The 52386-nt window shown below is 64.5% G+C and carries 47 protein-coding genes (1 of these 47 only partly in view); 18 read left to right on the forward strand and 29 right to left on the reverse strand.

Annotated elements, in window-relative coordinates:
• The 3 genes from EV674_RS04290 to EV674_RS04300 form a co-directional block, all read right to left on the reverse strand.
• Positions 1-600: the 5' portion of a DNA cytosine methyltransferase gene (locus tag EV674_RS04290; protein ID WP_119012156.1), read on the reverse strand. The gene continues 360 nt to the left of window position 1, outside the view; only the first 600 of its 960 coding nucleotides appear in the window; its start codon is at positions 598-600; its stop codon lies off the left edge, out of view.
• Positions 601-648: 48 nt separating this feature from the next.
• Complete coding sequence (locus EV674_RS04295) at positions 649-906, reverse strand: DUF3297 family protein (protein ID WP_119012157.1); 258 nt, start codon at positions 904-906, stop codon at positions 649-651.
• Positions 907-1014: 108 nt separating this feature from the next.
• Positions 1015-2034, reverse strand: a complete 1020-nt coding sequence (locus EV674_RS04300; RefSeq protein WP_119012158.1) for a recombination-associated protein RdgC — start codon at positions 2032-2034, stop codon at positions 1015-1017.
• Positions 2035-2341: 307 nt separating this feature from the next.
• Between EV674_RS04300 and EV674_RS04305 the strand changes: the two genes are divergently transcribed.
• Both EV674_RS04305 and EV674_RS04310 read left to right on the forward strand, forming a co-directional pair.
• Complete coding sequence (locus EV674_RS04305) at positions 2342-2959, forward strand: Spy/CpxP family protein refolding chaperone (protein WP_119012159.1); 618 nt, start codon at positions 2342-2344, stop codon at positions 2957-2959.
• Between the two features lie 72 nt (positions 2960-3031).
• The gene (locus EV674_RS04310; protein WP_119012160.1) at positions 3032-3616 is read left to right on the forward strand and encodes an acyloxyacyl hydrolase; all 585 of its coding nucleotides are present in this window, start codon (positions 3032-3034) and stop codon (positions 3614-3616) included.
• Positions 3617-3634: 18 nt separating this feature from the next.
• Here EV674_RS04310 and EV674_RS04315 read toward each other — a convergent pair whose 3' ends face one another.
• The 5 genes from EV674_RS04315 to EV674_RS04335 all read right to left on the reverse strand — a co-directional run bounded on the left by EV674_RS04315 (position 3635) and on the right by EV674_RS04335 (position 11663).
• The gene (locus EV674_RS04315) at positions 3635-4177 is read right to left on the reverse strand and encodes an Rrf2 family transcriptional regulator (RefSeq protein ID WP_119012161.1); all 543 of its coding nucleotides are present in this window, start codon (positions 4175-4177) and stop codon (positions 3635-3637) included.
• A gap of 9 nt (positions 4178-4186) precedes the next feature.
• Complete coding sequence (locus tag EV674_RS04320) at positions 4187-4762, reverse strand: hypothetical protein (protein WP_132750363.1); 576 nt, start codon at positions 4760-4762, stop codon at positions 4187-4189.
• A 173-nt stretch (positions 4763-4935) separates the two neighbouring features.
• On the reverse strand, positions 4936-5208 hold the full coding sequence (locus tag EV674_RS04325) for a hypothetical protein (RefSeq protein ID WP_132750364.1): 273 nt from the start codon (positions 5206-5208) through the stop codon (positions 4936-4938).
• A gap of 1197 nt (positions 5209-6405) precedes the next feature.
• A complete protein-coding gene (locus EV674_RS04330) occupies positions 6406-10902 on the reverse strand; it encodes an EAL domain-containing protein (protein WP_119012164.1) in 4497 nt (1498 codons plus the stop codon).
• 272 nt (positions 10903-11174) lie between these two features.
• Positions 11175-11663 (reverse strand): C40 family peptidase, encoded by a 489-nt coding sequence (locus EV674_RS04335; protein ID WP_119012165.1) that lies wholly within the window; start codon positions 11661-11663, stop codon positions 11175-11177.
• Between the two features lie 60 nt (positions 11664-11723).
• On the opposite strand from EV674_RS04335, the gene chrA reads away from it, so the two are divergent.
• A complete protein-coding gene (chrA, locus tag EV674_RS04340; protein ID WP_119012166.1) occupies positions 11724-12929 on the forward strand; it encodes a chromate efflux transporter in 1206 nt (401 codons plus the stop codon).
• A gap of 13 nt (positions 12930-12942) precedes the next feature.
• Here chrA and EV674_RS04345 read toward each other — a convergent pair whose 3' ends face one another.
• From EV674_RS04345 to rpmH, 15 genes are all read right to left on the reverse strand, one after another.
• Positions 12943-13563: a 3'-5' exonuclease gene (locus EV674_RS04345; RefSeq protein ID WP_193552665.1), complete on the reverse strand. Its 621-nt coding sequence runs from the start codon at positions 13561-13563 to the stop codon at positions 12943-12945.
• A gap of 29 nt (positions 13564-13592) precedes the next feature.
• Positions 13593-14258 (reverse strand): Lcl C-terminal domain-containing protein, encoded by a 666-nt coding sequence (locus tag EV674_RS04350; protein ID WP_306418959.1) that lies wholly within the window; start codon positions 14256-14258, stop codon positions 13593-13595.
• A gap of 59 nt (positions 14259-14317) precedes the next feature.
• Entirely contained in the window at positions 14318-15298 is a 981-nt protein-coding gene (locus tag EV674_RS04355) for an extracellular catalytic domain type 1 short-chain-length polyhydroxyalkanoate depolymerase (protein WP_119012168.1), read from the reverse strand.
• A 135-nt stretch (positions 15299-15433) separates the two neighbouring features.
• Complete coding sequence (locus EV674_RS04360) at positions 15434-15631, reverse strand: hypothetical protein (RefSeq protein WP_119012169.1); 198 nt, start codon at positions 15629-15631, stop codon at positions 15434-15436.
• Positions 15632-15875: 244 nt separating this feature from the next.
• Positions 15876-16238, reverse strand: coding sequence for a zinc ribbon domain-containing protein YjdM (locus EV674_RS04365; RefSeq protein WP_119012170.1), 363 nt, complete (start codon positions 16236-16238; stop codon positions 15876-15878).
• 34 nt (positions 16239-16272) lie between these two features.
• Complete coding sequence (dinG, locus tag EV674_RS04370) at positions 16273-18489, reverse strand: ATP-dependent DNA helicase DinG (protein ID WP_119012171.1); 2217 nt, start codon at positions 18487-18489, stop codon at positions 16273-16275.
• 230 nt (positions 18490-18719) lie between these two features.
• A complete protein-coding gene (locus EV674_RS04375) occupies positions 18720-18950 on the reverse strand; it encodes a hypothetical protein (protein ID WP_119012172.1) in 231 nt (76 codons plus the stop codon).
• An 18-nt stretch (positions 18951-18968) separates the two neighbouring features.
• A complete protein-coding gene (locus EV674_RS04380) occupies positions 18969-19523 on the reverse strand; it encodes an anti-sigma factor domain-containing protein (protein WP_119012173.1) in 555 nt (184 codons plus the stop codon).
• Between the two features lie 73 nt (positions 19524-19596).
• Positions 19597-20490 carry a hypothetical protein gene (locus EV674_RS04385; RefSeq protein WP_119012174.1) on the reverse strand — a complete coding sequence of 298 codons (894 nt, stop codon included), beginning with the start codon at positions 20488-20490 and terminating at the stop codon, positions 19597-19599.
• A gap of 114 nt (positions 20491-20604) precedes the next feature.
• Positions 20605-21096 carry a Crp/Fnr family transcriptional regulator gene (locus EV674_RS04390; protein WP_119012175.1) on the reverse strand — a complete coding sequence of 164 codons (492 nt, stop codon included), beginning with the start codon at positions 21094-21096 and terminating at the stop codon, positions 20605-20607.
• Between the two features lie 90 nt (positions 21097-21186).
• Complete coding sequence (mnmE, locus tag EV674_RS04395; protein WP_119012176.1) at positions 21187-22614, reverse strand: tRNA uridine-5-carboxymethylaminomethyl(34) synthesis GTPase MnmE; 1428 nt, start codon at positions 22612-22614, stop codon at positions 21187-21189.
• Positions 22615-22685: 71 nt separating this feature from the next.
• Positions 22686-24383 (reverse strand): membrane protein insertase YidC, encoded by a 1698-nt coding sequence (gene yidC, locus EV674_RS04400; protein ID WP_119012177.1) that lies wholly within the window; start codon positions 24381-24383, stop codon positions 22686-22688.
• Positions 24380-24673 carry a membrane protein insertion efficiency factor YidD gene (yidD, locus tag EV674_RS04405; protein WP_119012178.1) on the reverse strand — a complete coding sequence of 98 codons (294 nt, stop codon included), beginning with the start codon at positions 24671-24673 and terminating at the stop codon, positions 24380-24382. The genes yidC and yidD overlap by 4 nt, the downstream gene beginning before the upstream one ends.
• Positions 24670-25116 carry a ribonuclease P protein component gene (locus EV674_RS04410; RefSeq protein WP_119012179.1) on the reverse strand — a complete coding sequence of 149 codons (447 nt, stop codon included), beginning with the start codon at positions 25114-25116 and terminating at the stop codon, positions 24670-24672. Before EV674_RS04410 ends, yidD begins: the two co-directional genes overlap by 4 nt.
• Positions 25117-25180: 64 nt before the next feature.
• The gene (gene rpmH / locus EV674_RS04415) at positions 25181-25315 is read right to left on the reverse strand and encodes a 50S ribosomal protein L34 (protein ID WP_005798102.1); all 135 of its coding nucleotides are present in this window, start codon (positions 25313-25315) and stop codon (positions 25181-25183) included.
• A gap of 262 nt (positions 25316-25577) precedes the next feature.
• On the opposite strand from rpmH, the gene dnaA reads away from it, so the two are divergent.
• The 3 genes from dnaA to gyrB all read left to right on the forward strand — a co-directional run bounded on the left by dnaA (position 25578) and on the right by gyrB (position 30952).
• Positions 25578-26990: a chromosomal replication initiator protein DnaA gene (gene dnaA / locus EV674_RS04420; protein ID WP_119012180.1), complete on the forward strand. Its 1413-nt coding sequence runs from the start codon at positions 25578-25580 to the stop codon at positions 26988-26990.
• Positions 26991-27120: 130 nt separating this feature from the next.
• Positions 27121-28230, forward strand: coding sequence for a DNA polymerase III subunit beta (gene dnaN, locus EV674_RS04425; RefSeq protein ID WP_119012181.1), 1110 nt, complete (start codon positions 27121-27123; stop codon positions 28228-28230).
• 115 nt (positions 28231-28345) lie between these two features.
• On the forward strand, positions 28346-30952 hold the full coding sequence (gene gyrB, locus EV674_RS04430) for a DNA topoisomerase (ATP-hydrolyzing) subunit B (protein WP_119012182.1): 2607 nt from the start codon (positions 28346-28348) through the stop codon (positions 30950-30952).
• A 4-nt stretch (positions 30953-30956) separates the two neighbouring features.
• On the opposite strand, the gene EV674_RS04435 is transcribed toward gyrB, so the two are convergent.
• Positions 30957-32942 (reverse strand): monovalent cation:proton antiporter family protein, encoded by a 1986-nt coding sequence (locus EV674_RS04435; protein ID WP_119012183.1) that lies wholly within the window; start codon positions 32940-32942, stop codon positions 30957-30959.
• Positions 32943-32990: 48 nt separating this feature from the next.
• Between EV674_RS04435 and EV674_RS04440 the strand changes: the two genes are divergently transcribed.
• The 3 genes from EV674_RS04440 to lptC are packed head-to-tail and all read left to right on the forward strand — an operon-like array spanning position 32991 to position 35142.
• Entirely contained in the window at positions 32991-33989 is a 999-nt protein-coding gene (locus tag EV674_RS04440; protein WP_119012184.1) for a KpsF/GutQ family sugar-phosphate isomerase, read from the forward strand.
• Positions 33990-34000: 11 nt separating this feature from the next.
• Positions 34001-34546 (forward strand): KdsC family phosphatase, encoded by a 546-nt coding sequence (locus EV674_RS04445; protein WP_119012185.1) that lies wholly within the window; start codon positions 34001-34003, stop codon positions 34544-34546.
• Positions 34543-35142 carry an LPS export ABC transporter periplasmic protein LptC gene (gene lptC, locus EV674_RS04450; RefSeq protein WP_119012186.1) on the forward strand — a complete coding sequence of 200 codons (600 nt, stop codon included), beginning with the start codon at positions 34543-34545 and terminating at the stop codon, positions 35140-35142. Before EV674_RS04445 ends, lptC begins: the two co-directional genes overlap by 4 nt.
• A 29-nt stretch (positions 35143-35171) precedes the next feature.
• On the opposite strand, the gene EV674_RS04455 is transcribed toward lptC, so the two are convergent.
• On the reverse strand, positions 35172-35690 hold the full coding sequence (locus EV674_RS04455; protein ID WP_119012187.1) for an RNA recognition motif domain-containing protein: 519 nt from the start codon (positions 35688-35690) through the stop codon (positions 35172-35174).
• Between the two features lie 271 nt (positions 35691-35961).
• Positions 35962-36369, reverse strand: coding sequence for an RNA recognition motif domain-containing protein (locus EV674_RS04460; protein WP_119012210.1), 408 nt, complete (start codon positions 36367-36369; stop codon positions 35962-35964).
• A gap of 451 nt (positions 36370-36820) precedes the next feature.
• Here EV674_RS04460 and EV674_RS04465 point away from each other — a divergent pair, with 451 nt between their 5' ends.
• From EV674_RS04465 to EV674_RS04490, 6 genes are all read left to right on the forward strand, one after another.
• The gene (locus tag EV674_RS04465; protein WP_119012188.1) at positions 36821-37384 is read left to right on the forward strand and encodes a TMEM165/GDT1 family protein; all 564 of its coding nucleotides are present in this window, start codon (positions 36821-36823) and stop codon (positions 37382-37384) included.
• 123 nt (positions 37385-37507) lie between these two features.
• On the forward strand, positions 37508-38701 hold the full coding sequence (gene metX, locus EV674_RS04470; RefSeq protein ID WP_119012189.1) for a homoserine O-acetyltransferase MetX: 1194 nt from the start codon (positions 37508-37510) through the stop codon (positions 38699-38701).
• Positions 38698-39288, forward strand: coding sequence for a methionine biosynthesis protein MetW (gene metW / locus EV674_RS04475; protein WP_119012190.1), 591 nt, complete (start codon positions 38698-38700; stop codon positions 39286-39288). The genes metX and metW overlap by 4 nt, the downstream gene beginning before the upstream one ends.
• A 33-nt stretch (positions 39289-39321) precedes the next feature.
• Positions 39322-40152 (forward strand): orotidine-5'-phosphate decarboxylase, encoded by an 831-nt coding sequence (gene pyrF / locus EV674_RS04480; protein WP_119012191.1) that lies wholly within the window; start codon positions 39322-39324, stop codon positions 40150-40152.
• 299 nt (positions 40153-40451) lie between these two features.
• The gene (locus tag EV674_RS17900; protein ID WP_119012192.1) at positions 40452-42134 is read left to right on the forward strand and encodes a PAS domain S-box protein; all 1683 of its coding nucleotides are present in this window, start codon (positions 40452-40454) and stop codon (positions 42132-42134) included.
• Positions 42135-42270: 136 nt separating this feature from the next.
• Positions 42271-44244: a methyl-accepting chemotaxis protein gene (locus tag EV674_RS04490; RefSeq protein ID WP_119012193.1), complete on the forward strand. Its 1974-nt coding sequence runs from the start codon at positions 42271-42273 to the stop codon at positions 44242-44244.
• A 408-nt stretch (positions 44245-44652) separates the two neighbouring features.
• Here EV674_RS04490 and EV674_RS04495 read toward each other — a convergent pair whose 3' ends face one another.
• Together EV674_RS04495 and exaC are read right to left on the reverse strand one after the other, a co-directional pair.
• A complete protein-coding gene (locus tag EV674_RS04495; protein ID WP_119012194.1) occupies positions 44653-45039 on the reverse strand; it encodes a DUF779 domain-containing protein in 387 nt (128 codons plus the stop codon).
• A gap of 212 nt (positions 45040-45251) precedes the next feature.
• Positions 45252-46775, reverse strand: a complete 1524-nt coding sequence (gene exaC, locus EV674_RS04500) for an acetaldehyde dehydrogenase ExaC (RefSeq protein ID WP_119012195.1) — start codon at positions 46773-46775, stop codon at positions 45252-45254.
• A 314-nt stretch (positions 46776-47089) separates the two neighbouring features.
• On the opposite strand from exaC, the gene EV674_RS04505 reads away from it, so the two are divergent.
• From EV674_RS04505 to EV674_RS04515, 3 genes are all read left to right on the forward strand, one after another.
• Positions 47090-49114, forward strand: a complete 2025-nt coding sequence (locus EV674_RS04505; RefSeq protein WP_374761660.1) for a sigma-54-dependent Fis family transcriptional regulator — start codon at positions 47090-47092, stop codon at positions 49112-49114.
• A gap of 308 nt (positions 49115-49422) precedes the next feature.
• Complete coding sequence (locus tag EV674_RS04510) at positions 49423-50430, forward strand: helix-turn-helix transcriptional regulator (RefSeq protein WP_119012197.1); 1008 nt, start codon at positions 49423-49425, stop codon at positions 50428-50430.
• Positions 50431-50602: 172 nt separating this feature from the next.
• Positions 50603-51961, forward strand: coding sequence for a hypothetical protein (locus tag EV674_RS04515; protein WP_119012198.1), 1359 nt, complete (start codon positions 50603-50605; stop codon positions 51959-51961).
• Positions 51962-52130: 169 nt separating this feature from the next.
• On the opposite strand, the gene EV674_RS17520 is transcribed toward EV674_RS04515, so the two are convergent.
• The coding region (locus EV674_RS17520) for a hypothetical protein (protein WP_207902176.1) at positions 52131-52386 on the reverse strand (256 nt) is incomplete at its 5' end.

Raw genomic sequence — 52386 nt, forward strand, 5'->3', positions numbered from 1 at the left:
GGCACCATGCCAGCCGTCTGCGTGCATGAGGTCAAACAGGCAATCACCGACTGTCAAAGGTGTTTTTTCATGGGGTGTCGGCCAATTGAAAAAATCAGTGGCCCCTTTTTTAAGCGCAACAAATACCACTCTTGGCCTGAGTTGTGAAACGCCGAAATCACTGGCATTTAAAAGACGCCATTCGGCAAAATACCCCATCTTCTTAAGATCAGCCACCAGTTTGGTTCTGTATTCATCAAAAATACTGTCCAATATTCCTCTCACATTCTCAAACATGACTGCCTGAGGCCTGCATTCAGCCACTAAACGAAGTGCCTCAGGAAATAAATCCCTTTCGTCCTCATTACCAAGCTGCTTGCCAGCACGAGAAAATGGAGGACATGGAACTCCTCCAGCAAGCAAATCAATTCCTCGCCATTTTTCAGCAGAGTAGTGGCGCAAGTCTCCTTCGACAACATTCCAATGAGGGCGATTCACCCGCAGGGTTTGACAAGCTGGGGCTTCAATTTCGACAAGGCTGAGATGGTCAAATCCAGCCAACTCAAGCCCTAAGGCCTGACCTCCGGCGCCAGCGCAAATTTCTATAGAACTGAGTGACATGGGATTGGTTTTTTGAGGGTTCAATGAATGAGGGCGCGCAGCCCGCGCTTATTTGTAAAACGCCTCGACCTGGCCCTTCAGCGTGATCAGCAGGGGGCGGCCTTTGCGGTCCAGGGTTTTGCCGGCGGGCACCTTCACCCAGCCTTCGCTGACGCAGTATTCCTCCACATCAAAGCGCTCTTTGCCGTTGAACACGATGCCGATGTCGTGCTGGAACACGGCGGCGATGTGGTGCGGGCTGCGCGGGTCAATGCTCAGGCGGTCGGGCAGGGCGGGGGCTTGGGTGGCGGCGGTGGTATCGGTCACGGGTTAACGCTTTCTGGGTGAATGCACAAAGCCCCGGATTTTCCCGGATTTGGCTGCACCCACGCTTGGCCCGGTGCGGGTGCAGCCAGCGCTTTGTAGCGCTGCGCTTTAAAACGGCGCCGAGTCGGGGTCGGTATCGGGCGGTGCGGTGGCCGGGCCGGTCACGGTGCCAGCGCTGCTGGCACGGGTGGGCTGGGCGGTGGCGGGCGAAGAATCAGATGCAGGCGCAGCGCCCATGCCGCGCTCACTCTCGCCGCCCAGGGCCTCGATCAGGTCGGGAATCAGGCTGCGCAGCTCGCCCGTGGCAATGGCCACATCGGCATCAAAGCCGCTGTCGTCCTGGCTTTTGCCTTCCATCACGGCGTCCAGAAACGCCAGCTTTCTGATTTGCAATCCCTCACTGAGGATGAACGACACGCGGCCATCCCAGGTCATCGCCAGTTTGGTGGGCAGCTTGCCAGCGGCAATGTGCGCCTGCACTTCTTCGATGTCCAGCGGGTGGCGGGCGTAGCGCACCACGGCTTTTTCTTCATCGGCGCTTTTGAGCTCGCACTCGCGGTCGATGCTGAAGCCGGCGGGCGGCTCTTGCGTGGCCAGCCAGTGGGCCATGGCGGCGGCGGGCGAGGTCTGCGTGTCCAGCAGCGACACCGACAGCCCCGGCAGCGCCTCGACCAGCGCGCTCACCACCTCGTCGGCGCGGCCCTGGGATGAGGTGCCCAGCACCAAAAAGCGCGCCTCGCGGTCAATCCACACCCACATCGCACCCTGCTTGGTGAAGGCCATGGGCAGCAGGTCGAGCTTGGCTTCTTCCTTCAGCTCTTTGCTTTCTTTTTTGCCGGGCTTGCGGCCCGTTTCCTGCTCGATGCGGGCGGCTTTCTCGGCCACACGGCGCGCCAGCACGGAGCCGGGCAGCACCTTGGACTCGACCATGAAGCGCAGCACCCACTGGCCGCCGACGGATTCGGCCAGCGGGCCGTGGGCCTCGCCGCGCGGCGGCACCCAGCCCCAGGCGCGCTCTTGCGTGGCGCCGCACTCCATGAACGGCGCCTTGGCCAGCACGGCTTCGACTTGCTCCAGACCGATCTGCCACTGCGGCGCGATGCGGTACACGATCATGTTCTTGAACATAGACACCTTTTCTTCTGACGGAGGGGCAAAAACACCCCAAGGCGGCCATTGTCGGGGCTGGCCCCATGGCGCGTGGCCCGTCTGGCCGCCGGAAAATGAATGAATTTGATAGCTGCTCGCGCTTATCCAGCAAGGGTTTGAGGCACTTTTTGTTCTCAATATGGCCCAGCCCTGGCCAGCGCGAGAGGGGGCAACTTTACACAGCCTCATCACGGCGGTCATGGCGGCGATACACGCGCGCGGCACACTGTCTGTCACCGCTGGTGCAATGGCGCTGGCGTCCACACTTTCCTGAAAGGATTTCTCCATGGCCTTTTTTGCCCACCGCCTTGCTGCTGCTGCGGCTGCCGCCGCACTGAGCGTTTTGACCCTGCCCGCACTGGCCCAGCCAGCGGCCAGCGCACCCACCGCCGCCAGCCCGGGCGCAGCCACTGCCCCAGCGCCCGGCTACGCCATGCACCACGGCCAGCACATGCGCCACGCCCCCGATATGGCCCGGATGCAAGAGCGCCGCGCCCAGCACCTGGCCGCCTTCAAAGACAAGCTGCAAATCACCGCTGCACAAGAAGGCGCCTGGAACACCTTCACCGAGGCCATGCAGCCAGGCCGGCGCCACGCCCGCCTGGACGCCCAGGACATGGCCCAGCTGACCACGCCCGAGCGCATCGACCGCATGCGTGCCCTGCGCGCCCAGCGCAACGCCGAGGCCGACCGCCGTGGCGACGCCACCAAGGCGCTGTACGCCGCGCTCACGCCCGCCCAGCAAAAAACCTTTGACGAACACGCCCACCGCATGCAGCGCCAGCACGGCGCACGCGCTGGCCATGGCGAGCACCATGGGCACCACCACGGCCAGCACCACGGTGGTGGCACAGGCGATGGGCCGCGCAGCGAGCGCCCCGAGCCAGGCCGCGCCGCCCCCTGAACGCCAGCCTGCGGGCACGGCGGCGGGGCACGCCACTACACTGAATCCTTTCAGACCAAGAGGGATTTCGCCATGGCCGCCACCTTGTTCAGCCCCCTGCCCGCCCCCCGCGCCCTGGCGTGCAGCATCGTCCTGGCGCTGGCCGCGCTGCCTGCCCTGGCGCAAAGCACCGCGCCAGCACAGGCCACGCGCAGCCTGTACCTGCAAGTGGCACGCGCCAGCGAGCACACCCAAACCTACACCGTGGGGCTGACCCAGCCCTGGGCCACCTGGCAGAGCACGCTGTGGGGTGCGCCGCTGCGCGGGCACTGGGATCTGCACCTGAGCCAGTGGGCCAGCGACCACCCCGGGGGCAGGCAGCACACCACGGTGCTGGGCATCACGCCCACGCTGCGCCTGTGGCCGGGCGGCCTGGGCGCAGCCTGGTTTGTCGAAGGCGGCATAGGTGCCGTGCTGGCCAACCGGCGCTACAGCACGCCCAGCAAAACCTTCAGCACCCGTTTCAACTTTGCCTCGCACCTGGGCGTGGGCGTGCGCCTGGGGGCGCAGCAGCAGCACGAATGGCTGCTGCGCGTGCAGCATGTCTCCAACGCGGGCCTGAAAAAACCCAACCCGGGCGAGAACTTCCTGCAACTGCGCTACGCACTGCATTTCTGAAGCGCCCAGGGCAGGCCGCTACCGCCAGCGCATGGCCGCCGCGAGGGCAAACACCGAATTGGGCACCCCTTCGGGTGGCAGCTGGCGCTTGGGCTGGACGGGGTAGTGCTTGGGCGCGGGCACCGGTACGGGTTTTTTCTGGGGCACATACCCGGTCGCCAGATGCTGCTCGACCAGCTCGGCCAGCGGCACCGAGCTCAGGTGCTCCAGCAGCGTCTGGTTGAATGCCAGCCACAGCTCGTGGGTCATGGCGCCCTGGTGAACGCTCATGGCATCGCTGGTGGCGGCGGGTTCTCTGGTTTTGCGCTCTTCAGCCGCCAGGGCAATGTCTGCGGTGGTGATGTCCGCCGCGCTTTTGGCCAGTGCGTAGCCGCCGCCAGGCCCCCGGGTGCTCACCACCAGGCCCGCCCGGCGCAGGGCGCTGAACAATATCTCCAGATACGACAATGAAATGCCGTGGCGCTCGCTGATGGCAGACAGAGCCACCGGCCCGTCGCCACAGTGCAGTGCCACGTCCACCATTGCCGTCAGGGCAAATCTGCTTCGTGTCGTCAAGCGCATGGGGTACTCCTAAAAATCCGACAACGCCAAGTGCGTTGCCAATGGTTGCCACTGAACGATGCCCTCATCGGTGCATCCTTTTTCCATCACCCGCAATACCCTGGACATGCCCACGGCCAGTGCCCAGTCTTGCGCCTCCAGTACCGTGACCTGGTGCGGTGCGCCCGGGTTGACGGGCTTGACCTCCACATCAAAGGTCTGGTCGGCCTTGTCCGTAGCCACCTTGACCACAGCGCCGCGCAACGGAATGTCAAACGGCGGGCGCGGCCCGGCCTTGCCGTCAAAGTCAATGCGCAGCACACAGCCGGGCCGCATGGCGTAGCTCCATTTGCGCTCGGGATGGGCATCGTTGCCCAGGGCATTGAGCTGCGCCAGGCGCTGGTCTTGCGTCAGGTAAAGCGGGTCTACGGCCGCAACGTCCTGGGTGGGGTAGCCCTCCATGCAGGCCGTCGTGGCGCCCAACGCCAGCAGGGCAAACACGAGGCGCCAGCGCGGCAGGGGTGGGGCCTGGCCAGCGCCGGGCCGGGGGGCAAAGCGCGCCAGCCGGTTGCGGCGAACAAGGGCAGACAGTAAGGTGGTGTCCATGGTTTGGAATTGGCAGGTGTTTTGGTACAGACAGCACCCTGCGGATTCGGGCGTGCATGCGTACACGACCACCCCCATCCGAGGGAAGAAAAACGCACCGCCCGGCGCATCCGAAGCGGTGTCTGGGCCCAGTCACCCAGCGCCTTGGGCACCAACGTGCCAGCGCCAGTCGATCAGGCCGCGAAGCCTGCCGTTTCAGGGGGTTTGTGCGGGGGATCGGTGATGGCGGACAGCGCCGTGTTCACGCGCCGGGGCACGGCGGCGACGGGGTTGGCGGTGTCGGTGCTGGCGCCTGCGCATGGCTCCAGCTGGTCGGGGAGATCGTCCTTGTTGTCCATCAAGGCGTGATCGTCTGCATCCGAGAAAGCGCCCGGCACTTCAGGGCTGTGCTGCGTGCCCTGCACAGCCACCTCCTGCCCCTGTGTGACAGGGAGCGGGGGATTCACGCCTGCGGCGGACAACCCCACGCACAGGAGAAAGTGAAGAATCAAAACCGCAATGAAGCGCCGTAGCATGGTGGCGCAATTATAGGGATGGCCTTCCAGGCCCCGTGCCCGGGCGCGTTTTGGCACGGCCCTGCTGCACTTTTCCCTCTTTCCCATTTGTTCTTGGCACGGCCCGCGCCGCAGTGCAGCCCGGCCTGGACGGCTCCCCTCCCCCCACATACATACCTTGCTCCCGCGCAACCAGCGGGCTCCCGGCGGCACAACGTGCCCGCCGAAGTTTGTCCAGGACAAAACCAGCCTGTGGATAACCCTGTGGTCAAAAACAGGACAACCAGGCAGTTATCCACAGAAAAATGCCACGGCACGCAGTTATCCCCGTTGCGCAGCGCCAGCAACAGGGCTTGGCACACAGGGTTTGGCGCGCGCTAACTGTTTGGCAGCATTCAGGAAAGAATAGTTATCCACAGGATAGGCCAATCCTTACTATTACTACTATTGAATTAGATTGGTTTAGCAGAACAAGTCTGATTTTTTCCGGCGTGCGATGTTCCCCGTTCAACTTCGCGCGGCGCGGGGGGGACCTGACAAGAGTTATCCACAGGCCTTTCAGAAAAATGGGCTTTGCGGCGCAAAAAATCGGTTTTTTGCTCTTTTTTTGAGAGCTATTAGCGCTTTACTGGCGGGGTTTTCAGGCTGTTGACCTGTTTTTTTTCGGCGCCCGGCGCGCACAAGGACAACCCTGGGGAAAAAACCCGCACAACCCAAGACTTATCCACAGAAAAATGACCCGGCCCCAAGTTGTCCCCGTTGCGGTGACAGCAGGCGCGGGGGGCAGCGCACAGACATGTCCGAAACACAAGTCCTTGTTTGACAAAGGAAAAGTGAAGTTATCCACAGAAAAGGCAAAACCTTACTACTACCACTATGTATTCATAGAAGTTATAGATAACAACATCCCATCGCGCCCATGCCAGACACCAGCGCAGCGCCCGCGCGCGTTGCGAGCTTGCTTTTTGCTATTACTTTGATAGCTACTTGCGCTGATTACGCAAGGCTTAGAGCCTGATTTGGCTTGTATTCACGCACGGCATGCGCACACGGCCTGGGTGTGCAGTGGCTGTGGACAACAGGCGTGCGCAGGCCGCACAGGCGGGCGCTGCACGGCAAACGGGTCGGGGTGGAGGGGGTGGGGCCTGCTCAGCGCACAGGACGGCGCAGCAGGGGCTCCAGCAGGTGCTGTGGCAGGGGTTTGCTGAACAGGTAGCCCTGGAAGGCGGGGCAGCCGGCGTGCAGCAGCGCATCGCGCTGTTCGGTGGTTTCCACGCCTTCGGCGATCACGGTCAGGCCCAGGCTGCGACTCAGGCCGATGATGGTGTTGACGATGGCGGCGTCATTGGGGTCGGTGAGCAGGTCGCGCACAAAGCTCTGGTCGATCTTGAGCTGGTGCAGCGGCATGAGCTTGAGGTAGCTCAGCGAGGAGTAGCCGGTGCCAAAGTCGTCCAGCGAAAAGCCCACGCCCAGCGCGCCCAGCGCGGTCATGGTGGCAATGGTGGTTTCCATGTCTTCCACCAGCAGGCTTTCGGTCAGCTCCAGCTTGAGCAGGTGCGCCGGGGCGCCGGTGATTTGCAGCACATGGGCCACGTCATCGACGAAGCCAGCGTGGCGGAACTGGCGCGAGCTGACGTTGACGGCCATGCTCAGGCCCTGCAGCGCGGGGTCGCTGCGCCACTGTGCCAGCACCTGGCAGGCGGTGTGCAGCACCCAGCGGCCCAGGGTCAGCACCAGCCCGGTTTCTTCGGCCAGGGGGATGAAATGGACGGGCGTGACCAGGCCGCGCTCGGGGTGCAGCCAGCGCACCAGGGCTTCCACCCCGATGTACTGGCCCAGGCGATCGACCTGGGGCTGGTAGTACAGCAGGAACTGGTCTTGCGCCAGCGCCTGGCGCAGGTCGGACTCCAGGGCCGCGCGCGCCGTGACCACGGCCTGCATGTGCGGGTCAAAAAACCGCAGGGTGTTGCGCCCTGCCGTCTTGGCCTGGTACATGGCCAGATCGGCCTGGCGCAGCAAGTCGCCCACGCTGGTGGTGCCTTCGCAGCAGAACGGGGCAATGCCGATGCTGGGGGTGCTTCGGTACTGGTAGCCCGCCAGCGCATAGGGCGCGGCCAGGGTGGTGAGGATTTTCTCGCCCACGCTGCGTGCGGTCAGGGCCAGCGCCTCGGGCTCGGGGCTGAGCCCTTCGAGCATCACCACGAACTCGTCGCCGCCCAGGCGTGCCACGGTGTCGGCGCCGCGCACACAGGTGTTCAGGCGCTGGGCCACCTGTTGCAGCAGCAAGTCACCCTTGTCGTGGCCCAGCGTGTCGTTGAGGGTTTTGAAGTTGTCCAGATCAATGAACAGCAGCGCCCCGCCTTCGTGGTTGCGCTGCGCGGTGGCCAGCGCCTGGTGCATGCGCTCCATCAGCAGCGTGCGGTTGGGCAGCCCGGTGAGGGAGTCAAAAAAGGCCAGGCGCTGGATTTCGCGCTCGGTGGCCTTGCGCTGGCGGATGTCGGTGTGGATGGCCAGGATGGACTCGGGCTGGCCGTCTTCGCTGCGCACCAGTGTCCAGCGCCCTTCCAGGTCGATGGCCTGGCCATCGCGGTGGTGCTGCACCAGTTCGCCCGTCCATTCGCCCTGGGTCAGCACGGTGTCGGTGGCGCGCTGAAAATGCGTCACCTGCTGGCGCAGGAGTTCGGGCATGGACTGGCCCAGCGCCTGGACGCGCGCCCAGCCGTACAGGCGCTCGGCACCCTGGTTCCAGAAGGTGATGCGGTGATCGAGGTCGCGCACCACGATGGCGTCCTGCGCCTTGTCCAGCAGTGAGGCCTGGTGGCGGATGCGGGCGTCCGAGAGCTGGCGGTCGATTTCGGTGGAGGCGCGGGCGGCAAAAATTTGCAGCGTGGACATGACGAACTCGGGGCTCTGCAAGGGCTGGCGAAACAGCACAAACACCATGCCCAGTGGCTGGCCCTGGGTGTCGCTGAGCTGCAAGCCGGCATAGGCCTGTGCGTTCAGCATTTTGACCAGGGCGGCCTGCGGGTAGCGCTGCACTGCGCTGTGTCGCACCACATGCTGGCGCTGGGTGAGCAGCACCAGGCTGGGCGTGCCCCCCAGGCTGTATTCGTCGTTGGGCAGCAGGTGCCCGTCTTGCACCACGGCCAGGGTGGTGATGCGCGGCACCTGGCCGCTTTTGCGCGGCAGCAGGCGGGCCACACAGCCGAGCTGGGCGCCCAGCACCTCGGCCATGTTGCGCGCCAGCTGGATAAAAAACTCGGTGCCCGTGGTGGCCGAGACGGCAGCGGCCACTTTGAGCACCGACGCTTGCAGGCGCTGCTGTTCTTTGCGCGCGCGCAGGCTGGTGATGCCAAAAGCCAGGTCGTTGGCCAGTCGTTGCAGCAGCCGCGCCTCTTCGGGGCTGATGTGCAGCACCTCGGGGGCATACAGGTACAGCAGCCCGAAGGTGCGCTCGTCCTGGCGCAGCGGCAGGCTGATGACGCCATGAAAACCGTGCGCCAGCATGCGATCGCGCAGGTCAGCATAGGCGGGCTCGCTGCGCACATCCTGCACGATCACGGGCTGGCCGGTGCGCACCGTGGCACCCGAGGGGCCTTGGCCGCGCGGGTCGGTGGCCGACCACGACAGGTTCAGGGTTTCCAGGTAGCCATCGTTGGCGCCGGCGTGGGCCACGGGCTCGATGGTTTTTTGCGCATCGTCGTGGGCAAAGCCCACCCAGCCCAGGCGGTAGCCGCCAATGTCCACGGCAATGCGGCACACGTCTTGCAGCAGGGTTTGTTCGGAGGTGGCGCGCACCATGGCCTCGTTGCAGGCGCCCAGCAGTTGCTGGGCGCGGCCCATGCGGGCCAGTTCGCGCTGGGCGCGCAGGCGCTCGGTGATATCGGTGGCCATGATCTGGCGCGCTGGCTGGCCATTGAAGGTGGTGCCGCGCGACCAGATCTCGACCTCCAGCACGGCGCCGCTTTGGTGCAGGTGGCGGTGCTGCAAGGCGTCGCAGCCGCCATCGAGGGGGATGGCCATGACCTCGGCGCGCAGCTGCGCGCGCTCTTGCGGCAGCCACAAATCGGTCATGGACATGGCCAGCAGCTGCGCTTCGGTGTAGCCGTACAGCGCCACCGTGGCCTGGTTGACGGCCAGGATGCGCAGGCTGTCGTCAAAGGCGTACACCCACATGGGTTGGGGGTGGGCATCAAACAGCAGCCGGTATTGCTGCTCGGAAGCGCCCAGGCGCGCGGCCACCTGGCGCAGGTGCAGCAAAGCGCCCAGGGATTCCGAGAGGATTTGCAAATGCGCGGCATGCCGTGCGCTGAACGCACCGGGCTGGGCGCTGGTGGCTTGCAGGGCACCGGCCACGCGGGCGTTGATGCGCAGCGGCGTGGCCAGCACAGCGCGCACCTGCGGCGGGTAGGCGGGCAGGCTGCCATCCAGTTCCTGCGGGGGGGCCTGGGTGTCGTTGCACTGCACCGTCTGGCCCGCTTGCAGTGCGCTCCACAGCGGGCTGTGCGCCAGGAGCGGCACAGACGGCGTGCTGCCTTCTTCGCACAGCCCCGGCCCGGCGCAGGCACGGGCCACGCCATTGAGTTCGACCACAGCGTCCGTGGCGCCGGTGATGCGCAGCACCGCCTGCGCCACCAGCTCCAGCAGCGCGCTTTGGCGCAGCTCCAGCGAGGACATTTTTTGCTGCACCTGCACCAGCTCGGCCTGCACCTGCGCCTCGTCCAGCGCGGCCAGGTGGGCGTGTTTGTCGGCGCTGATGTCTTTCATGCCGCCCACCATGCGCAGTGCCCGGCCCTGGGCATCGCGCAGGACAAAGCCCCGGTCGAGCACCCAGATGCTGCGGCCATCGTCGCGCAGCATGCGGTACTCGGCCTGCCAGGCGTTGTGGTCGTGGTCGGCGGAGGGGGCGCCGGGCTGGTCTTGGGTGGCTGCGCGCAGTGCCTGCACCACGCGCTGGCGGTCAGCCGGGTGTACGCGCTGGGCCCAGGCTTCGTTGTTGGGCATGGGCTGGTCGGGGGCCATGCCCCACAGCGCCCTGAACGAGCCGCTCCACCAGATGTTGCCGCTGCGCACGTCCCAGTCCCACACCGTATCGGCGGTGGCGTCAGCCACCAGGTGAAAGCGCTCTTCGCTCAGGCGCAGCGCCTCGTGCTGGCGGCGCAGTTGCAGTTGCGCCATGGCCTGGCTGGCCAGGCTTTGCAGGGCGCTGCGCTGGGCGACGTCCAGGGTGCGTGGCTGGGTGTCCATCACCACCAGCGTGCCCAGGGCAAAACCGTCGGGGGTGACCAGCGGCGCGCAGGCATAAAAACGGATGTGCGGTGGCCCCAGCACCAGCGGGTTGTCTTTGAAGAGCGGGTGCTGGCGCGCATCGGGCACCTCGACCACCTCGCGCCGGCCATCGAGCCAGTGCGTGCAAAAGGCCACGGCGCGGTCGGTCTGGGGCATGGCCACGCCCACTGCCGCCTTGAACCACTGGCGCCGGGCATCGACGAAGTTGACCAGCGCCATCGGCACGGCGCACACCTGCGCAGCCAGACGGGCCAGCTGGTCAAAGGCCTCTTCGGGCGCGGTGTCCATGATGGCGTGCGACTGCAGCACAGCCAGGCGCTGGGCTTCGGCGTTACCGGGCTGCACGGGTGCGGTCATGGGCCTGCTCTGTGCCACAGCGGACAGGCGCTGATTCGGTAGGAAAGAAACCAGAACGCTTGCATGGATCCATCGCTGGGGTCGGTTGAAAAAAGAACCACCGACGCAGCACCAAGGCAATGGTGCCTACGCCGTGGGCGTTTTCAGGGGGTATTTATCCTACACCGCAGGTTGTGGCGGCAAGCCGTGATTACATCAATTCCGTGACACTATGAAAAAGTGAGCTGTTAGCGCTTTTTACGCAAGGGTTGGAGGCACTTTTGACCGGTTTTTCAGGGCCTGCGAAACGCCACGGTCTGCGCTGACCAGTAGTGTGCGTTGAGCCGGTCCAGCCGCACGGTGCCACCCGTGGACGGGGCGTGGACAAAGCGCCCCTCGCCCACATAAATGCCTGCATGGTGGGGCGCACGGCCCTTGCCGAACACTACCAGATCGCCCGTGCGCAGCTGCTCGCCCGCCACCGGCTGGCCCCAGCCGCTGAGCTGCGCCACGGTGCGCGGCGGCGCCACCGACACCCGGGCGCGGTACACGTAGCCGATCAGTCCGCTGCAATCGAAGCCGCTGTCGGGGGTGTTGCCGCCGTAGCGGTAGGGCGTGCCCACCAGCCCCAGGGCGTGGATGGCGATGTCATGGGCCATCTCGTCCGTCAGGCGCGAGGCCTGCGGCGGTGCAGTCGGTGCGCGCGGCGCTGGCGGGGTGCTACAGCCCGCCAGCCACCACACCAATGCGGATGACAGGGCCAGGGTATGGAGTGATCGCATGGCAAAAGGGTAGCGCAATTCGATGATGATGGCCCCCTTGCCACCACGCCGCCTGCCTGCATGACCGATACCCCCCAGACTGACCGCAGCCCCTGGGCTGTTTTCTGGATTTTTCTGCGCCTGGGCCTGACCTCGTTTGGGGGGCCGATAGCCCACCTGGGCTACTTCCGCCAGGAGTTGGTGGTGCGGCGCCAGTGGCTCACCGAGCGCAGCTATGCCGACCTGGTAGCCCTGTGCCAGTTTCTGCCTGGGCCTGCCAGCAGCCAGGTGGGCATCGCCCTGGGGCTGTCGCGCTCTGGCTACGCGGGGGCCTTGGCGGCGTGGGCGGGTTTTACGCTGCCGTCGGCGGTGGTGCTGATGTTGTTTGCGCAGGGCATCACCCATTACGGCGATGCCTTGCCCACGGGTGTGCTGCACGGCCTGAAGGTGGTGGCGGTGGCGGTGGTGGCGCAGGCCGTATGGGGCATGGCACGCAACCTGTGCCCCGATGTGCCGCGCATCACCACCATGGTGGCCGCCACCTGCGCGGTGCTGCTGGTGCCATCGGTGTGGGTGCAGGTGGGTGTGATGGCCCTGGCGGCGGCGGTGGGCCTGCGCTGGTGCAAGCCACCGCCCGGACAGGCGCATGACCCGTTGCCCATGGCCATCGGGCCACGGGCGGGCGCGTTCTGGCTGACGCTGTTTTTTGCGCTGCTGATCGGGTTGCCGCTGTGGGCTGGCGCATCGGCCCACCAGACGCTGGCCTTGGTCGATGCCTTCTACCGCGCAGGCGCCCTGGTGTTTGGTGGCGGCCATGTGGTGCTGCCGCTGCTGCAAGCCGAGGTGGTGCCGACGGGCTGGGTGGGCAACGATGCCTTTCTGGCTGGTTACGGCGCCGCGCAGGCCGTGCCCGGCCCGTTGTTCACTTTTGCGGCGTTTCTGGGCGCGGCGATGCAGCAGCCGCCCACGGGCTGGCTGGGGGGGCTGGTGGCCCTGCTGGCCATTTTTGCGCCCTCTTTTTTGCTGGTGCTGGGTGCCTTGCCGTTCTGGGAACGCCTGCGCGGCCACCCCCGTACGCAAGCGGCGCTGGCGGGCACCAACGCGGCGGTGGTGGGGCTGCTGCTGGCAGCGCTGTACCAGCCGGTGTGGACCAGCGCCATCCACACGCCGCCAGACTTTGGCCTGGCCCTGGTGGCCTGGGTGGCGCTGATGTTCTGGAAATGGCCACCCTGGCTGGTGGTGCTGGGCAGCGCTGTGGGGGGTGCGGTGTTAGCCCACGCCCTTTGACGGTGCTGGGGCGCTACGGCTGCGCAGCGGCGGCCAGCTGGGCCAGCAACGTGGGCACCGCCGCTTTGGTGCAGCGCTGCAACTGCACCAGCAGATCGTGGTCGGGGGCGGCCACGCCCCAGCGGGTGCGCAGGTCGTGCTGCATGCGCGCCAGCAGCGCAGCGGCCATTTCGGCATCGGCCAGCGCGCGGTGGGCCTGGCCGGTGCGCGGCAGGCCGTGGTAATCGACCAGCACGCCCAGCTGGTGGTTGGGCGCCTGCGGGTACAGGCGGCGCGATAGCAGCACGGTGCAGGCAAAGGGCTGCGCTGCGGGCAGACCGGCCAGTGCCAGCTCGGCCTGCCAGAACTTGCGGTCAAACGCCGCGTTGTGCGCCACCATGGGCGCGCTGCCCACAAAGCGCGCGGCCTCCGCCATCACACTGGCCGCCGCAGGCGCGGCTTGCACCATGGCGTTGGTGATGCCCGTGAGCTGCGTGATGAAGGGCGGCACCCAGGTGCCCGCGTTCATCAGGCTCTGGAAGCGGTCTACCACCCGGCCCCCTTCGAGCAGCACGATGGCCACCTCGGTGGCGCGCGCCCCCTGATCGGGCGAGATGCCGGTGGTTTCAAAGTCGATGACGGCGATGGGAGACATAGGCAGCAAGGGGCAATCGAAAAAACGCTTCAGGGGCGTGGCCGCACCAGGCGCACGGGCAGCAACTCGCTCTTGGCGATATCGCCGCGCGCCTCGCCGCTGGACAAGTCCACCGCCCAGCCCTGCGTAAAGGCCATCTGGTTGGCGCTGCGGTCGCTGTTGCCCTGCTGGACGTTGTCGTATTTATAGGCATTGACCGAGAAGGTCTTGATGTTGGCCGTGCCCGTCCAATGCCAGTCTTGCGGCGCGTTGGGGAACAGCTCGGGGTCCAGGCCGGGCGGATCGGCACGCTTGTTCACCAGGCGGCGCAGCTCATTGACGCGTGGCAAGCGCCAGCGCACTCCCTCGGCCTTCCAGCGCGCGGTGGCCAGCGCAGCCGCTTCGGTGTAGGTCAGCAGCAGCGGCTGGCCGGTGCAGGTGCGGCCATTCCAGCGCATGCCGTGGACGCAGCGCGGCCAGGCCAGGTGGGCGCGCTGGTCGATGGCGTAAGCGCCATCGGCAGACAACACCCACTGCGCCTTGGCAGGCACAGCGGCTGCGGTGGAGTCCGCCGACATCGCAGCGGCATCTGTTGCTTCAGCCTCTGGCGCAGCCAGGGCGGCGGGCGCAGCAGGCTGTGCGGGCGCCAGCGCAGGCGCCACAGCACTGGCCAGGCACACCAGCGCCTGACAAAAGACGGGTACGAGCGGTTTCATGGGGGTTCTCCTGCGGGCATCCAACATGGTTGCATGGTAGCTGCCCGCCAGCGGTGTTTTCAGTGCCCGGCTGTTTTGGGATGGGCCAGAAAGAAGCGCAGCATCTCTTGCGTCGCACTGATGCCGCGCGGGTCCGTGTGGCTGCCTGTGGCATGGCCGCCCGACCACGCATGGCCTGCGCCGTGCAGCACCCAGTGCTCGGCCACCACATCGGCATCGACGTCGGTATCGGCACCGGGGCTGACCCTGCCAGCCCTGCGGTGGTGGTACACCGTGCGGGTGTAGCGCTGGCCTGCCACCGACTGGCCCGGAATGCTTTGGCGCTGCACCCTGGCGGGGCTACCGGCCAGGGCCTGCAAGGCGGCATCCACCAGGTGCTCGCTGTTTTTGGCATGAACGATGGTGTCGGCATCGCCATGGAACACGATCAGCGGGGGGTACGAGGCCGGGTTCGGGGCGGCGTGCGCGGGCACCACAGTGGGCAGGGTGCCCGTGCGCATGGCCGACAGGGCTGCCGTCAGGTTGTGGGCCGCACCGGCCTGCAAGCCCGAGTGCACGCCCACGGCAGCGAACACATCGGGGTATTCACGCCCCAGCACCGCTGCCATGGCACCGCCTGCTGACAGCCCGGCCGCGTACACCCGCTGCGCATCCACGCTGTGGCGTTGCGCCACGTCGCGCACCATGGCCACCAGCAGGGCGGGTTCGCCCATGCCCCGGCGCTGGTGGTGCGGTTCAAACCAGTTCCAGCAGGCGTTGACGTTGGCGCTGCGCGGCTGGGCCGGGTACAGCACCAGGGCGTTGGCCTGCGCTGCTGCCAGGTTCATGCCGGTGCCGATGGCAAAGTCGTCGGGGTTTTGGGTGCAGCCGTGCAGCATCAGCACCAGCGCCATGGGCTGCTGTGGCGTAGCGCCTGGGGGCACATACAGCCGGTAATGGTGCAGCGTTCCAGCGTGGCGGAAGTCCACGTACTCAAAGCTGCCCGGGGGTTCGGTGTGCACCAGTGCGTTGGTGGCAGAGGGGGTTGCGTTGCCGTCCATGGTGGGTCCTTGTCGATAAAGCCGACCATGCAGGCCAGACCGGATACGCTGGTTTCCAGCGCCCGGCCCGCAGTCCGCACGGCCTGCCGCTATCCTAAAAAAGAACCCGGATGTTTGCAGGATCGCGCCAGCGCACTACGGCTCGGTCGGGCCGCGCTTGCGCGACTGCGACTGGTTGTCGCTGCCGATGTGGTCGGTGCGGTCACTGCGACTCTCGGGGGTGCGGCGAGCCTCGTTTTTTTGCGTGGGTGCTTGCTCGCCCTGGCGGTTGTGGTCGTTTTCCACCTTGTGCTTGCCGGGTTCCTGGCGATCTTGGGGGGCAGTGTTTTTCATGGTAGCTCCGGGGTGATGGAGCTATCCACTCTAGGCCTGCCCCCACCCATAGCGCGTGGGCGCACAGCGTGGCGTGTTGTGCGGTATCTCCCACAGTCCACGGCACTGCGGCGTCGGCAAAATGGAGACTGTTTTTGGCCTCCAGCGCTGATGCAGCGGGCGCCAGCAGCTCACTTTTTTGATATGACTTTGCACCCGATCAGCATTGCGGGAACCGGGCACCGGGCCTTGGATTGGCCAGGGATTACGCTTTTTTCAAGAACTCGGATTTGAGCAGCATGCTGCCCAGGTCGGTTTTGCAGTCCACGTTGTGGCCGTCGGCGCCATCGACCAGGCGGATGCTTTTGATCTTGGTGCCCTTTTTCAGCACCGACGACGAGCCTTTGACCTTCAGGTCTTTGACCAGGATGACCGCATCGCCGTCTTGCAGCAGGTTGCCGTTGGCGTCTTTGACGGCGCCCTGGCCAGCGCCATCGCTGGCGGCATCGTCGGCAGCGGCACCAGCCTGCGGCCACTCATGGGCGCAGTCGGGGCAGACGTAGTTCTCGCCATCGGGGTAGGTGTTCTCCAGGCCGCATTGCGGGCAGGCGGGGATGGTGTGGGGCATGGGATGCTTTCAGTAGGGCGTAGCGCCAAGGCCGCTATTGTCCCTGCGCCCCGCGCCGCACCAGCGTGAACGGCGGCAGGCCCTTGAGCAGGCGCTGGCCGTAGTGGGTGCGTGTGAGGCGCCGGTCATAGCAATAGACATGGGCCTGGTCTTCTTCGGTGCGGATGGCGCGGCCAGCCCACTGCGCCAGGCGCATGGCGGTGGCGGGCACCACCAGCTCGCTGAACGGATCGCGCCCCACGGCGCGCAGCCACTCGGCGCGGGTTTCGCCCACCGGATCGTCGGGCGGCGCAAAGGGCAGTTTGGTGATGAACACCGATTCGCACAGGCGCCCGGGCAAGTCCAGCCCTTCGCCAAACGACTGCATGCCAAAAATGATGGACGGCTGGCCCTGGGCCACGCGCTCGCGGTGGCGCGCCAGCAGCTGGGTGCGCGGCAGCGCGGTTTGCACCAGCACCAGGGCGCGCATGTCGGTGGGCAGGGCGTCCACCGCCTGGCGCAGTTGCTCGCGCGAGGTGAACAGCACCAGCGCGCCGTAGTCCACCAGCGCCAAGTCCAGCATCAGCGCATCGACCATCTCGGCGGTGAAGTGGGCCGCGTCTTTGGGGTCGGCGCGGGTTTCGGCAGCCACCAGCGTGCCCTGGGCGGCGTAGTCGAAGGGGCTGTGGACTTCGAGGGTGCTGGCCGCCTCGTCGCCGTGCAAGCCCGATTCGCGCAGAAAAAAATCAAAGCTGCCGCAGCTGGTCAGCGTGGCCGAGGTCAGCACCGCGCCACGCACCGCGCCCCACAGGTGGCGGCGCAGCGTGGCGCCGGGCAGGATGGGGCTGGCGTGGGCCTTGAGGGCAATCAGCTCGCCGTCCATCTCCAGCGTGAACCATTTGGCGTTGGGGATGGTGCGCGGGGCATCGGTGGCCTCTGCGCCCTCCTCGGGCAGGGGGGGGTCTTGCAGCAGCAGTTGCGTGGTGTCGTACACCGCCTCCAGGCGCGGCGCCAGCATGCCGATTTGCGCGTACAGCGTGGACAGTCGCCGCGCCTCGTCGGGTTTGTCGCGCATTTCGGCCTTGAGCGCTTTGCTGATGGCGCGCAGGCATTCCAGAAAGCCTGCGGCGTGGTGCGCCAGGTTGGCCAGCGGTGCGGTCAGTGCCTCGGGCAGGGCGCCGCCGGGCACGCGCACGCGCGCTGGGTTGCGCGCATCAGGCGCTCGCGTGCGGGCCTGGCCCCAGGCGGGGGGCGGGTTGCGCAGGGCCTCGCCGTACACGTCCATCACCAGCCGGGCCAGGTCTTGCAGGCCCTGGCGCAGCTGGGCGGCGTGGCGCGGGATGTCGGCCACCTCGCTGACTTCCACCAGCTGGCCAATGCGCAGGCCGTGGCTGGCCAGGCGGTCGATCCAGGTCAGGCGCGACAAATCCATGCTGCACGCGAATTGGTCGAGCGCGGTGGCGGGCAGGTGGTGGGCTTCATCGAGCACCAGCAGGCTGTTGTCCAGCTCGGGCAGCACGCGCGCGCCCAAAGACGACAGCAGCAGATCGTGGTTGGCCACGATGACCTGCGCGCCCACCAGCTCTTTGCGCTTGTCGAAGTAGGTGCAGCTGCCAAACAGCGGGCAGTGCTTGCCGGTGCAGGAGTGGGTCTCGGCGGCCACGGGGCTCCAGACTTCGGGCTCGGGCGGCACGTCCAGCGTGTCGCGGTCGCCGCCCCAGCCGCCCTGGGCCAGTGCCTGCGCCATGCTGGCGTAGAACTGCATGCGCGCCTCGGTTTCGTGGCGCGGGCGGGCAGCAAAGGCTTCTTCGGGGAACAGGTCGTCGTCTTCGCCGTAGGCCTCGCCGGTGCCCGCCAGCCGCTCCAGTTTGAGCTTGCAGACATAGCGCCCGCGCCCTTTGGCCAGCGCAAACTTGAACGGCTGGGGCATCTGCACCGCCAGCGCAGGCAGGTCTTTGTTGACCAGTTGCTCTTGCAGCGCCACGGTGGCGGTGGAGATCAGCACCCGCGTGCCGCGCGCCAGTGCCACCGCAATGGCCGGAGCGCAATAGGCCAGCGATTTGCCAACGCCCGTGCCCGCCTGGATGACGGCAATGGCGCGCGTGGGCACGGCGCCCTCGTCGTCGGATTTGCCCAGATCGGCGCTGCCGAAGGTTTGCGCCACCCGCTCGGCCATCAGCCGCTGGCCGGGGCGGTCGCGCAGGCCACCGCCAGCCTGCACCACCGCATCAAACGCCTGCAAGGCCGCTGGGGCCCACTCTGTAGAACTCATAGGGGCGAGAGTGTGGCACAGGGGCAGCGCGGCGGCGGGGTGGCTTTTAGGCCAAAACAGGCCCTGGCGCTTACGTGGTGGGCGCTATAAGCTATCAAAAAAATAGTAAAACGCCACGCCAGTCTGGACTGGCAAGGGCCGTGGCGAGGGCGTGTAACCGCTGGTATTCGCCAGCGATCGAGCATGTTTGTTGCAAGCTATCGATGCCCGGTGCAGGGCGTGCAGAGGTGCTACCGCAGGGCCTCGCAAACAACAGCCCACACCATCACCACCAGCCCAACGGCCATCAGCACAAAAACAATGCCGCTGGCCCACTGAACCGCCAATGTCCAAGGGTCTGGCAGGCCCAGTGCCCAAAACAGCACGCCCAGCACCACCAAGCCCAGCAGATAGATACCCATGGCGCGCACGCTGCGCGGCAGTGGTGAAGGTGCAGGCAACGGGTCAGAGGGGCGGGACATAGCCAATGCGGGGTGCCATCAAGACTTCTTGACCCACCAGCCCTGGTACAGGTAGGGCAGCCGTGGGCCTTGGCTGTCGGGTACGCCGCCTTTTTCTTCGACGCTGATGGCCAGTTGCGTGATGCCCTCCAGATCTTGCGCCTGGGCGGGGATTTGCAGGGTTTGGTATTCGCTCAGGGTCAGGCCCAAAGAGCGCGGCGGTTTGCCCTCTTGCAGCGCCCACAGTTGCAGGCTTTGTTGCGACTTCTCGCGCTCGCTGTGCAGGTGTTGCAGTTGCAGCACGCCTGCGCCGGGGTCAAACGTGACGAGCAGGGCGGGTTTTTGCGCCCCGTCCAGCAGCACGGCCAGGTAGCGCACCTGCGGCAGCAGCTCCACTTTGCGCTGCAAGTGCTGGATTTGCGCCTTGAGCTGGACGATCATGCTGGCGCTGGTGGCCCAGCCCAGCAGCAGCGCCAAAGCCAGCGCCACGGACAACACCCGCCACCACGGGCTGGCACAGCGTGGGGGCGCGGCTGTGGCGCTGGGTGCGCTGGAAACTTCGGGGGTGGACGGCGTGGAGGGGGTATCAGACATAGGGCGTGTGCGGTGGATCAGGCCCCAGTATGGCCGCTGGGCGGTGCGTGCGCCCGGCGGGCCTGCGCTGGCTTCAGCGCAGTTCGCCGTATTGGGTGCTGCTCAAGTCGGGGGCACGGGGGTCGTGGGTGGGCATTTCGGTGTCGGCAAACCCGGTGTCGCTGGGCGAGGGGTGCAGCAACGGCCCCGTTTGCACCGATACCCCCAACGGCGCGGGCGATGTGGGGCGGGCCGCTGCGGCACTGGCCAGCGCCCGCTTGAAGGCAGCCACTTCGTCGGCTTCGATGGGGTCAAACAGGTTCGGAGCGGGGGGGGGGGGCGTCAACAACGGCCCCGGCGGCTGTGCTGGGCGCACGGGTGCTGCTACCACCGGTTCAGGGCGGGGTTGTAACAAAGGCCGCTCGGGCGCGGCAGGGCGTGGCGTGGGGCGTGGTACAGGCGCTACCGGAGGCATGGGGGCCGAAGGCGCGGCCGGGGCCGCCGACACGCTGGCCCCATGGGGCGCAATGCCTTTTTGCGGCAGGCCCACGGCCACGTGGTCGTTGATGCGCCAGTACACGGCCGTGACGGCAATGTCGTAGCGGGTCTTGGCGGTCTGGGCGATCAGGGCTTCGATTTCGCTCAGGCGCACGGTTTCGCCGCCGTATTCACGGGCCAAGTCCATCATGATCAAAAACTGGCGCCCGCGCTGGTCCAGCGACAGCACCTTGAATTTGTAACTGGCCGACAACACGCCCGCGCGCACCATGGCATCGCGCACCACGATATAGAGCAGCTCGCGCCGCTCCATGCGCTCGTTGACGCGGTTGGCTGCATGTTCGGGTGGCGCGGAGGGTGTGAGCAAGGGACGACCATCGCGCCCGGGCATCAGGGGGACTGTCGCATCGGCATTGAGCAAACCTGAGGCATCGGCCGCCCGCGGTTTGGCGGGTGCAGATTTGCGCATGAACCAGCTAAGCAATGACATGGCTTTCTTTCTTCGGACAGCACCTGTAAAAATCCGAAAAGAGTGTACCGTGACTGTGTTGCGCTGACGGCCCTGGCGCAGGCCGTTGGCGGCACAAATACTGCTGAAAAAGCCTCAGGTGGCGGCCACGCGGCGGCGCCGGTTGCCCAGCCGTTTGGCCAGCACGGCCCCGGCAGCCATGCACAGGCCCAACGCAATGGCGGGCTGGCGGTTGGACAGCTCGGTAAAGCGCAGCGCCGTCAGCGCCCACAGGCGGCATGGCGCCGCCGCCTGCACGGTGGCACTGCGCGGGCGGTGCGAGAAAAAAGCGCCCTCGCCCACCACCGACCCGGCGCCCACCATGGCCATGCGCAGGCGCGCTTTTTCATCTTCGTAATGCACGCTGAGGTTGCCGCTCTCAATCAGGTACAGGGTGCGGTCAGAGACGCCCTGGGCAAAGAGCACCTGGCCTGCGTCCAGGGCGTAGGGCTGCAGGTAAGCAGAGAGTGCCTCCCATTGCGCGGGCGTCAGGGGGTTGGCCAGACAGTCTTCGGCCTGGGCTTCATCAATGGCACGGATGAGGCCCTGGAGCCCCGTTTTGCTGGCGGAGAGGTGGAGGGCTTGCATAGATCGTTGAAGCTAACGTGAACGGTGGTAAGCCACAAGGCTTTCTTACGCCTGATTACTGCTTCTTACACCAAGAGAGAATAAAAGTAATTATTTACCGATGCAGAAGCTGGAAAAGATCACCCCCAGCAAGTCATCGGAAGAAAACTCGCCGGTGATGTCGCCCAGGGCGTTTTGTGCCAGACGCAGTTCTTCGGCCAGCAAGTCCAGGGCCGGGCCGGTGGCGTCGAGTTGCGCGGCGGCCTGCGCCAGGTGCTCGGCCACGGCATGCAGGGCCTGCACGTGGCGGGCGCGGGCAATGAACACGCCTTCGGGCGCGGCCTGCCAGCCCACCACGTCGAGCAGGGTGCGGCGCAGGTCGGCCAGACCATCGCCCGTGCGCGCCGACAACCGCACGCTGGCACGTGCGCCCACCGTGGCCACCAGGCGGGCTGCGGGTGCAGCGCAGTCGCTTTTGTTCCAGACATCAATGACCGGAACATTTTTGGAGACTTTTTCGGCCATGGCGCCCGCTACATCTGCGTCAGCAGCTATGTATTCAGGAGCATCGCAGCGACTCAGGTCGTGCAGGAACAGCACCGCATCGGCCCCCGCGATTTCGTCCCAGGCGCGGGCGATGCCGATGCGCTCGACCTCATCGTGGCTCTCGCGCAGGCCCGCAGTGTCGATCACGTGCAGCGGCACACCTTCGATCTGGATGGTTTGCTGCACCTTGTCGCGCGTGGTGCCGGCAATGGGCGTGACGATGGCCAGCTCGGCGCCCGCCAGCGCGTTGAGCAGCGAGCTTTTGCCCGCATTGGGCTGGCCGGCAATCACCACCTTGATGCCCTCGCGCAGCAGCGCGCCCTGCTGTGCGCGCTGGCGCACCTGGGCCAATGTTTGCTCTAATTTTGATAGCTGCCCGCGCGCATCTGCCTTGCGCAGGAAGTCGATTTCTTCTTCAGGAAAATCCAGCGTGGCCTCGACCAGCATGCGCAGGTGGATGAGCGCATCGCGCAGCGCATGGATTTCGTGCGAGAACGCCCCCGACAGCGAGCGGCTGGCACTGCGGGCGGCTGCCTCGGTGCTGGCGTCGATCAGATCGGCAATGGCTTCGGCCTGGGCCAGATCAATTTTGTCGTTGAGAAAAGCGCGCTCGGTGAACTCGCCCGGCTGGGCCACACGCAGGCCGGGCAGCACGCGCTGGCCGCTGGCGGGGTCGGGCTGGTTGGCCGCTTCAAGGCAGCGCGCCAGCAGCAGTTGCAGCACCACGGGGCCGCCGTGGGCCTGGAGTTCGAGCACGTCTTCGCCGGTATAGGAGTGCGGCGCCGGAAAGTACAACGCCAGGCCCTGGTCTATGGGTTGTCCGGCGGCATCGCAAAACGGCAGGTAGGTGGCCTGGCGCGGCGTGAGTGGTCGCCCGCACAGCGTTTGCACCAGGCCCTGCAAGCCCTTGCCCGACACCCGCACGATGCCCACGCCTCCGCGTCCGGGGGCAGTGGCAATGGCGGCGATGGGGTCGTGGTGGCGGGCAAGCATGGTGGCAGTCACTGTACAGGGTTGCATGAAAAAGGCCGCTTGCGCGGCCTTGGGTGGGGTGGTTCAAGCCGTTACTTGAACTTGGGCAGATTGAACTGCGGCGGTACGCCCATGCGGGTGTTGATGAGCCACTGCTGGGCAATCGACAAGATGTTGTTCGTCAGCCAGTACAGCACCAGGCCGGCGGGGAAGAAGAAGAACATCACGCTGAAGATCAGCGGCATGATCCACATCATCTTGGCCTGCATCGGGTCGGGCGGCGCGGGGTTGAGCGCGGTTTGCAGCAGCGAGCTGAGCGTCATCAAGAGCGGCAGGATGAAGAACGGGTCGGGGGTGGACAGATCGTGAATCCAGCCGATCCAGGGGGCGTTGCGCATTTCCACGCTGGACAGCAGCACCCAGTACAGCGCAATGAACACCGGAATCTGGATCATGATGGGGAAGCAGCCGCCCATGGGGTTGACCTTTTCCTCGCGGTAGATGCGCATCATCTCTTGCTGCATCTGCTGGGGCTTGTCTTTCAGGCGCTCGCGCATCTCCATGATTTTGGGGTTCACGGCCTTCATTTTGGCCATGCTGGCGTAGGCCTTGGCGTTGAGCCAATAGAACATGATCTTGAGCAGCAGCACCAGGCCGACGATAGACCAGCCCCAGTTGCCCAGGAAGCTGTGGATTTTGTCCAGCAGCCAGTACAGCGGCTTGGCCAGGATGGTCAGCCAGCCGTAGTCTTTGACCAGTTCCAGCCCGGGGGTGAGGGATTCGAGGGTTTTCTCGATCTGGGGGCCAGCAAACAGGCGCGCCTCCAAGGACTTAGTGGCGCCGGGCTCAATGGTGCCCAGCGGGGTGATCATGCCCACCGAGTACAGGTTGGTGTCCACCTTGCGCATGAACATTTCGCGCTGCTCGCCTTCCGGCAGCAGCCAGGCGCTGGCGAAATAGTGCTGCACCATGGCCACGTAGCCGTTGCTGCTTTCCTTGGCGAAGTCGGCTTTGCCGCTCTCGATGTCCTTGAACTCCACCTTCTGGTACTTCTTGTCGTTGGTGTAAACCGCCGGGCCAGTAAAGGTCGAGTAGAAAGACGATTCCCCTGGCGGCTTGTTGCCATCGCGCACCAGTTGCAGGTAGAGCTGCGGCGACACGGCTGCGCTGCCGGTGTTGACCACTTCGTGCTTGACAGCGATGTCGTAGGCGCCGCGCTGGAGTGTCCAGGTCTTGACCAGTTTCAGGCCACCCAGATCGGGCGACTCGAAACGGATGCGCAGTTCGTTTTCGCCGGGCTGCAACGTGCGCGGGCCGGGCACGGCCACCATCGCAGTCTTGTGCGTGGGGTAGTTGCCGCCGATCAGGCCGGTTTGCGCCACATACACGCGCTGTGCGCTTTCATCGAAGAGCAGGAAGTTTTTCGACTTGTCTGCCATATCGGCGTGCTGCAGCAACTCGGCCTCTGTGAGGGAGCCGCCTTCGGTGTCAAAGCCCAGGCGGTAGATGTCTGTGGTGACTTCAATCCGTTCACGCGGAGTCTGGAGGGCCGCAGCAGGCTGACCAGGCACGGCGGCAGCACCTTGCGCCAGCGCAGCCGGTGCATTGGCCGATGGCACGGCAGCATTGCCTGCCTGCACGGGTGCGGCGGCGGGCGCAGAGGCGGCCGTGCTAGCGGGCGTTGGAAAAAAAGTGGCTTGCTTGCCGTTGTGCATCTGCCACTTGTCCCACAACAGGACCATGGAAAAGCCAAATATCACCCACAGAATGGTGCGGCGGATGTCGTTCATGGAGACTTCTTTGGTGAGGATGAGGGGGGAGCAGAAGAGAGCAGCCGTGAAAACAGCCGGGTAGCCCGTGGCGGCTCTGGTGGCACGGGGTCGTGGCCGCCCTGGCACCAAGGGTGGCAGCGGGCCAGGCGTGCCAGCGTCAGCCAGCTGCCAGCGGCAGCGCCATGCTGCTCCAGTGCTTGCAGCGAATAGGCTGAACAGGTGGGTTCAAACCGGCAGGCTGAGCCCAGCCAGGGACTCAGCAGCAGGCGGTAGCCCTTGACCACCGCCATGAGCAAACGGCGCATCATGGGCGCTGGCGGGCACGCGGCCCACTCGAAAGCGCTGCACGCTCAAACAACTCCAGCAGCTCTGCCCGCACGGCCTGCTTGAGCAGATCGGAGCGGGCACTGACAAACTGTTTGCGATCAAAAGCAGAGCGCAGGCGAACCACATGGGCAGCCTGCATCAGGTGTGGCTCAAAGAGCGCAGCCACACTGTAAATTTGTCGTTTGATGGTATTGCGCGTGACAGCGCGGCGCGCCCAGCGTTTGGGCACCATCGCTCCTAGCCAGACACCGGGTTGGATAAACAGGGACTGTGGTTCTGAACCCGACCCTGTCTCAGGATGCCCCTGGATGGCAGCGCTGTTGGCACTGAAGGCCAAGCGGTGCAGCGCGAAATGGGGCGTGCGCGCCACAGTGCCACCTGCCATGGCGGCTTGGAACTGTGGACGCGTTTTCAGCCGCTGCATGCAAGCACCCCCGTCCGGGCTCTGCCGGTGTCAACCGGGGAGCGAGCCAAAACCCTGGTGGGCCTCAGACGGCCAGGCGCTTGCGGCCTTTGGCGCGGCGTGCGTTGATGACAGCGCGGCCACCGCGGGTCTTCATGCGCACGAGGAAGCCGTGGGTGCGGGCGCGGCGGGTCTTGGAGGGCTGGTAAGTGCGTTTCATGGTGGTTCCTTGAGAGGGTTCAGTCCGGTGCGCTGCGGTGCCCTGAGGCGCCTATCTGGCGATGGCCGGTCAAATCATTGCCCTGAACACATTCAGGGAAACCGCAAATTATCGCAGGCTTGTGCCGTACAAGCAATGAAAGTCTGCAACCAAGTCCCTGCAACAAGACTTCTACAGCGGGGCATAAGTTGTGGATAACTCGTGGGCAAGCTACAATTTCCGGCCTCGAACCGTTCCTCCTATCCACAAAAATATTCCTGAAATGACAGAGGAACTTCCCCGCAACACCCCCCATCCATCCGGGCCGGATGCCGGTCAGGCGCTGTGGCAGGCCTGCATTGAACAACTGGCGCAAGACCTGCCCGCGCAGCAGTTCAATACCTGGATCAAACCGCTGGTGGCGCAGGTGGCTGGCGACTTTTCCCGCATCACCCTGTACGTACCCAACCGCTTCACGCTCGACTGGATTCGCGCCCAATATGCCGGTCGCATTGCCGCTCTGGTCGAGTCTCTGTATGGCCAGTCCATCGTACTGGAGTTAGCGCTGGCTCAGCGTACAGCCGTTTCCCGTACGCACTCTGTGGCGCCCTCGCCAGCCAACATGGGTGCAGTGGATCCCCCTGCTGCACCCGATGACAGCGCCCGTGGCGCTTTGCGCAACCGACTCAATGCCGGACTGACGTTTGACACCCTGGTTGAGGGCACGGCCAACCGCATGGCCCGTGCCGCAGCCATGCACGTGGCTGGCATGCCAGGGCACCTGTACAACCCGCTTTTTATCTACGGCGGCGTTGGTTTGGGCAAAACCCACCTGGTGCATGCCGTGGGCAACAAGCTGCTGGCCGACCGGCCCGATGCCAAAGTTCTCTACATCCATGCCGAGCAGTTCGTGTCGGATGTGGTTAAAGCCTACCAGCGCAAAACTTTCGACGAATTCAAAGAGCGCTACCACTCGCTGGATTTGCTGCTGATCGACGACGTGCAGTTTTTTGCCAACAAAGACCGCACACAAGAAGAGTTCTTCAACGCCTTTGAAGCGCTGCTGGCCAAGAAGAGCCACATCGTGATGACTTCGGACACCTACCCCAAGGGGCTGGCCGATATCCACGAACGCCTGGTGTCGCGCTTTGATTCGGGCTTGACGGTGGCCATTGAGCCGCCCGAGCTGGAGATGCGCGTGGCCATCCTGATCAACAAGGCGCGCGCCGAGAACGTGGAGATGCCCGAAGAAGTGGCTTTCTTTGTCGCCAAGAACGTGCGCTCCAACGTGCGCGAACTTGAAGGTGCGCTGCGCAAAATTCTGGCTTACTCGCGCTTCAACCAGAAGGAAATCTCCATCCAGCTGGCGCGTGAGGCGCTGCGCGATCTGCTCTCCATCCAGAACCGGCAGATCAGCGTGGAAAACATCCAGAAAACGGTGGCTGACTATTACAAGATCAAGGTCGCCGATATGTACAGCAAAAAGCGTCCAGCCAGCATTGCCCGGCCCCGCCAGATTGCCATGTACCTGGCCAAAGAGCTGACACAAAAGAGCCTGCCCGAAATTGGCGAGCTGTTTGGCGGCCGCGACCACACCACGGTGCTGCACGCTGTACGCAAGATTTCTGCCGAGCGCCAACAGCTCACGGAACTCAACCAGCAACTGCACGTGCTGGAGCAAACCCTCAAGGGCTGACGATGGCGCCGACCGGCTGCGTTGTCACCAGAAACCACCCCCCGAGCGGGCAAAATGATGGGCTTGACAGCCCCAGGGGCAGCGCCTGTAAGGCCGCCCCCACTGACACCCAAATCCACAAGAGGTTGACATGATTGTTCTCAAGGCCCCCCAAGACAAGGTACTCGCTGTGTTGCAGTCGGTCGCCGGCATCGTTGAGCGCCGCCACACGCTGCCCATCCTGGCCAACGTCATGCTGCGCAAAACTGGCAACGCCTTGCAGTTCACCACCAGCGACCTTGAAATCCAGATCCGTACCACCGCTGAGCTGGGCGGCGACACCGGCGACTTCACCACCACCGTCAACGCGCGCAAGCTCATCGACATCCTGCGCACCATGCCCGGCGACCAGACCGTAGGACTGGAAAGCAGCAGCCAGGACAAGCTGGTGCTCAAAGGTGGCAAAAGCCGCTTCACGTTGCAGACGCTGCCCGCCGCAGACTTTCCACTGGTGCAAGAGTCGGCCAGTTTTGGTCCCACCTTCAGCGTGCCGCAAAACACCCTGAAAAACCTGCTCAGCCAGGTGGCGTTTGCCATGGCGGTGCAGGACATCCGCTACTACCTCAACGGTATTTTGTTCGTGGCCGAGGGCAAACAACTGAGCCTGGTTGCCACCGATGGCCACCGCCTGGCCTTTGCCAGCGCCACGCTGGATGTGGAAGTGCCCAAACAAGAAGTGATCCTGCCGCGCAAAACCGTGATCGAGCTGCAACGCCTGCTCAGCGACACCGATACCGCGCTGGAGATGTGTTTTGCCAACAACCAGGCCAAGTTCAACTTTGGTGCGATGGAATTCGTCACAAAATTAGTCGAAGGCAAGTTCCCGGATTACAACCGCGTCATCCCGCGCAACCACCGCAACAGCGTCACACTGGGGCGCGCGCCGCTGCTGGCTTGCTTGCAGCGCACGGCCATCATGACCAGCGACAAGTTCAAGGGCGTGCGCCTGAACATCGAGCCCGGCCTGCTGCGCGTGGCCAGCAACAATGCCGAGCAGGAAGAAGCCGTGGACGAGCTCGATATCGATTACAGCGGCGATGCCATTGAAATCGGCTTCAACGTGACTTACCTGATTGATGCCCTGACCAGCATGGGACAAGACATGGTGAAGATCGAGTTGGCCGACGGCAACAGCTCGGCACTGCTGACCATTCCCGACAACCACAGCTTCAAATATGTGGTGATGCCCATGCGCATCTGACGTATTTGCTACACAATTTATAGCTTATGGCGCTTACTGCGTAAGCGCTAGAGGCATATTTGACCATTATTGAAAAACGGGAAGCCCTGGCTTCCCTGTCTTGCCGAGGCCGACCATGACCGCAGAAACCCCCACGCCCGCACCCGAAGAAAACGGCCACGCGGCCCCCGCCGTGCCCAAGATCGACGCCCACCAGGCGGGTGCCAGCGAAGGCTACGGCGAAGGTGCCATCACGATCCTGGAAGGCTTGGAAGCGGTGCGCAAGCGCCCCGGCATGTACATCGGCGACACCTCGGACGGCACCGGCCTGCACCACCTGGTCTTTGAGGTGGTGGACAACTCCATCGACGAGGCCCTGGCCGGGCACTGCGACGACATCGTCGTCACCATCCACTCCGACAACTCCATCAGCGTGACCGACAACGGCCGTGGCATCCCCACGGGCGTGAAGATGGACGACAAGCACGAGCCCAAACGCAGCGCTGCCGAGATCGCGCTGACCGAGCTGCACGCCGGTGGCAAGTTCAACCAGAACAGCTACAAGGTCTCGGGCGGCCTGCACGGCGTGGGCGTGAGCTGCGTCAACGCCCTGTCCAAAAAACTGCGCCTGACGGTGCGCCGCGAAGGCAAAGTGCATGTGCTGGACTTCAGCCGCGGCTTTGTGCAAAACCGCATCGTGCAATCGGCTGATGGTGTGGACGTCTCGCCCATGCGCGTCACTGGCGAGACGGAAAAGCGTGGCACCGAAGTTCACTTCCTGCCCGACACCGACATCTTCAAAGAAAACAACGAGTTCCACTACGAAATCCTGGCCAAGCGCCTGCGCGAACTGAGTTTTCTGAACAACGGTGTGCGTATCCGCCTGATTGACGAGCGCAGCGGCAAGGAAGACGACTTCTCCGGCGCGGGCGGTGTGCGCGGCTTTGTCGAGTTCATCAACAAGGGCAAAACCGTGCTGCACCCGACCTCGTTCTACGCGGCAGGCGAGCGCCCTTCTGAAACCTACGGTGGCATCCCCGGGACGCACATCGGCGTCGAAGTGGCCATGCAATGGAACAGCGGCTACAGCGAACAGGTGCTGTGTTTTACCAACAACATCCCGCAACGCGACGGCGGCACCCACCTCACGGGCCTGCGCGCGGCGATGACGCGCGTTATCAACAAGTACATCGAAGAACACGAATTTGCCAAGAAGGCCAAGGTGGAAGTCACCGGCGACGACATGCGCGAAGGCCTGTGCTGCGTGCTGAGCGTGAAGGTGCCCGAACCCAAGTTCAGCAGCCAGACCAAAGACAAGCTGGTGTCCAGCGAAGTGCGCGCGCCCGTCGAAGACATTGTGGGCAAGCTGCTGACCGACTACCTGCAAGAGCGCCCGGCCGACGCCAAGATCATCTGCGGCAAAATTGTCGAGGCTGCCCGTGCCCGCGAAGCCGCCCGCAAAGCCCGCGAAATGACCCGCCGCAAGGGTGTGCTCGACGGCATGGGCCTGCCCGGCAAACTGGCCGACTGCCAGGAAAAAGACCCGGCGATGTGCGAGATCTACATCGTCGAGGGCGACTCCGCCGGGGGCAGCGCCAAGCAAGGACGTGACCGCAAGTTCCAGGCCATCCTGCCGCTGCGCGGCAAGATCCTGAACGTGGAGAAGGCACGCTATGAAAAGCTGCTCTCCAGCCAGGAAATCCTGACACTGATCACGGCGCTGGGCACCGGTATCGGCAAGGCGGGCGGCAGTACCGGCGGCGACGACTTTGACGTGGCCAAGCTGCGCTACCACCGCATCATCATCATGACCGACGCCGACGTGGACGGCGCCCACATTCGCACCCTGCTGCTCACCTTCTTCTACCGCCAGATGCCCGAGCTGGTGGAGCGGGGCCACATCTATATCGCGCAGCCGCCGCTGTACAAGGTCAAGGCAGGCAAGGAGGAGCTGTACCTTAAAGACGCTGCGGCGCTGGACGGCTTTCTGCTGCGCATTGCCCTGAAAGACGCCAGCGTGACCACCGGCGGGGCCAACGCACAAACGCTCACGGGTGACACGTTGGCCGAACTGGCACGCCAGCACCAAACGGCGGAGGGCGTGATTGCGCGCCTGTCCAATTTCATGGATTTCGAGGCTTTGCGCGCCGTAGCCGATGGCGTGGTGCTGAACCTGGAAACCCTGCCAGATGCCCAGGCCTGCGCCGCCATCTTGCAAGACAAGCTGCGCGAACTCAACACCACCGGCATCCCCGCCGAAGTGGCGGGCGAGTTTGACGCCCGCACCGACAAGCCGCTGCTGCGCATCAGCCGCCGCCACCACGGCAACGTCAAAAGCAGCGTCATCACGCAAGACTTTGTCAATGGCGCTGATTACGCCGCACTGGCCGAGGCGGCCAACACCTTCCGCGGTCTGCTGGGCGAAGGCGCCCGGGTGCAGCGCGGCGAAGGCGAACGCCAGAAGGAAGAAAAAGTGGCCGACTTCCGCCAAGCCATGCGCTGGCTGATCGCCGAGGCAGAGCGCACCACGGCGCGCCAGCGCTACAAGGGCCTGGGCGAGATGAATCCCGAGCAGCTGTGGGAAACCACCATGGATCCGCAGGCGCGCCGCCTGTTGCGCGTGCAAATTGACGACGCCATCGAAGCCGACCGCGTATTCACCATGCTGATGGGCGATGAGGTGGAGCCGCGGCGGGATTTCATTGAAACCAACGCCCTGCGCGCTGGCAACATCGACGTGTAACTGCTCAGCCCCGCAACAGCTTATCTTGGGCGCTCAGCAGGGCGTTCGGATGGCCCGACAGCACCAAGGTATCGCCTGCGGCGAGCAGGGTGTCGTCGCCCGGCGTGGACATGTGGCCATTGCCGTGGCGCAAGTTCACGACACGCACCCCCATGGCGTGCAGCGCCAGTTCTCCCAAGGGCTTGCCCAGCGTCTGGGCGCCGGGCGGCAAGGTCACAGTGGACAGGCGCTCTTGGTCACGCTCTTGCACGGTGTCGTCATCGGCGCCGTGAAAATAGCCGCGCAGCAGCTGGTAACGCGCATCGCGCTGTTCTTGCACCAAGCGAATCACGCGGCGCATAGGCACACCTACCAGTGCCAGAGCGTGGCTGGCCAGCATCATGGAGCCCTCAATCGCTTCGGGCACGACTTCGGTGGCGCCTGCGGCTTGTAGTCGATCCAAGTGCAGATCGTCCTGGGTGCGCACCACCACCGGCACCTGCGGCGCATGGGTGCGGGTGTTGGCGAGCACTTTGAGGGTCGCTGGAACGTCCAGGTATGTCACAGCCACTGCGCTGGCCCGTACCAGCCCGGCAGCCATCAACGCTTGTAGGCGTGTAGCGTCGCCATACACCACCGAATGCCCGGCAGCGGCGGCTTGGCGCACGCGATCAGGATCCAGATCCAGCGCCATGTACGGAATGCCTTCCTGCTCTAGCAGGCGCGCCAGATTTTGTCCGCAGCGACCGTAACCGCAGATGAGCACATGCTTGCTGGTGTCTATGGCTTTGCGGGCAATAGTGGTCATTTGCAAAGACTGCTGTAACCAATCGCTGGCCACCAGCCGCAGCACGATGCGGTTGCTGTACTGGATCAGAAAAGGCGTTGCCAACATCGACAACACCATGGCGGCCAGAATCGGGTTCATCAGTGCGGGCCGCACCAACCCGTTGTCCTGCGTGAGCGAAAGCAACACAAAACCGAATTCGCCAGCCTGTGCCAGGTACAAACCCGTGCGCATAGCCACACCCGTGGTAGCTCCCATGGCCCGTGCCAGCACCAAAATCACACCCAACTTGAGCGCGAGCGGCAACAGCAACAAGCCCAGCACCAGCGCCCACTGCTCCAGCAGAATGTGCCAGTCGAGCATCATGCCAATGGTGATGAAGAACAGGCCCAGCAGCACATCGTGAAACGGCCGGATGTCGGTGCCCACCTGGTGGCGGTACTCGGTTTCCGACACCAGCACACCGGCGATGAACGCGCCCAGCGCCAGACTCAGGCCCGCCAGCTCCGTCAGCCAGGCCAGTCCCAGCGTGATGAGCAGCAGGTTCAGCATGAACAGCTCATCGCTCTTGCGCCGAGCCACCAGTGTGAGCCACCAGCGCATCACGCTCTGCCCCCCGGTCAGCAGCACCGCCACCAGCACCGTGGCTTTGAGCAAGGCCATGCCCAATGCCGTCAGCAGTTGATCGGGCGCAGAGCCCAGGGCCGGAATCAGCACCAGCAGGGGCACCACGGCCAAGTCCTGGAACAGCAAAATCCCCAGCACGCGGCGCCCGTGCTCCGTCTCCAGTTCGGCCCGTTCTGCCATGAGCTTGACCACGATGGCGGTGCTGCTCATGGCCAGCGTGCCCGATAGCGCCAATGCCGTTTGCCAGCCCACATCCCACACCCCACCTACCAGTGATGCCAGCACCAATACGCCACTACAGGCCAGGCCCATGGTCAGAGCAACCTGCAAAAGTCCCAGGCCGAACACGCTGCTGCGCATGGCACGCAGCTTGGGCAGACTGAATTCCAGACCGATGGCGAACATCAGAAACACCACACCAAACTCGCCCAAGTGGCGCACACTGCTGGAGTTTTGTGCCAAAGCCAAGGCATGCGGGCCAATGAGCACCCCCGCAGCCAAATAACCCAGCATGGGCGGCAGCTTCAGGCTGCGGCACACCACCACCCCCAATACGGCGGCCAATAAGTAAAGCAAAGTCAAGGCAAGTGAGGACATCTCTGGATGCTAGCCCAGCCTTCACGCCCCGGTCGATAGAATCCGGGCATGCATTCTGCCGCCGCGACGCGCCCCTTTGACGCCGACCAAGCCTTGCGCCTGGCACGGGAAACCTTTGACATTGAAGCCGCCGCGCTGCGCGGCTTAGGCCAGCGCCTGGACGTGCGCTTTGCGCAGGCCGTGCAGCAAATGCTGCAAACGCCGGGCCGGATAGTCGTCATGGGAATGGGCAAGAGCGGTCATGTGGGGCGAAAAATTGCCGCCACGCTGGCTTCTACAGGAACCCCGGCCCTGTTCGTTCACCCCGGTGAAGCCAGCCACGGTGATCTGGGCATGGTGACAGCGCACGATTTGGTATTGGCTATCTCCAACAGCGGCGAAAGTACCGAATTCACCGCCATCCTGCCCGTGCTCAAGCGCTTGGGGGCGCCGCTGATTGCCATCACTGGCCAGGCCAACTCCACGCTGGCCCGCTACGCAGATTTAGCGCTCGACTGTAGCGTGGAGCGCGAAGCGTGTCCGCTGAACCTGGCCCCCACCGCCAGCACCACGGCGCAGTTGGCGTTGGGCGATGCGCTGGCTGTAGCGCTGTTGGATGCGCGTGGCTTTAGGGCAGAGGATTTTGCACGGTCCCACCCGGGCGGCGCATTGGGTCGCAAACTGCTGACCCACGTCAGCGACGTCATGCGCAGCGGCAATGAAGTGCCCAGCGTAGCACCGCAAGCCGATTTTGGCGCCCTGATGCGTGAAATGAGCGCCAAGCGGCTGGGTGCATCGGCCATCGTCGATGGGGCGGGCAAAGTGCAGGGCATTTTCACGGATGGCGATTTACGCCGCCGCTTGGAAGCGGGTGCCGATTTGCGCGGCGCCACTGCGGCTGAACTCATGCATGGCAACCCCCGTACCATTGCCCCCGATGCCTTGGCAGTTGATGCCGCCGCCTTGATGGAAACCCACGGCATCACCAGTGTGTTGGTGGTCGATGCGACAGGCGTTTTGGTGGGCATGGTTCACATTGGCGACTTGATGCGCGCCAAAGTCATCTGAGGGCCTGTTCCATGTTGCCAACGCTCCAATTTCCCCCCGAGCTGCTGCTGCGCGCGCAAGACGTGCGTGTGGCATTTTTTGATGTCGATGGCGTGCTTACCGACGGCGGCCTGTATTTCAGCGAAACCGGCGAAACCCTTAAACGCTTCAATACCCTGGATGGTCACGGGCTCAAATTGCTGCAAAAGGCGGGCATCACGCCGGCGGTGATCACGGGGCGTGACTCGGCACCGCTGCGTCTGCGTTTGCAAGCACTGGGCATCACGCACGCCGTTTTTGGTACCGAAGAAAAACGCCCTGCTGCACAGCACATCCTGGACACGCTGAATCTGGATTGGGCGCAGGCCGCCGCCATGGGAGATGACTGGCCCGACTTGCCCGTGATGCGCCGCTGCGCACTGGCTTGCGCACCGTGTAATGCACAAATTGAAGTGCGTGCTACAGCCCACCATGTGACCAACGCCTGCGGAGGCGATGGTGCAGCGCGTGAATTCTGCGATCTGCTGCTGGTAGCCAGTGGCCGCTATGCCGCCTTATTGGCGCAATACAACGCATGACAAGCTTGCTGCGCCGGGGATGGGATGGCCTCTCCATCTACCTTCCTGTGTTGCTCATGGCCTTGCTCGCACTGGGCACTTGGTGGCTGGTGCGCAATGCTCCTGTACCCCAGGCGTCGCCCGTATCTACACTGGAGCGCCCTGGGCCGGATTACTTCATGAACCATTTCTCGGTGCAGAACTTCGGCGCGTCCGGTCAACTGGAAAGCGAGATATATGGCCAAGCAGCGCGCCACTATCCAGACAGTGACACACTGGAAATCGACAAAATGCGCATGCATTCAGTGGCAACCAACGGCCAAGCCACGCGCGCCAGTGCGGATCGCGCACTGAGCAATGCCGACGGCTCGGAAGTGCAGCTTTTTGGCCACGCGGTAGTGATCCGCGAACCCTTGGGAGCAGCCCAACCACCACTGGAGTTTCGTGGCGATTTTCTACATATCTGGCCCCGAAAAGAGCAGGTACGTTCAAACCAACCAGTGAGTCTGGCGCGAGGTAAAGACCACTTTACCGCCGATACCCTGGAATACGACCATGGTAACCAAGTGCTGCAATTGCAGGGCCACGTGCGCGGCGTGTTGATGCCAGGGCACTGAATGGCCCCAGGCCCCTGAATCTAAACTAATCAGTAGTTGCTGCCACCTTGGCCGCCACGGCTACCACCGCGTGGGCCATTGCCATAGGGGCTGCGAAAACCGCCATCGCCGCCACGTGCAGCACCGCCGCCGTAACCGCCGCCTTCGCGGCCACCACCATAACCACCGCCACCACCGTAGCCACCCTCGCGGCCACCGCCATAGCTGCCACCGCCGCCGTAACCACCGCCACCACCACTACGGCCACCGCCATAACCACCGCCGCCGCCAAAGCCGCCACCACTGCGTGGAGGACGCGGCTCCATGGGGCGGGCTTCATTGACCACAATGCCTCGTCCACCGAGAGACTGGCCATTCATGCCTTGGATAGCCGCTTGTGCTTCGGCATCGCTGCCCATTTCGACAAAGCCAAAGCCCTTCGAGCGCCCGGTATCGCGCTCCATCATGACCTTGGCGCTGGTGACGCTGCCAAATTGACTGAAAGCCTGTTCCAGATCGTTATCACGCACTCCGTACGGCAAATTGCCGACATACAGCTTGTTGCCCATTAAGGGACTCCTCAAAAACACATATGACAAAGCGATAGAGCCCCAAAAACGCCGTCAGCCCACCGTATGGATGCGCCACGCCTACCCTGAAGGATCACCGCAAACCCAAAGCAGGCATGGCCTGCAAGCGCATTATGTTCCGGAGGTTTGGCCGAAAGGCAAGGGTTTTTACGATCTACAGCACGTCTTTTACGTGAGGACATAAAAAAAGGAACCCGAAGGTTCCTTTTTTGCGCAGCTTGCAGACACTGAGTCTGCAAATGCTGTGTGCTTAGTAGCTGCTACGGCCACCGCCGTAACCACCGCCACCACCACCGCCGTAGCCGCCACCACCGCCGCCGCCGCTACGGCCACCGCCGTAACCGCCGCCGCCACCACCGTAGCCGCCACCACCGCCGCCGCCGAAGCCACCGCTACGGGGAGCGCGTGGTTCCATGGGGCGGGCTTCGTTGACTACGAGGTCACGGCCACCAAAGTTTTGACCATGCACGCCTTGGATAGCGGCTTGTGCTTCGGCATCGCTGCCCATTTCGACAAAGCCAAAGCCCTTCGAGCGGCCGGTGTCACGTTCCATCATCACCTTGGCGCTGGAAACGGAGCCGTACTGGCTGAAGGTTTGTTCCAGATCGCTGTCACGGAACGTGTAGGGCAGGTTGCCCACGTAAAGTTTGTTGCCCATAAAGGACTCCTCAAAAAACATGAAAACGCGATGGAGTCCGACGCAATCAACAAACCTGTGACGACTTCAAAGACGCGAAACTGACCAATCACCGCTAACTTAACTACTTTCCAGCCCAGAGAGCAGAAAAGCGGGTTCATTATGAGTCAATTTGCATAACGTCTTGGCATTTATTTTTCAACGACCTTTACGGCACTGGACTGGGCGAGGGTTTATCAGGAGATAAGGCGTAGTTTTTCCATTGCGGCACAGTATGATCGCGCCGTCTTTGGGGAGTAGCCGGCCCAGGTGCAATGCCTGTGCGCTGCTGTCAACACACTTGGGGCCCCACGCTCCATGGCAGCCGCAGTCTTCGGATTGGCAAGACCATTGACCGCACACCGTCCCTGAGCCGGAGTCGGAGTGCGGTCGATGCGTTTATCCACCTGTCCGGCCAGACCTGATCACTCCCATGGAAGCTTTCCTCGTCTCTACCTCCATCGTTGCCCTGGCCGAAATGGGCGACAAAACACAGTTGCTGGCGCTGGTGCTGGCGGCGCGTTTTCGCAAGCCCTGGCCCATCGTGCTGGGCATTTTTGTGGCTACCGTGCTCAACCATGCCCTGGCAGGCGCTGCCGGAGCCTGGGTCACCACCGTGCTGGGGCCGCAGGTGCTGCGCTGGGTACTGGGGGTGTCGTTTATCGCTATGGCCGTCTGGATGCTGATTCCCGACAAGCTCGACGACGGCGAAACCGGCAACGCGCCGCGCCTGGGCGTGTTTGGCACCACCGTGCTGGCGTTTTTTCTGGCCGAAATGGGCGACAAGACGCAGATCGCCACCGTCATGTTGGCAGCGCAGTACAACGCTTATGCCTGGGTGGTGGCGGGCACCACGCTGGGCATGATGCTGGCCAACGCCCCGGTCGTCTGGCTGGGCGAGCGCATGATGCGGCGCGTGCCGGTGCGGGCTGTGCATATTGTTTCGGCGCTGATTTTTCTGGCTTTGGGCGTGCTGGCATTGTGGGTACCCGCCTGAGTACGCTTTTGCTATAGTGCCCCCACGCGCCGATTTGCCACAGCTTGCGGGCGCTTTATAAATCCTGCTAAAGACAGACCGACACCCCGCCCGGCCACGTTTTTAGCGTTGCCGGGTTTTTTTATGTCGTTCATTGCCACCCCTCAGTTTTTGCATTTTCCCGAGGCGCTGCCACTGCAAAGCGGTGCCTCCATCCGCGACTACCAACTCGCCTTCGAGACCTACGGCCAGCTCAACGCCGATCGCTCCAACGCCGTGCTGGTGTGCCATGCGCTCAACGCATCGCACCATGTGGCCGGCGTTTATGCGGGCCAGGACAAAAGCGAGGGCTGGTGGAACAACATGATCGGCCCCGGCAAGAGCGTGGATACCAACCGCTTTTTTGTCATCGGGGTGAACAACCTGGGTTCGTGCTTTGGCTCCACCGGCCCCATGCACCCGCACCCCGACACCGGACAGGTCTATGGCGCTGATTTTCCGGTGGTCACGGTGGAAGACTGGGTCAATGCCCAGGCCCGGCTGCTCGACCGGCTGGGCATCACGCAGCTGGCCGCCGTGCTCGGCGGCAGCTTGGGCGGCATGCAGGCGCTTTCCTGGACGCTGCAATACCCCGAGCGCGTGCGCCACGCCGTGGTGGTGGCCAGCGCACCCAACCTCACGGCCGAGAACATCGCCTTCAACGAAGTGGCGCGGCGCGCCATCGTCACCGACCCGGATTTTCATGGCGGGCACTTTTACCAGCATGGCGTCATCCCCAAGCGCGGCCTGCGCATTGCCCGCATGATTGGCCACATCACGTACCTGAGCGACGACGTGATGAACGAGAAATTTGGCCGCCAACTGCGCCAGCGGGTGATGGACAAAACCACCAGCGAAGGCGCCGCAGCCAACCCGGCACCCGTGCCCACGCAGGGCGCCGGGGCCTACCTGTACAGCACGCAAGACATCGAGTTCCAGATCGAGAGCTACCTGCGCTACCAGGGCGACAAGTTCAGCGAATACTTCGACGCCAACACCTACCTGCTCATCACCCGCGCGCTGGACTACTTTGACCCCGCCCGTGCCCACGGTGGCAACCTCACGCAGGCGCTGGCGCGCGCCACGGCCAAATTCCTGCTGGTCAGCTTCACCACCGACTGGCGCTTCTCGCCCAAGCGCAGCCGTGAGATCGTCAAGGCGCTGCTCGACAACCGCCGCGACGTGAGCTACGCCGAAATCGACGCGCCCCACGGGCATGATGCCTTTTTGCTCGATGACGCCCGCTACATGGGCGTAGTAAGCTCATATTTTGATAGCATTGAAAAGGAGCTGGCATGACCGAAAAAGCCACCATGCAGGCCATTGCTGCCCTGGTGCCGCAAGGCAGCCGTGTGCTCGATCTGGGCTGCGGCGACGGCGCGCTGCTGGACTATTTGCAGCGCAGCAGAGGTTGCAGCGGCTACGGCGTGGAGATTGCCGACGCCAACGTGCTGGCCTGCGTACGCCGGGGCGTCAACGTCATCCAGCTCAATCTGGACGAGGGCCTGGCGCTGTTTGCCGACAACTCTTTCGATGTGGTGCTGCAAATCGACACCCTGCCCCACCTGCGCAACGCCGAGGTCATGCTGCGCGAGACGGCGCGCGTGGGCCGTGCGGGCATCGTTGCCTTTCCCAACTTTGCCCACTGGCCCAACCGGCTGTCGGTGCTGCGCGGGCGCATGCCGGTCACGCGCCGCTTGCCTTACCAGTGGTACGACACGCCCAACATCCGCGTCGGCACGTACAAGGATTTTGAAGTGCTGGCGCACAAAAACCAGCTGCGCATTCTCGACGCCTTTGGCCTGCAAGAGGGCCGCACCGTGCGCTTTCTGCCCAACGCGCGCGCGGGCACGGCGGTGTTCCATTTCGAGCGCGGCGGCGCCTGATCGCCCTGTCTGCCCCCACCTAAAATCACCGCCATGACCTTCCTCGACATGCTGCGCAACGCGGCCACGCAAAACAACTCCATGCTGTGCGTGGGCCTGGACCCCGAGCCCACCCGCTTTCCTGCCACCATGCAGGGCAACCCGCGCAAGATTTACGACTTCTGTGCCGCCATCGTCGATGCCACCGCCGACCTGGTGTGTGCCTTCAAGCCGCAAATCGCCTACTTTGCCGCCCACGGCGCCGAAGACCAGCTCGAGCGCCTGATGCAGCACCTGCGCGCCAACGCGCCGCACGTGCCCGTCATCCTGGACGCCAAGCGCGGCGACATCGGCTCCACTGCCGAGCAGTACGCCAAAGAAGCCTTCGAGCGCTACGGCGCCGACGCCGTCACGCTCTCGCCGTTCATGGGCTTTGACTCGGTGGAGCCGTATTTGCAGTACCCGGGCAAGGGCGCATTTTTGCTCTGCCGCACCTCCAACCCCGGTGGCGACGACCTGCAAAACCAGCGCCTGGCCAGCGTGGACGGCCAGCCGCTGTTGTACGAGCACCTGGCCCGCCTGGCGCAAGGGCCGTGGAACAAAAACGGCCAGCTCGGCCTAGTGGTGGGCGCTACTTACCCCGCCGAGATCGAGCGCGTGCGCGCCCTGGCGCCCACGGTGCCGCTGCTCATTCCCGGTGTGGGCGCGCAGGGCGGCGACGCCGCCGCCACCGTGCGCGCAGGCTGGCGTGCCAACGGCCCCATCATCGTCAACTCCTCGCGCGCCATCCTGTACGCCAGCGGTGGCGCCGACTTTGCCGACGCCGCCCGCCGCGAAGCCCAAAAAACCCGCGACCTGCTGCAAGCCGCCCGCCCTGGCGCCTGAGCGCGGGTGGCATCCAGCGCGCCCTGCCCTGCCCGGCAGGGCGGTTGGCCCCCTGAAAAACTATTATTTTTATAGCTGGTAGCGCCCACCCCGCAAGGGTTAAAGGCTGATTTGGCATAAAAACAGGGCGCGCCGTGCTGATGGAAGGTGGCGGTTTTTTGCCCCACAGGATGGCGCTGGCTGCGCGGGCTGCGGCGCCTGGAAGGCGGTCGATCTGTCAAACAAGGAAGCCACAATCGAACGAACGTTTTGTGCAGCGCAGCGGCCTTGGCTGAGAGCGCACATTTTCCTGGGCCCCTATGTTTTCCTTTTTTCCCCGCAAAGAACAACAAGCCTTGGTGGCTCTGGAGCAATCCATTGATGCCATCGTCAGCATTGACCAGCACAACCGCGTCGTGTTCTACAACGATGCCGCCGAGCGCCTGTGGGGCTGGCAGCGCAGCGAGGTGCTGGGGCAGAACGTGAAAATGCTGGTGCCCCAGATGCACCAGGACGCGCACGACGGCTACATCCAGCGCCACCGCAGCTCCGGAGAAAACCGCATCGTCGGCACCTTTCGCGAAGTGGCGCTCACCACGCGCTCGGGCGCGCAGGTCTGGGTGTCGCTGGCGCTGTCGCGCACCGATGTGGGCAGCAAAGCGGGCTACACCGCCGTGGTGCGCGACATCAGTGCCGAGCGCGAATCGCGCGAAATGGTGCGCCAAACCCTGGAGCAGGCCGTCGATGCCGTGGTGACGATCGATGCGCACAACTGCGTCACCCTGTTCAACGCCGCTGCCGAGCGCCTGTGGGGCTACCCGCGCCAGGCCGTGCTGGGGCAGAACGTGAAAATGCTGGTGCCCCAGGGGCTGCGCACGCAGCACGACGGCTTCATCGACGCCAACCGCCGCACCGGCCAGGACAAGATCGTGGGCACCACGCGCGAAGTGCGCATAGAGCGTGCCGATGGCGGCATCCTGTGGGGCGTGCTGTCGCTGTCCAAAGTGCGCCTGGAAGGCAAAATCCTCTACACCGCTTTTGTCAAGGACGTGACCGAGCAGGTGCAGCAGCGCGAGCACATGCGCATTTTGTCGATGGTGGCCGCTGGCACGGAAAACTCGGTCATCGTCACCAACAAGCAAGGGCTGATCGAATACGTCAACCCCGGCTTCACCCGCCTGTTTGGCTGGGAGCCCCACGAAGTCATGGGGCGCAAACCCGGCGCCATCCTGCAAGGCAAACTCACCGACCCGGCCACCGTGCGCCGCATGAGCGAGCGCATTGCCGCGGCCAAGCCGTTCTACGAAGAGGTGGTCAATTACCACAAAGACGGCGCGCCGCTGTGGATCTCGCTGGCCATCAACCCGTTGTTCGATGCGCAAGGCCACGTCGAGCGGCACATCTCCGTCACCGCCAACATCACGCAGACCAAGCTGGCGTTTCTGGAGAACGCGGTGCGCCTGTCGGCCATCCGCGAGTCCACCTGCATGTTCGATGTGGACTTGCGCGGCCAACCCACCGATGCCAGCCCGGCTCTGCTGCGCCGCCTGAACGCCAGCGCACTGGCCCAGGTGGCGCAGCCACTGGGCCAGGCCATGGCGCGCCAACTGACGCCCGAGCGGCTGGCGCGTTTGCAGGCCGGCGAACCGCTGCACAGCAACTTTGCCATCGAGGCCCCCGGCTGCGAGCCGCTGTGGCTGGTGGCCACCTTCAGCCCCGTGCGCGACATCGACGGTGCGCTGGAAAAAGTGGTCGTGTATGGCCAAGACCAGTCGGTGCAAAAGCAGACCATGGAGCGCATCGCCGACATCGTGGCCACCATCAACGCCATCTCCATGCAGACCAACCTGCTCTCGCTCAACGCCGCCATCGAGGCCGCGCGGGCCGGCGAAGCGGGCCGGGGCTTTGCGGTGGTGGCGGGCGAAGTGCGCAGCCTGGCTGCCAAAACCTCCTCGTCAGCACGCGAAATCGGCACCATGCTGACGCAGCAGGAAAACGCATAGACCCGCCGGGCACGCCCCGCCCGGAAGAAAACATTGCACGACCGAAGCGGGCCACACGACAATCCAGCCATTGCACCGCCCCAGCGCACTGCACTGGCTGGAGCGGGTTCTGTGTTTTCCTTGTCGGGCCCTGATCATGTCGCTGCTTCACCGCCTCAGTCTTTTTCAAAAATTCATCATCCTGGGCCTGATCGGATTGTCGATGAGTGCCCTGCCCACTTTTTTGTACGTCAGCACTTCGCTGAACGACATTGCCTCGGCGCGGCGTGAAGTGACCGGCGCCGCCCCCTTGTTTGCCCTGAACAAGCTGGTGCAGCTGATGCAGGTACACCGGGGCTTGTCGGCCAGCATGCTCAGCGGCAACGCCGAGCTGGGCGCGCGCCGCCCGGCCGTGCGCGACGCCATTGGCAAGGCGCTGGACGAGGTGGACACCCGTTTCAAGGCCGCCCAGGTCAGCAGCGCCGATGCCAGCGCCTGGAGCCAGGCCAAGCAGGCCTGGCAGGCGCTGGAGCCCCAGGTGGCCAACCGCAGCCTGGGCGCACCGCAAAGCACGGCCCAGCACACCCAGCTGATTGCCAACATCATGCTGCTGGGCGAATCGCTGCGCCACGACTACGGCCTGCAGGTAGAGCACGACGAGGCCATCAGCGCGCTGATCCAATCCACACTGGTACACGCCCCCATGCTGAGCGAAAAGCTGGGCATCATGCGGGCGCAAGGGTCGAGCTTTCTGGTGCTGGGCGAACTGACCCCGCAGGGCAAAAGCACCCTGCAAGGGTTGCAGCAACGTGCTGGCGAGCTGCATGGCGAAACGTTCCGCAGCTTTGAGCGTGCCATGGCCAGCCACCCCGCCTTCCGCCAGACCCTGCAAGGCCCGGTGCAAGACTTGCAGGCCCGCATCCAGGCCACGCGCCAGATGGCCGACCAGAACCTGATCAATGCGGCCGAGCTGAAGATGCCCGCCAAAGACTACTTTGACGACTTCACCCGCACCATCGACGCGCTGTTTTCCGTCAACGCCACCGCCATGGACAGCCTGCAAAACGCCCTGCAAACGCGCGTGACGCGGCTGCAATACATGCTGCTGTGGGTGGCATTGGCCCTGGTGGCCACGCTGTCGATGACGACGGCGATGGCGCTGGTGTTTGTGCGCTCCATCACCCAGCCGCTGGCCAAGGCCGAAGCGCTGGCCCGCGCCGTGGCCAACGGCGATCTGAGCGGCGCCGACCAGCCGCACGGCACCAACGAAGTGGGCATGCTCATCGAGGCCCAGCAGCAAATGCGCGCCAAGCTGCGCCCCGTGGTCGAACAGGTGCGCCGGGGCTCGGAGAGCGTGGCCATTGCCAGCGGCGAAATCGCCCAGGGCAACAGCGACCTGTCCGCGCGCACCGAAAGCCAGGCCAGCGCCCTGGAGCAAACCGCCGCTGCCATGGAGCAGCTCAGCTCCACCGTGCGCCAAAACGCCGACAGCGCCCGCCAGGCCAACCAGCTGGCCGAAAGCGCCAGCACCGTGGCCACGCAGGGCGGCGAGGTGGTGGCCCAGGTGGTGACCACCATGCACGACATCAATGCCGCCTCGCGCAAGATTGCCGACATCATCGGCGTCATCGACGGCATTGCCTTCCAGACCAACATTCTGGCGCTCAATGCTGCCGTGGAAGCGGCCCGCGCGGGCGAACAGGGCCGGGGCTTTGCCGTGGTGGCCAGCGAGGTGCGCAGCCTGGCCGGTCGCTCGGCCGCAGCGGCCAAAGAGATCAAGACGCTGATCCAGGCCAGCGTGGAGCGCGTGGAGCACGGCAACAGCCTGGCGGATCGCGCGGGCACCACCATGACCGAGGTGGTCACCTCCATCCGCCGCGTGACCGACATCATGGGCGAGATCAGCGCGGCCAGCCAGGAGCAGTCGCAAGGCGTGGCCCAGGTGGGCGATGCCGTCACGCAGATGGACCAGGTCACGCAGCAAAACGCTGCCTTGGTCGAAGAAATGGCCGCCGCCGCCAGTAGCCTGCGCAGCCAGGCGCAGGAGCTGGTACAGGTGGTGTCGATATTCAAACTCGGCCATGGCGATGCAGGCCAACGCCAGGCAGTGCGCACGCTGGGCATGGGCTAAAAGCCGGTACTGCCCAGATGGGCGCGGTTTCAGGACAAGACCTGCGGCGCGGTCTTTTCCTGTCCTCTCTTTCTTAGAGAAATACTTTGGATAAATACATAGTAGTAATAGTAGAGGGCTCGGTTTTCTGGGGATAACTCCCGTTTCCCCTTGTCTGACAAAGGGTTGCACTCCGGCCATGCCTGTGCCCTGCGCCCTGTGCCTGCTGTCGCCCCAACGGGGATAACCTGGTGCCGGGTCGTTTTTCTGTGGATAACTATTGCCTTGTGCCAGTTTTGTCCCCAGGGTTTTCCCGCGTGCCCGGGGCGGGCGCAGACCGCCGCGCTGCGCTGTGGCGCAGGCGGTCAAATTACTATTACTTTGATAGCTGCAAGCGCTTGATAAGCGGGCGCTGAAGCCTGTTTTGGCTTAAATTTTTTCAGGGTCAGAGGCGGGTGTGATGCCCAGCTCGGCCAGTTCCGCCGGCGTGAACACGCGCGAGCGGGTGTGGAAGGCCCTGCCATCGGCGCCTTCGAGCGAGAAAGTGCCGCCCGTGCCCTCGATCACATCGAGGATGAGCTGGGTGTGCTTCCAGGTGTCGTACTGCGACTGGCTGATGTAGAAGGGCACGCCGCCAACCTCGCCCAGCTTCACGTCGTAGGGGCCGATGGTCAGGTCGGTGGGCAAATAGCAGTTGGCGGCGCTGTTGTCGCAGCAGCCGCCACTTTGGTGGAACATCAGTTCGCGCCCGTGTTGGGCTTGCAGCGTGGCAATCAGCGCCAACGCGGCCGGGGTGGCAATCACGCGGTCAACCATGGTGTTCTCCTGCAAAGGCAGTGTTCTGAGAGGCGCGAGCGACGTGGGGCGGAGACGTCGGGGGTGGCGCCACGACCCGGGAGGGCGGCCTCCTCATGCTGGGGTACCAGAAATCGGAGGCCGCCCTCCCGGGCCATGGCGCTGGGGAGGTCTTGCTCCCTCGCCTCTTTGGGGGGAGAGGGAGTCAAGCCGCTGCCGGTGACGCAATGCGATCAGAAGAAGCCGAGCTTGTTCTCGCTGTAGCTCACCAGCAGGTTCTTGGTCTGCTGGTAGTGGTCGAGCATCATCTTGTGCGTTTCGCGGCCAATGCCCGATTCTTTGTAGCCGCCGAAGGCTGCGTGCGCCGGGTAGGCGTGGTAGCAGTTGGTCCACACGCGGCCCGCCTTGATGGCGCGGCCCATGCGGTAGGCCACGTTGCCGTTGCGGCTCCACACGCCCGCGCCCAGGCCGTACAGCGTGTCATTGGCAATGGCCAGGGCTTCGGCCTCGTCCTTGAAGGTGGTCACGGCCAGCACGGGGCCGAAAATTTCTTCTTGGAAGATGCGCATCTTGTTGTGGCCCTTGAACAGCGTGGGCTGCACGTAGTAGCCGCCTTCCAGGTCGCCGCCCAGGTGGGCCTGGCCACCACCGGCCAGCACTTCGGCGCCTTCTTGCTTGCCCAAGTCCAGGTACGAGAGGATTTTGGTCAGCTGCTCTTTGCTGGCCTGTGCGCCCATCATGCTGTCGGTGTCCAGCGGGTTTTTGTGCTGGATGGCGGCCACGCGCTTCAAGACGCGCTCCATGAACCGGTCGTAGATGCTTTCCTGGATCAGCGCGCGGCTGGGGCAGGTGCAAACCTCGCCCTGGTTGAAGGCAAACAGCACCAGGCCCTCGATGGCTTTGTCCAGAAAGGCATCGTCCTTGTCCATCACATCGGCAAAGAAGATGTTGGGGCTCTTGCCGCCCAGCTCCAGCGTGGCCGGAATCAGGTTGTTGGCAGCGGCCTGTGCAATCACGCGGCCCGTGCTGGTCGAGCCGGTGAAGGCAATTTTTGCAATGCGCTTGCTGCTGGCCAGCGGCATGCCCGCCTCGCGGCCATAGCCGTTGACGATGTTGAGCACGCCCGGGGGCAGCAGGTCGGCAATCAGCTCGGCCAGGATGAGGATCGAGATGGGGGTGGACTCTGCGGGCTTGAGCACCACGCAGTTGCCCGCGCCCAGTGCGGGGGCCAGCTTCCAGGCGGCCATCAGGATGGGGAAGTTCCACGGGATGATCTGCCCCACCACGCCCAGCGGCTCCTGGATGTGGTAGGCCACGGTGGTGTCGTCGATGTTGCTCAAGGCGCCTTCTTGCGCGCGCACGCAGCCTGCAAAGTAGCGGAAGTGGTCCACGGTGAGCGGGATGTCGGCGTTGAGCGTCTCGCGGATGGCCTTGCCGTTGTCCACGGTTTCGGCGTAGGCCAGCAGCTCCAGGTTCTGCTCGATGCGGTCGGCAATTTTCAGCAGGATGTTGCTGCGCGTGGCGGCATCGGTTTTGCCCCAGGCATCGGCGGCGGCGTGGGCGGCGTCCAGGGCCAGCTCGATGTCTTCGGCAGTGGAGCGCGCGGCCTGGGTATAGACCTGGCCATTGACGGGGCTGACCACGTCAAAGTACTGGCCCTTGACCGGGGGCACAAACTGGCCACCAATGAAGTTGTTGTACTGGGCCTTGTAGGTGATCGTGGCGCCTGCGGCGCCGGGGGCTGCGTAAACGGTCATGTGTGGTGTCTCCTGTGGATGGGTGGTGTGTACCGGGTCGGCCCATCGGGCTGTCCGATGCCTTCCTGTTACTCAAAACCCGTGCCAGCGCCACCCAGACTGCGCAGTGCCTTGATTTCATGGAACATTTTTTACGCTGATTCGGGTTTGTACGGACGAATGCAGTGCGGGCCTGCAACGCTCCAGGGTGCAACACCTGTCACGCAATGGAACACCTGCTGTGCACTGCGTGTTTGCGCTATTGCCCGGCCCGTGCGCTGTGGCCATACTGGCCGTCCAGCGGGGCACTACGACACCCGCACAGGAGACAGCGCGTGCGACCCACCCACCCCCTTGTGGCCTTGCGACAGGCCCGCCAGCACCTGCTGGAGTTTGGCCATTGCCCCAGCGGCATGGTGCAAGAGCGCCTGGCGCGCTCCTGGACGCGCAGCCTGGCCGCCGGGCTGGTGCCGGGCGGCCAGCCCCGGGCCACAGACCACTACAGCAGCACCGCCCTGCGCCAGGTGCTGGACCACAACCCCGAGCTGCTGGCGCACTCGCGCCCCGTCATGCAGTACCTGTTCGAGCAGGTGCGCCACAGCCAGAGCGTGGTGGTGCTGGCCGACCGGCGCGGCATGCTCATGCACACCCTGGGCGACCCGCACTTTGTGGACAAGGCCGAGCGCGTGGCCCTGACCAGCGGCGCCTCGTGGCACGAAGAGCACCGGGGCACCAACGCCATCGGCACCGCGCTGGCCGAGTGCAGCGCGGTGCAAATCCACGGCGGCGAGCATTTTCTGGAGCGCAACAGCTTTCTCACCTGCGCGGCCTCGCCCATCCTGTCGGCCACGGGCGCGTTGCTGGGCATCCTCGACATCTCGGGCGACTACCGCAACGGCCACGCCCACACGCTGGGCCTGGTCAGCACCGCCGCGCGCATGATCGAGAACCGCCTGTTGGCCGACACCTGCCAGCGCCACATCCGCCTGCACCTGCACACCGAGCCCGAGGGCATTGGCAGCGTGGCCGAGGGCATCGTGGCCGTTTCGGGCGATGGCTGGATCGTCGGTGCCAACCGCGTCGGACTGGCCCAGCTGGGCCTGCACACGGGCGACCTGGGCGCCGTGCGGCTGGAGCGCGTGCTGGAAGTGCGCCTGGACGACCTGCTCTCGCACCACCGGCGCCGCCCCCAGCAGCCCCAGGCCCTGCGCCTGCCCGGCGGCGCCTTGCTGTGGGCGCAGTTGCAGCTTGATGCCAGCGCTTGGCCCGGCCCGGCGGCCCCCACTGCCGCCCGTCCTGCCCGGACGCAACCGACTGCGGCCCTCAGCACCGCACCCGACGCCCTGGCCCAGCTCGACACCGGTGACGCGCGTTGGCGCGCCGCCGCCGACAAAGCCCGCCGCGTGGTCGGCAAACCGATTGCGGTGCTCATCCAGGGTGAATCGGGCGTGGGCAAAGAGCTGTTTGCCCGCGCCCTGCACGCCAGCGGGCCCCGGCGCGATGCGCCTTTTGTGGCCATCAACTGCGGCGCCATCCCCGAGAACCTGATCGAAGCCGAGCTGTTTGGCTACGTGGCTGGCGCCTTCACCGGTGCGCGCAAAGAGGGCAGCCCCGGCTACCTGCGCCAGGCCCACGGCGGCACCCTGTTCCTCGATGAAATCGGTGACATGCCGCTGGCGCTGCAAATGCGCCTGCTGCGCGTGCTGCAAGAGCGCAGCGTCACGCCCGTGGGGGCGGCCAAAGCCGTGCCGGTGGACTTTGCCCTGGTTTGCGCCACGCACTGCCAGCTGTTGCAGGCCACCGAGCAGGGACGCTTTCGGCAAGACCTGTACTACCGCATCAACGGCCTGACGGTGCAGTTGCCCGCCCTGCGTGAGCGCAGCGATTTCACTGCCCTGGTGCAGCGCCTGCTGGCCCAGCTGGCCACCGAGCAAGACCTGCCCGCTGGCGTGTGGGTGGCCCCCGACCTGCTGGCGCGACTGGCCGCCTACCCCTGGCCGGGAAACCTGCGCCAACTCGCCAGCGTGCTGCGCACCGCCTGCGCCCTGCTGGCCGACGGCCAGAACACGCTGGACTGGGAGCACCTGAGCGACGATGTGCTGCACGCACTGCAAACACCGGCAGCGCCCGGCGCCGCACCGGCCCGGGGCGCCCGCACCGTGCCCGGCGCCTGGCCCAACACGGAACCCCCGCCTGCGGTGGCGCTCCCCTCCAGCGGGCAAAGCCTGCAAGCCCTGTCCCACGCCGCCATCGCCCAGGCCTTGCAGGCCGCATGCGGCAACGTCTCGCAGGCCGCCCGCCAGCTGGGCATCAGCCGCCAGACGCTGTACCGCAAGCTGGCACTGAACCCGGTGGGGTAGCGGCCTTTGGTGGGCGAGAGCCTGTTCTGTGGGGGCAGCTTGCTTCAAATGCTTCAAATTTGATAGCTGCTTGCGCTTTACTGGCGTGCCTTAGCGGCATTATTTATCATTTATTTCTGTGTTTCTGGTCTCTGGCCAGGGCTGGGGAGAAGGGCTGTAGCGCCCTAATTCATTTGGGCGATCGACAGCGCAGGCGTGGGTGGTGACACTCGCGTCCATGGCCCGCCTGGCAGGCCATTCCGGTCACGGCACCTCCCTTCCCTCCAGAAAATTCAGATTGAAGACCGCCCCGGTGCGGCGATAGTGATATGGCCTTCATTGAATTCGATACCTGCAACCACCCCCGGCACGAGCGCACCGACGCCGTGCGCGAAACCTGTGCCGCCCTGGCCAACATGGCCCCCGACATTGCCAATGACGGCGCGCTGAGCCTCTCCATGCGCATTCGCCTGCTGCCCGGCGTCGCTGTGGCTGCCGTCGAGTGTTCGCCTTTGAGCGTGCAGCGCAGCGGTCGGCAGCTGGCCGATGGCAACGACGATGTGCTGCTGTTCCTGAACCCCGGCAGCCCAGAGCCAAGGGGCAGGGTGGGGGACTGGGTGGTGCGTCAACGCGGGCTAGGAAACCGGGGTGAAATGGCCTGCACCAGCGGCTCGGGCTGCTTTGCCCTGAACGAACGGGCCGGGCGCACCGACTTCCACGCCCCCCAATCCCGGTGCCTGCTTATCGCCTTCCCGCGCCAACGCCTGCTGCCCGACATGGCTGACGTGGACCGTGCCATGCGCCAGCCGCTCGCCGACACCCTGCCCCTGCGGCTGCTGGCCCGCCAGGCGCTGGAGCTGACCCAGTCCACCAGCACCTGTGACGCCAGCGACGCCGAGCGCCTGCGCCTGAGTGAGCAGTTGCTCGACCTCAGTGCCCTGGTGCTGGGTGCCACATCCCAGGCGCAGAACCGTGCCTACGCACGCGGGCTGCGGCAGGCGCGGCTCAAGGCGATCCAGGCCGATCTGCGCGTTCATGCGGGGCGCGGCGACCTGTCGCTGGAATGGGTAGCGGCGCGCCACGGCATTTCCGCCCGCTATGTGCGCGCGCTGTTTGAGCAGGAGGGCAGCTCCTTCAGCGACTACCTGCTGGAGCTGCGCCTGCAGCGCGTATTTGACCAACTCACCAGCCCCCGGCATGCGGGCAGCACGGTCAGCGCCATTGCGTATGACGCAGGTTTCAACAGCCTCTCTTGGTTTTACCGGGCCTTCAAGCAACGCTTTGCCGCAGCGCCCAGCGACGTGCGGCAGGGGCACGCGCACGGTATGCCGACATAAAGCCGTCCAGCCATCTCTCAGATGGCAACGCTGCTTGGCGGCGAAGGCCGCGCTGGTGCAGCGCGCCGTTGCCGACATGGTGCATATCTGCGGTGGAGTGGCGCTCAGTGGAGGCGCTGGATGCGGTATCCCTCTAGCCTCGCGGGCATCTACGACCCGATGAGAACTGACCATGCACATGCGCACCATTCGCCCAGAGGGGCTGACACCCCTGGCCCTGTCGATCACCCTGGCTTTGTCCCTGGCTGCCTGCGGCGGCAGCGGCGATGAAGAGCCAGCCCTGGTATTTCAGCCTGGCGAAGTAGTGACTTTTGCCGCCACCCTGGAAGACGGCAGCACACAGGAAGATCGCTACCTGGTGCATGGCGTCACCGCCGAAGGCGACTTGCTGACGGATGTGGCGCCCACGAGCGTGAAAACCGCCAAGATGTCGGGCGGCCCCCACAAGAGGCCCCCTTTGGCCCTGGTGGCACTGCCCCTGGAAAACGGTGAACAGGCAGACGCCCCCCGGCTGGCCGCGTTGCGCGATTTCTACAAACAGCTGTGGCAGGGCATTGCCGAGCGGCGCAACGATGGCTCAGACATCGCCGCCGAAATCGGTGCCTTTGAAAACGACGTGGGCGCGCTGTACGACGATTACCAGCGCTCGGAATTTGTCCGCGTCAAGGATTACGTGGCGTTTTACGAGCAAGTGGGCGAGAACCCGTATTTCGATGCGCAGGAATCGGTGGAAGAGGAATTGGTGTTCTTTTTCTACCTGACTGGCTGGCGCCAGGGCGTATGGCTACAGGCGTTGCAGCGCCAGAACCTGGATTGGCCGCGCTTTCTACAGTTGATGGCAGAGCGCCACAACACGTTTGCCGATCTGCTGGGTAAATACCAGACCTGGAGCCAGGCCGGTGGCATAGGCATGGAGGCATTCATTGCCCGGTATGCGGCTGGGTCGGATTTTTATCCCGAGGCGCCGGGCATTGCGCGGTCTGGCTTGAAGCAAGCGGGTATTTCAGAAGCCTCTGGCGCCGAGAAATTCTTTGCCACCAACAAATCGTGGGGCGTGAGGATCAATTCGCGCGAGCAATCCTCCGTAGCCATTGTGTCGAGCCAAGACACGAATATCTCGCATTACCACCGGGTAGGCGAGAAAAAGGATATCTGCCCCACCAAACTGACCATCAGCGGGCGCCTGGGCGTGGCACAGGCAGAGCTCGAATGGAAAATGAAATACACCGAGGAAAAGCACGCCAGCCTGCCCGGCACCTTTATCTCGTCCTTTGGCATGGAGTATTTCAGTGCCCACGGGGGGGAGCGGATCGTGGAGGTGTATGACGAGCTTGGACGGCCCAGCAAGACCAGCATTGGCGGGGTCATGAGCCCGGCGCTGGTCAAGAGCCTGAGTGTCAACTTGGAGATCAAGGACCTCAAGAACATCGGTACCGAAACAGCACCGCGCCCCGGCTTCACGGCCCGGGTCAAGGTCACGCCGAGTGTGATTTTCAATTCCCCCTGGGTGCGCACCTGCGAGGTGCGCTGAACCGGCGTTGCCCCCGCCAGCGTGAATCTGCCGCAGTGTGGCGCTCAGTGGGGGCGCCGATGGCGGCGTTTGCATAGCCTCGGGGCATGGCTATGCGAACTCTTTCATTTTTTTGCACGATTTTTTGAGCCAAAAGTGGCTCAAAACCTTGCAGGATAAGCGCAAACAGCTACTGAATCAGGAGCAAAAAATGGGTTTTTCTGTCAAAAAAACCCTGGCTTGGCTGGCCCTGTGCGCCGCGCCGCTGCTGGTGCAGGCCCACTACAAGAAGCAGCCCTATCGAGCGCTGCTTGCACAGCGTGGAGTCAAGCAAAGCATGAGCCGTAAGGGCCACCCCTTTCAAGGTGTTTGGAAAGAAACCATCGTAGTCTCCTGATTTCTCTGGAATCAGGAACAAGATGGTCTGGCAAGCAGTGATAGAGCGC

The organism is Simplicispira metamorpha, from assembly GCF_004341365.1.
In the GTDB taxonomy this organism is placed as follows: domain Bacteria; phylum Pseudomonadota; class Gammaproteobacteria; order Burkholderiales; family Burkholderiaceae_C; genus Simplicispira; species Simplicispira metamorpha.

Excerpts from the sequence above, each read along its gene's own strand:
- EV674_RS04300 (WP_119012158.1), bottom strand. The coding sequence starts at position 2,034 with ATGTTCAAGAACATGATCGTGTACCGCATCGCGCCGCAGTGGCAGATC.
- EV674_RS04305 (WP_119012159.1), top strand. The coding sequence starts at position 2,342 with ATGGCCTTTTTTGCCCACCGCCTTGCTGCTGCTGCGGCTGCCGCCGCA.
- EV674_RS04310 (WP_119012160.1), top strand. The coding sequence starts at position 3,032 with ATGGCCGCCACCTTGTTCAGCCCCCTGCCCGCCCCCCGCGCCCTGGCG.
- EV674_RS04315 (WP_119012161.1), bottom strand. The coding sequence starts at position 4,177 with ATGCGCTTGACGACACGAAGCAGATTTGCCCTGACGGCAATGGTGGAC.
- EV674_RS04320 (WP_132750363.1), bottom strand. The coding sequence starts at position 4,762 with ATGGACACCACCTTACTGTCTGCCCTTGTTCGCCGCAACCGGCTGGCG.
- EV674_RS04330 (WP_119012164.1), bottom strand. The coding sequence starts at position 10,902 with ATGACCGCACCCGTGCAGCCCGGTAACGCCGAAGCCCAGCGCCTGGCT.
- EV674_RS04335 (WP_119012165.1), bottom strand. The coding sequence starts at position 11,663 with ATGCGATCACTCCATACCCTGGCCCTGTCATCCGCATTGGTGTGGTGG.
- chrA (WP_119012166.1), top strand. The coding sequence starts at position 11,724 with ATGACCGATACCCCCCAGACTGACCGCAGCCCCTGGGCTGTTTTCTGG.
- EV674_RS04345 (WP_193552665.1), bottom strand. The coding sequence starts at position 13,563 with ATGTCTCCCATCGCCGTCATCGACTTTGAAACCACCGGCATCTCGCCC.
- EV674_RS04350 (WP_306418959.1), bottom strand. The coding sequence starts at position 14,258 with ATGAAACCGCTCGTACCCGTCTTTTGTCAGGCGCTGGTGTGCCTGGCC.
- EV674_RS04355 (WP_119012168.1), bottom strand. The coding sequence starts at position 15,298 with ATGGACGGCAACGCAACCCCCTCTGCCACCAACGCACTGGTGCACACC.
- EV674_RS04360 (WP_119012169.1), bottom strand. The coding sequence starts at position 15,631 with ATGAAAAACACTGCCCCCCAAGATCGCCAGGAACCCGGCAAGCACAAG.
- EV674_RS04365 (WP_119012170.1), bottom strand. The coding sequence starts at position 16,238 with ATGCCCCACACCATCCCCGCCTGCCCGCAATGCGGCCTGGAGAACACC.
- dinG (WP_119012171.1), bottom strand. The coding sequence starts at position 18,489 with ATGAGTTCTACAGAGTGGGCCCCAGCGGCCTTGCAGGCGTTTGATGCG.
- EV674_RS04375 (WP_119012172.1), bottom strand. The coding sequence starts at position 18,950 with ATGTCCCGCCCCTCTGACCCGTTGCCTGCACCTTCACCACTGCCGCGC.
- EV674_RS04380 (WP_119012173.1), bottom strand. The coding sequence starts at position 19,523 with ATGTCTGATACCCCCTCCACGCCGTCCACCCCCGAAGTTTCCAGCGCA.
- EV674_RS04385 (WP_119012174.1), bottom strand. The coding sequence starts at position 20,490 with ATGTCATTGCTTAGCTGGTTCATGCGCAAATCTGCACCCGCCAAACCG.
- EV674_RS04390 (WP_119012175.1), bottom strand. The coding sequence starts at position 21,096 with ATGCAAGCCCTCCACCTCTCCGCCAGCAAAACGGGGCTCCAGGGCCTC.
- mnmE (WP_119012176.1), bottom strand. The coding sequence starts at position 22,614 with ATGCTTGCCCGCCACCACGACCCCATCGCCGCCATTGCCACTGCCCCC.
- yidC (WP_119012177.1), bottom strand. The coding sequence starts at position 24,383 with ATGAACGACATCCGCCGCACCATTCTGTGGGTGATATTTGGCTTTTCC.
- yidD (WP_119012178.1), bottom strand. The coding sequence starts at position 24,673 with ATGATGCGCCGTTTGCTCATGGCGGTGGTCAAGGGCTACCGCCTGCTG.
- EV674_RS04410 (WP_119012179.1), bottom strand. The coding sequence starts at position 25,116 with ATGCAGCGGCTGAAAACGCGTCCACAGTTCCAAGCCGCCATGGCAGGT.
- rpmH (WP_005798102.1), bottom strand. The coding sequence starts at position 25,315 with ATGAAACGCACTTACCAGCCCTCCAAGACCCGCCGCGCCCGCACCCAC.
- dnaA (WP_119012180.1), top strand. The coding sequence starts at position 25,578 with ATGACAGAGGAACTTCCCCGCAACACCCCCCATCCATCCGGGCCGGAT.
- dnaN (WP_119012181.1), top strand. The coding sequence starts at position 27,121 with ATGATTGTTCTCAAGGCCCCCCAAGACAAGGTACTCGCTGTGTTGCAG.
- gyrB (WP_119012182.1), top strand. The coding sequence starts at position 28,346 with ATGACCGCAGAAACCCCCACGCCCGCACCCGAAGAAAACGGCCACGCG.
- EV674_RS04435 (WP_119012183.1), bottom strand. The coding sequence starts at position 32,942 with ATGTCCTCACTTGCCTTGACTTTGCTTTACTTATTGGCCGCCGTATTG.
- EV674_RS04440 (WP_119012184.1), top strand. The coding sequence starts at position 32,991 with ATGCATTCTGCCGCCGCGACGCGCCCCTTTGACGCCGACCAAGCCTTG.
- EV674_RS04445 (WP_119012185.1), top strand. The coding sequence starts at position 34,001 with ATGTTGCCAACGCTCCAATTTCCCCCCGAGCTGCTGCTGCGCGCGCAA.
- lptC (WP_119012186.1), top strand. The coding sequence starts at position 34,543 with ATGACAAGCTTGCTGCGCCGGGGATGGGATGGCCTCTCCATCTACCTT.
- EV674_RS04455 (WP_119012187.1), bottom strand. The coding sequence starts at position 35,690 with ATGGGCAACAAGCTGTATGTCGGCAATTTGCCGTACGGAGTGCGTGAT.
- EV674_RS04460 (WP_119012210.1), bottom strand. The coding sequence starts at position 36,369 with ATGGGCAACAAACTTTACGTGGGCAACCTGCCCTACACGTTCCGTGAC.
- EV674_RS04465 (WP_119012188.1), top strand. The coding sequence starts at position 36,821 with ATGGAAGCTTTCCTCGTCTCTACCTCCATCGTTGCCCTGGCCGAAATG.
- metX (WP_119012189.1), top strand. The coding sequence starts at position 37,508 with ATGTCGTTCATTGCCACCCCTCAGTTTTTGCATTTTCCCGAGGCGCTG.
- metW (WP_119012190.1), top strand. The coding sequence starts at position 38,698 with ATGACCGAAAAAGCCACCATGCAGGCCATTGCTGCCCTGGTGCCGCAA.
- pyrF (WP_119012191.1), top strand. The coding sequence starts at position 39,322 with ATGACCTTCCTCGACATGCTGCGCAACGCGGCCACGCAAAACAACTCC.
- EV674_RS17900 (WP_119012192.1), top strand. The coding sequence starts at position 40,452 with ATGTTTTCCTTTTTTCCCCGCAAAGAACAACAAGCCTTGGTGGCTCTG.
- EV674_RS04490 (WP_119012193.1), top strand. The coding sequence starts at position 42,271 with ATGTCGCTGCTTCACCGCCTCAGTCTTTTTCAAAAATTCATCATCCTG.
- EV674_RS04495 (WP_119012194.1), bottom strand. The coding sequence starts at position 45,039 with ATGGTTGACCGCGTGATTGCCACCCCGGCCGCGTTGGCGCTGATTGCC.
- exaC (WP_119012195.1), bottom strand. The coding sequence starts at position 46,775 with ATGACCGTTTACGCAGCCCCCGGCGCCGCAGGCGCCACGATCACCTAC.
- EV674_RS04510 (WP_119012197.1), top strand. The coding sequence starts at position 49,423 with ATGGCCTTCATTGAATTCGATACCTGCAACCACCCCCGGCACGAGCGC.
- EV674_RS04515 (WP_119012198.1), top strand. The coding sequence starts at position 50,603 with ATGCACATGCGCACCATTCGCCCAGAGGGGCTGACACCCCTGGCCCTG.